Source organism: Kitasatospora sp. NPDC059722 (assembly GCF_042733235.1).
In the GTDB taxonomy this organism is placed as follows: Bacteria; Actinomycetota; Actinomycetes; order Streptomycetales; family Streptomycetaceae; genus Kitasatospora.
In genome coordinates this window covers 15,831-57,982 of sequence record NZ_JBHWGD010000056.1, presented here as the reverse complement: position 1 = coordinate 57,982, position 42,152 = coordinate 15,831, and the positions used below count along the sequence as shown (strand labels likewise).

36 protein-coding genes and 2 tRNA genes are annotated in these 42,152 nt (G+C 73.5%); 17 read left to right on the top strand and 21 right to left on the bottom strand.

What is annotated here, in order from left to right; all coding sequences use genetic code 11:
• The first annotated feature begins 277 nt into the window (after positions 1-277).
• The 3 genes from ACFV4F_RS29715 (at position 278) to ACFV4F_RS29705 (ending at position 4,327) form a co-directional block, all read left to right on the top strand.
• On the top strand, positions 278-1,516 hold the full coding sequence (locus tag ACFV4F_RS29715) for a benzoate/H(+) symporter BenE family transporter (protein ID WP_380498514.1): 1,239 nt from the start codon (positions 278-280) through the stop codon (positions 1,514-1,516).
• A gap of 152 nt (positions 1,517-1,668) precedes the next feature.
• Positions 1,669-2,901 carry a M64 family metallopeptidase gene (locus ACFV4F_RS29710; protein ID WP_380445560.1) on the top strand — a complete coding sequence of 411 codons (1,233 nt, stop codon included), beginning with the start codon at positions 1,669-1,671 and terminating at the stop codon, positions 2,899-2,901.
• A 73-nt stretch (positions 2,902-2,974) separates the two neighbouring features.
• Positions 2,975-4,327, top strand: coding sequence for a nitrate/nitrite transporter (locus ACFV4F_RS29705; RefSeq protein ID WP_380506991.1), 1,353 nt, complete (start codon positions 2,975-2,977; stop codon positions 4,325-4,327).
• A gap of 96 nt (positions 4,328-4,423) precedes the next feature.
• Here ACFV4F_RS29705 and ACFV4F_RS29700 read toward each other — a convergent pair whose 3' ends face one another.
• Together ACFV4F_RS29700 and ACFV4F_RS29695 are read right to left on the bottom strand one after the other, a co-directional pair.
• Positions 4,424-5,248, bottom strand: a complete 825-nt coding sequence (locus ACFV4F_RS29700) for a Bro-N domain-containing protein (protein WP_380506988.1) — start codon at positions 5,246-5,248, stop codon at positions 4,424-4,426.
• A 157-nt stretch (positions 5,249-5,405) separates the two neighbouring features.
• Positions 5,406-6,227, bottom strand: a complete 822-nt coding sequence (locus tag ACFV4F_RS29695; RefSeq protein WP_380498511.1) for a maleylpyruvate isomerase family mycothiol-dependent enzyme — start codon at positions 6,225-6,227, stop codon at positions 5,406-5,408.
• Positions 6,228-6,400: 173 nt separating this feature from the next.
• On the opposite strand from ACFV4F_RS29695, the gene ACFV4F_RS29690 reads away from it, so the two are divergent.
• From ACFV4F_RS29690 to ACFV4F_RS29680, 3 genes are all read left to right on the top strand, one after another.
• Positions 6,401-7,198, top strand: coding sequence for a carbon-nitrogen family hydrolase (locus tag ACFV4F_RS29690; protein WP_380445556.1), 798 nt, complete (start codon positions 6,401-6,403; stop codon positions 7,196-7,198).
• A gap of 160 nt (positions 7,199-7,358) precedes the next feature.
• Positions 7,359-8,342: a GntR family transcriptional regulator gene (locus ACFV4F_RS29685; RefSeq protein ID WP_380506985.1), complete on the top strand. Its 984-nt coding sequence runs from the start codon at positions 7,359-7,361 to the stop codon at positions 8,340-8,342.
• A gap of 117 nt (positions 8,343-8,459) precedes the next feature.
• On the top strand, positions 8,460-9,107 hold the full coding sequence (locus tag ACFV4F_RS29680) for a hypothetical protein (protein WP_380445554.1): 648 nt from the start codon (positions 8,460-8,462) through the stop codon (positions 9,105-9,107).
• Positions 9,108-9,159: 52 nt separating this feature from the next.
• Here the strand turns inward: ACFV4F_RS29680 and ACFV4F_RS29675 are convergent, their stop codons facing one another.
• Positions 9,160-9,945 (bottom strand): SLATT domain-containing protein, encoded by a 786-nt coding sequence (locus ACFV4F_RS29675; RefSeq protein WP_380506982.1) that lies wholly within the window; start codon positions 9,943-9,945, stop codon positions 9,160-9,162.
• Positions 9,946-10,314: 369 nt separating this feature from the next.
• On the opposite strand from ACFV4F_RS29675, the gene purD reads away from it, so the two are divergent.
• The 4 genes from purD (at position 10,315) to ACFV4F_RS29655 (ending at position 16,476) form a co-directional block, all read left to right on the top strand.
• The gene (gene purD / locus ACFV4F_RS29670; protein ID WP_380445552.1) at positions 10,315-11,565 is read left to right on the top strand and encodes a phosphoribosylamine--glycine ligase; all 1,251 of its coding nucleotides are present in this window, start codon (positions 10,315-10,317) and stop codon (positions 11,563-11,565) included.
• Between the two features lie 545 nt (positions 11,566-12,110).
• Positions 12,111-13,670 carry a hypothetical protein gene (locus tag ACFV4F_RS29665; protein ID WP_380506979.1) on the top strand — a complete coding sequence of 520 codons (1,560 nt, stop codon included), beginning with the start codon at positions 12,111-12,113 and terminating at the stop codon, positions 13,668-13,670.
• 216 nt (positions 13,671-13,886) lie between these two features.
• Positions 13,887-15,431 (top strand): N,N-dimethylformamidase beta subunit family domain-containing protein, encoded by a 1,545-nt coding sequence (locus ACFV4F_RS29660; RefSeq protein WP_380445550.1) that lies wholly within the window; start codon positions 13,887-13,889, stop codon positions 15,429-15,431.
• A 145-nt stretch (positions 15,432-15,576) separates the two neighbouring features.
• Positions 15,577-16,476 carry a phosphoribosylaminoimidazolesuccinocarboxamide synthase gene (locus ACFV4F_RS29655; protein WP_359970477.1) on the top strand — a complete coding sequence of 300 codons (900 nt, stop codon included), beginning with the start codon at positions 15,577-15,579 and terminating at the stop codon, positions 16,474-16,476.
• 27 nt (positions 16,477-16,503) lie between these two features.
• On the opposite strand, the gene ACFV4F_RS29650 is transcribed toward ACFV4F_RS29655, so the two are convergent.
• The 7 genes from ACFV4F_RS29650 to ACFV4F_RS29620 form a co-directional block, all read right to left on the bottom strand.
• Positions 16,504-17,124 (bottom strand): response regulator transcription factor, encoded by a 621-nt coding sequence (locus ACFV4F_RS29650; RefSeq protein WP_359970474.1) that lies wholly within the window; start codon positions 17,122-17,124, stop codon positions 16,504-16,506.
• Positions 17,125-17,164: 40 nt separating this feature from the next.
• Positions 17,165-18,394, bottom strand: a complete 1,230-nt coding sequence (locus ACFV4F_RS29645) for a sensor histidine kinase (RefSeq protein WP_380445548.1) — start codon at positions 18,392-18,394, stop codon at positions 17,165-17,167.
• 96 nt (positions 18,395-18,490) lie between these two features.
• Positions 18,491-19,345 carry an ABC transporter permease gene (locus ACFV4F_RS29640; protein ID WP_380506971.1) on the bottom strand — a complete coding sequence of 285 codons (855 nt, stop codon included), beginning with the start codon at positions 19,343-19,345 and terminating at the stop codon, positions 18,491-18,493.
• On the bottom strand, positions 19,342-20,385 hold the full coding sequence (locus ACFV4F_RS29635; RefSeq protein WP_380506968.1) for an ABC transporter ATP-binding protein: 1,044 nt from the start codon (positions 20,383-20,385) through the stop codon (positions 19,342-19,344). The genes ACFV4F_RS29640 and ACFV4F_RS29635 overlap by 4 nt, the downstream gene beginning before the upstream one ends.
• A 175-nt stretch (positions 20,386-20,560) precedes the next feature.
• Positions 20,561-20,633, bottom strand: a tRNA-Gly gene (locus tag ACFV4F_RS29630).
• Between the two features lie 39 nt (positions 20,634-20,672).
• Positions 20,673-20,745, bottom strand: a tRNA-Gly gene (locus ACFV4F_RS29625).
• A gap of 153 nt (positions 20,746-20,898) precedes the next feature.
• A complete protein-coding gene (locus tag ACFV4F_RS29620) occupies positions 20,899-21,216 on the bottom strand; it encodes an Lsr2 family protein (protein ID WP_030304494.1) in 318 nt (105 codons plus the stop codon).
• 466 nt (positions 21,217-21,682) lie between these two features.
• Here ACFV4F_RS29620 and purS point away from each other — a divergent pair, with 466 nt between their 5' ends.
• The 4 genes from purS to ACFV4F_RS29600 all read left to right on the top strand — a co-directional run bounded on the left by purS (position 21,683) and on the right by ACFV4F_RS29600 (position 25,741).
• Entirely contained in the window at positions 21,683-21,937 is a 255-nt protein-coding gene (gene purS, locus ACFV4F_RS29615) for a phosphoribosylformylglycinamidine synthase subunit PurS (protein WP_030278336.1), read from the top strand.
• Positions 21,934-22,611 (top strand): phosphoribosylformylglycinamidine synthase subunit PurQ, encoded by a 678-nt coding sequence (gene purQ, locus ACFV4F_RS29610; RefSeq protein ID WP_329931337.1) that lies wholly within the window; start codon positions 21,934-21,936, stop codon positions 22,609-22,611. Before purS ends, purQ begins: the two co-directional genes overlap by 4 nt.
• Complete coding sequence (gene purL, locus ACFV4F_RS29605) at positions 22,611-24,866, top strand: phosphoribosylformylglycinamidine synthase subunit PurL (protein WP_380498504.1); 2,256 nt, start codon at positions 22,611-22,613, stop codon at positions 24,864-24,866. The genes purQ and purL overlap by 1 nt, the downstream gene beginning before the upstream one ends.
• Before the next feature lie 62 nt (positions 24,867-24,928).
• Positions 24,929-25,741, top strand: coding sequence for a sterol carrier family protein (locus ACFV4F_RS29600; RefSeq protein ID WP_380506965.1), 813 nt, complete (start codon positions 24,929-24,931; stop codon positions 25,739-25,741).
• 15 nt (positions 25,742-25,756) lie between these two features.
• On the opposite strand, the gene ACFV4F_RS29595 is transcribed toward ACFV4F_RS29600, so the two are convergent.
• Positions 25,757-26,461, bottom strand: coding sequence for a hypothetical protein (locus ACFV4F_RS29595; protein WP_380506962.1), 705 nt, complete (start codon positions 26,459-26,461; stop codon positions 25,757-25,759).
• Positions 26,462-26,543: 82 nt separating this feature from the next.
• Positions 26,544-27,353, bottom strand: a complete 810-nt coding sequence (locus tag ACFV4F_RS29590; RefSeq protein ID WP_380445542.1) for a DUF3152 domain-containing protein — start codon at positions 27,351-27,353, stop codon at positions 26,544-26,546.
• Between the two features lie 191 nt (positions 27,354-27,544).
• Here ACFV4F_RS29590 and ACFV4F_RS29585 point away from each other — a divergent pair, with 191 nt between their 5' ends.
• Positions 27,545-27,964 (top strand): DUF3151 domain-containing protein, encoded by a 420-nt coding sequence (locus ACFV4F_RS29585; protein WP_380445541.1) that lies wholly within the window; start codon positions 27,545-27,547, stop codon positions 27,962-27,964.
• Between the two features lie 111 nt (positions 27,965-28,075).
• On the opposite strand, the gene fbaA is transcribed toward ACFV4F_RS29585, so the two are convergent.
• On the bottom strand, positions 28,076-29,098 hold the full coding sequence (gene fbaA, locus ACFV4F_RS29580) for a class II fructose-bisphosphate aldolase (RefSeq protein ID WP_380497943.1): 1,023 nt from the start codon (positions 29,096-29,098) through the stop codon (positions 28,076-28,078).
• A gap of 300 nt (positions 29,099-29,398) precedes the next feature.
• Between fbaA and ACFV4F_RS29575 the strand changes: the two genes are divergently transcribed.
• Positions 29,399-30,118 carry a DedA family protein gene (locus tag ACFV4F_RS29575; protein ID WP_380506959.1) on the top strand — a complete coding sequence of 240 codons (720 nt, stop codon included), beginning with the start codon at positions 29,399-29,401 and terminating at the stop codon, positions 30,116-30,118.
• A gap of 136 nt (positions 30,119-30,254) precedes the next feature.
• Here ACFV4F_RS29575 and pyrE read toward each other — a convergent pair whose 3' ends face one another.
• From pyrE to ACFV4F_RS29535, 8 genes are all read right to left on the bottom strand, one after another.
• Positions 30,255-30,791 carry an orotate phosphoribosyltransferase gene (gene pyrE, locus ACFV4F_RS29570; RefSeq protein WP_359970438.1) on the bottom strand — a complete coding sequence of 179 codons (537 nt, stop codon included), beginning with the start codon at positions 30,789-30,791 and terminating at the stop codon, positions 30,255-30,257.
• A 74-nt stretch (positions 30,792-30,865) separates the two neighbouring features.
• Entirely contained in the window at positions 30,866-31,831 is a 966-nt protein-coding gene (locus ACFV4F_RS29565; RefSeq protein ID WP_380445538.1) for a carbon monoxide dehydrogenase, read from the bottom strand.
• Positions 31,832-32,345: 514 nt separating this feature from the next.
• A complete protein-coding gene (locus ACFV4F_RS29560) occupies positions 32,346-33,980 on the bottom strand; it encodes a polyamine aminopropyltransferase (RefSeq protein WP_380445537.1) in 1,635 nt (544 codons plus the stop codon).
• 139 nt (positions 33,981-34,119) lie between these two features.
• A complete protein-coding gene (locus ACFV4F_RS29555; RefSeq protein ID WP_380445536.1) occupies positions 34,120-34,650 on the bottom strand; it encodes a DUF2617 family protein in 531 nt (176 codons plus the stop codon).
• Between the two features lie 501 nt (positions 34,651-35,151).
• Complete coding sequence (locus ACFV4F_RS29550; RefSeq protein ID WP_380445535.1) at positions 35,152-36,312, bottom strand: pyridoxal phosphate-dependent aminotransferase; 1,161 nt, start codon at positions 36,310-36,312, stop codon at positions 35,152-35,154.
• A 116-nt stretch (positions 36,313-36,428) separates the two neighbouring features.
• Entirely contained in the window at positions 36,429-36,989 is a 561-nt protein-coding gene (locus ACFV4F_RS29545; RefSeq protein WP_380446453.1) for a YbjN domain-containing protein, read from the bottom strand.
• Positions 36,990-37,212: 223 nt separating this feature from the next.
• Positions 37,213-39,819, bottom strand: a complete 2,607-nt coding sequence (clpB, locus tag ACFV4F_RS29540; RefSeq protein WP_380506956.1) for an ATP-dependent chaperone ClpB — start codon at positions 39,817-39,819, stop codon at positions 37,213-37,215.
• 72 nt (positions 39,820-39,891) lie between these two features.
• Positions 39,892-40,842 (bottom strand): LysR family transcriptional regulator, encoded by a 951-nt coding sequence (locus ACFV4F_RS29535; RefSeq protein ID WP_380506954.1) that lies wholly within the window; start codon positions 40,840-40,842, stop codon positions 39,892-39,894.
• Positions 40,843-40,912: 70 nt separating this feature from the next.
• Here ACFV4F_RS29535 and ACFV4F_RS29530 point away from each other — a divergent pair, with 70 nt between their 5' ends.
• A complete protein-coding gene (locus tag ACFV4F_RS29530; protein ID WP_380506952.1) occupies positions 40,913-42,025 on the top strand; it encodes a TDT family transporter in 1,113 nt (370 codons plus the stop codon).
• The last annotated feature ends 127 nt before the right edge of the window (positions 42,026-42,152 follow it).

The window sequence follows — 42,152 nt, the reverse complement described above, 5'->3', positions numbered from 1 at the left end:
GGCGAGGGTGCGGCGGGTGGAGAGCGAGCGGGTGTTCTTCGCAAAGCGGGTGATAACGGACGTGCGCATGACGTGACTCCCCAGGGCCATGGGTCTGACGGTGTGGTGGGTGAAGACGACCGGCTCCGCTCCTCCTGAGCGGAAGCGCCCCCCGGCTCTGCCGGTCTCGCTCTCCGTGCCTTCATCCGTATAGACGCGCATCCCCGCCGGTGGTTGCAGGTGGGTTCAGAAGTTTTTTCGGAAGCCTTCCGGAGCCGTGTTTCGGGATACTGCCGGAATGACGGATGAGCTGACTGTCCGTCCGGGGACGGTGCCGGGCGGGGACGCGGACGGGGACGGGGAGCGGCGGTCGCTGCGGCGGGACGCGTCGGGGACGGCGTTGCTGGCGGGGCTGGTGTGCATCGCGGTGTCGTTCTCGGGGCCGCTGGTGGTGGTCCTCGCGGCGGCCTCGGCGGGGCGGCTGGACGCGGCGCACACGGCGTCCTGGATCTGGGCGGTGGGCGTCGGCAGCGGGGTGAGCGGGTTCCTGCTGAGCTGGTGGACCCGCACGCCGGTGATCACGGCCTGGTCGACGCCGGGGGCGGCGCTGCTGGTGACGAGCCTCGGGGCGTACCCGTACCGGGAGGCGGTCGGGGCGTACGTCGTGTGTGCGGTCGTGGTGACGCTGTTCGGGGTGACGGGCTGGTTCGGGCGGCTGATCGCGGCGGTGCCGGTGGGGATCGTCAACGCGATGCTCGCGGGCATCCTGTTCTCGTTCGGCGCCGGGATCTTCGGGGCGGTGCACGGCGCACCCGTGCTGGTGGTGGGGAGCTTCGCGGCGTTCCTGCTGGCCAAGCGGTTCGCGCCGCGCTACGCCGTGCCGGTGGCGCTGCTGGTGGGCGGGGTGCTGGCGGCGGTCACGGTCGGCCTGCCGCTGCGGGTGGGGTCGGGCGGGCCGACCGTGCCGGTCCTGACGGTGCCCGCGTTCTCCTGGTCGGCCGTGGTGGGGCTGGCGCTGCCGCTCACGATCGTCGTCCTGGCCTCGCAGAACGCGCCGGGCCTCGGGGTGATGAGGGCCTTCGGGTACCGGGCGGACGACCGGCTGCTGATCGGGTCGACCGGCGCGATGTCGCTGCTGATGGCGCCGTTCGGCTCGCCCGGGGTCAACCTCGCGGCGATCACGGCGGCGATCTGCTCGGGCCCGGAGGCCCACCCGGACCCGCGGCGGCGCTATGTCGCGGGGATGTCCTCGGGGGCGCTGTACGTCGTGGTGGGGAGCTTCGGCGGGGTGCTGGTGAGCCTGTTCACCGGGCTGCCGAAGGAGCTGATCGCGGTGATCGCCGGGGTCGCGCTGCTGGCGTCGCTGCAGGGCAGCCTGGCGGCGGCGGTCGCGGAGGAGCGGGGGCGGGACGCGGCGGTGGTGACGTTCCTGGCGAGTGCGTCGGGGATGGGCCTGTTCGGGATCGGTTCGGCGTTCTGGGGGCTGCTGTTCGGGCTGGGGACGCACCTGGTGCTCGGCCTGGCGCGGAAGCCCTGACAGATTCATTGGTATGACTGGTCCGATGTGGATCGTTCGGCCAGGTCGGTGACTTTTTCGTCCGCCAGTGGGGGCGACACGCCGGGTCGGGTACGTCTCCGCTCCACCACCCGGGCGACACCGGGTGACCGGAGCCCCGAGGACGCACCCGTATGCCGCCTGGCAACCCTGGCCGTCTCGTTCGGAGTCTGGCCGCGCTCGTGCTGGTGTCCACCGCCGTACTCCCGGCCGCCCTGGAACTGGTCGGCCCCTCGCCGTTCGGCGTGATCGGGGCCGGCGCCCCCGTCGACCGGGCGGTGCCACCGCACACGGCGCAGCGCGCCGACCTGCGCGGCGCCGCGCCCGCCCCGACCGTCGACATACGCCGCACCGGCGACCCGGCCAACCGGATCACCCTGGTGCTGCTCGGCGACGGCTACACGGCGGCCGAGCAGGACCTCTTCCAGCAGCAGGCGGACCGGGCCTGGCACTCGCTGATGGACATCGAGCCGTTCCGCAGCTACCAGGCGTTCTTCAACATACGGCGGGTCGAGGTGCTCTCGCCGGTCTCCGGGATAGCCGAGACCGAGAGCCGCGGCCGCAACCCCTCGACCCCGCTCGGCATGCACTTCTGGTGCGAGGGCACCGCCCGGCTGCTCTGCGCGGACGAGGCGGCCACCGCCCGGCTGGCGGGGGACAGCGCCGGGCCGCAGTACCTGATAGCGCTGGCGAACTCGACCGAGTACGGCGGCGCCGGGGGCACCGGGGTGACCACCCTGGCGGGCGGCAGCCCGGACGCGGGGCGGATCATCCAGCACGAGATCGGCCACACCGTGGGGGACCTCGGGGACGAGTACGACTCCGCGCCGGACGACGCCGACTACCCGAACCTCTCGACCCTCAACGCCGACGACATGCGCAAGAAGCAGACCAAGTGGTGGCGCTGGCTGGGCGCCGCGTCCCCGGACGGCGCCGGGACGGTCGGGGCGTACCGCAGCGCCAACGGCCTCTACCGGCCGACGCAGGACTCGGTGATGCGCACCCTGGGCAGTGCCTACAACCTGCCCTCGCGCGAGGCGATCATCGAGGAGCTGTACCGCCGGATCCGCCCGACCGACCCCCCGGTGCCGCCGCCCGGCGAGGTCGACGGCCGCCCGCAGCTGGACGCCCGGCCGCTGCCGCTGTCCGGGCCGCGCCAGCTGCGGGTGGACTGGACGGTGGACGGCGTCCCGGCGGATCCGCGGACGGTGAACGGCGGGCGGCTGGACTCGGCGCAGCTGAACATCCCGGCCGGCCGCGCCGCCACCGTCACGGCGACCGTCCGGGACACCACGGACTGGGTGCGCGACGAGGGCTTCCGGGACAAGTACATGACCCGCTCGGTGTCCTGGACGGTCACCGGCTGAGCGCAGGTCCCGGGGAGATCGGTCGTACCCCACTCTGGGCGTCCAATCATGGGATGACTACCCTGGACGCACTATGCCCGTGGAGCCAGACCGTTCAGTCCGTCCCCTGTCCGCCCCCGCTCCCCGTTCCTCCGACGAGTCCCCGGCCGCCGTCACGTCCTCGGCCGCCTTCGCGTCCCCGCCCGGCGGGCGCGCCGCGTGGCTCGCGTGGTCCGTCGGCGTCAGCGTCTACGTCCTCGCGGTGATCCACCGCACCAGCCTCGGCGTGGCCGGGCTGGACGCCGCCGAGCGCTTCGGGATCGGCGCCTCGGCGCTCTCCACCTTCTCGATCCTCCAGGTGCTGGTCTACGCGGCCATGCAGGTGCCCGTCGGGCTGCTGGTGGACCGGTTCGGGCCGCGGCGGGTGCTGCTGCTCGGCGTCCTGCTGCTGAGCACCGGGCAGCTGGCCTTCGCGTTCAGCTCCTCGTTCGCCCCCGCGCTGGCCTCCCGCGCGGTGCTGGGCTGCGGGGACGCGATGACCTTCATCAGCGTCCTGCGGATCGCCGCCCGCTGGTTCCCGGCGGCGAAGAACCCGTTCGTCGCGCAGCTGACCGGCCTCGTCGGGATGGGCGGCAACCTGTTCACGACGGTGGTGCTCGCGCAGGTGCTGCACAGCGAGGGCTGGACGCCGACCTTCGCGGCGATCGCGCTGCTGGGCGTGGCGGTGTTCGCGCTGGTCGCGCTCTTCCTGAAGGACGCGCCCGCCGTGGCCGAGCCGGTCGACCAGCACCGGCCGCGGACCGGGATCGGGCGGCAGGTCCGGGAGTGCTGGCAGGAGCCCGGCACGAGGCTCGGACTCTGGGTGCACTTCACGACACAGTTCCCCGGCAACGCCTTCGGCCTGCTCTGGGGCCTGCCCTACCTGGTCGAGGCGCAGGGCATGACGCGCGCCGAGGCCGGCGGGCTGCTGACCCTGCTGGTGCTCTCCAACATGACCTGCGGCTTCGTGTTCGGCCGGGTGCTGTCCTTCTCGCCGCGCGCCCGGATGCCGATCGTGTTCACGGTGATCGGGGCCACCGCGCTGGGCTGGGCGCTGGTGCTGGCCTGGCCCGGCGCGCACCCGCCGGTGTGGCTGCTCGTCGGGATCATCCTGGTGATGGGCAGCAACGGCCCGGCCTCGCTCGTCGGCCTCGATTATGCCCGCGCCCGCAACCCGGTGGAACGGCTCGGGACGGCCTCCGGCATCGTCAACATGGGCGGCTTCATCGGCACGATGATCACCCTGTTCGGCATCGGCGTCCTGCTCGACGCCCTGGCCCCGGCTGGCGCGGAGACGTACTCGGCGGACGCCTTCCGGTGGGCGTTCTGCTGGCAGTACGTGCCGCTGGCGGTGGGGACGGCGATGATCCTGCGGCTGCGGCGGAGGCTAGTGGCAGTGGGTGCGTAGGGTTTCTGACCTGCGAAAACGCGATTAGCCATCCTTTGGGGAAGGTTAATGCCCCCGGTATGAGTGAGTTGAACTCACTCATACCGGGGGCATACGTCAGCGACCGTACTCCCGCATCATCGCGGCCATCTGCGGTGGCGTCCCGTAGATCCGGGCGCCATGGAGCTCTGCGTGCATGAGCCCGTGGTCAGGTGGAGCCGACTCGTGCTGCGCTTCACGCCGCAGGCGGACCAGGTCCACGAGCTTCAGCTTCGGGCAGCCCGGGACCACCCGGCTGCCCCGGATCCCGACCCGCTCCACGGATGGGCAGGCGTAGTAGGCGCCGAAGGGCGGCCCGCTGTCCTCCTCCCGCGTCGGCATGTGGAAGACCATCTCCCCGTGCCGACAGTGCACCGTCCCGTCCGAGTGGATGGTCACCCCCGGCCAGTCCTCGTGGTCGATCTCGGCGATGATCTGCACCTGCTGGCCGATCGCCTCCGTGAGGGTCTCCGTCATCCGCCGCTGCTGGGTGGGGATGTCGGTGTCCCCGCGGCGGATGGACGGGAGGAGGTCGCGGGTGACCCATTCCTGGAAGGGCTGCGCGTTCGGCTTGGTCGACCTCATGATCAGGGTGTACAGACCCGTCTCGCTGATGACCCCAAGCATGGGATTTCCACGCCTGTATGGTTTCTGACCTGCGGGAACCTGGTAACCATCAGAATTTCTGATGGTTACCAGGCGCAGGTCGACCATCCGTGCGTTCATCGGCTTCACGATCTTGTGTGCCTCGCTCGGATTGCTGCGGCCGAGCACTCGGCACACGTCCGCCGTGACGAACCACGGCTGCCCGTCGATCATCACCACCCTGATCGGCTGGCCCGTGACCGGGAAGCTCGACCGCACCAGCACCATCTGTTCCTGCTGTTCCTGTTCGTCGTCCATGGGGACGCCCCTCCTTCTTCCGAGTGATGGCAGGACTGCTCGGAACAACGAGGTCGAACGAGTGGCGTACTGGTCCCACGTTGACGCACGGATGCACGAGGCGTACCGCCCCGGCGCACGGTTGTGCGTGTACGCCGGGTGGTGCGCGACTGCCCTCTCAGATGGTGACCGAGAACGTGGCCAGCACCCGCTCGGCCAGCTCCTTGTCGCCCTCGACGCCCACCGGGCCCGGGCGGCCGCGGCCGCAGGCGAGGCGGACGTACGTCTCCCAGTCCATGGTCAGCTGGACGTCGGGGGCCAGGCTGACCGACTCGTCCACGGTGCCGCGGCCGGCCGCGTCGACCCGCACGGTGCGCAGGAACTCGACCGGGCCGGTGACGTCCAGCACGAGGGTCGTCCCGGCCGGGGCGCCCGCGGTGTGGGCGACGGCCTTGGGCAGCCTCTCCAGCAGGACGTCCCGGGCGACCAGGGCGGCCGGGGAGGCCAGGTTGCCGGGTGCGGCCAGGGCCCGGCGCAGGTCCTGCTCGTGCACCCAGACGTCGAAGGCCCGCAGCCGCAGCAGCTCGTGGTACGGCACGTCCCGGGCGAACGGGCCGGCCGGCCAGCGCACCGGCTCCTCGGGCGTCTGCCGGGCGTTGCGCAGGGCCCGCGAGCGGCGGATGATCGTGTACTCCAGCTCGCCGGTCATCTCCAGCGCGGTGTGGCAGCGGCGCTTGTCCACCGGCAGCTCGACGTAGCGGGCGAACTCGCTCGTGACGTGGCGCAGGTCGCGCGGCAGCGCGTGGATCGGGCGGGGGTCGCCGAGCAACTCGGACTCGACGGCGATGATGTGCGAGACGACGTCCCGCACGGACCAGCCGGGGCACTCGGTGGCGCGGTTCCAGGCGCCCTCCGGCAGGGGGGTCACCAGTTCGGATATGGACTCGATGCTCTGCGTCCACGCCTCGGTGTGCGCCTGCACGGTCTGGTTGTCCGTCACGGGAATCTCCGGCCCTCCGTCAGCTGCCTTGCCGCGCGCACCCTGCCCCGTCGGCCGGCCGGGTCGGTCCGGCCTTCGGGCGCACACGCTAACCGCACGTTACGCTGCCGGGTGACAGCCGGGCAGCGCTTTCGGGTGACGATCGTAGGACTCTTGCCGTGGACGGTGGTACTGTGCGCGCTTCATTGATCCAACTCGCGGTCTCCGACGCCGAGCCGCCGGCCGAGCGACGGGCCAGGGCGGCCTCCCTGGTACGGGCCCAGCACGGCTGTGACCTGGTGGTCCTGCCCGAGCTGTGGCCGCTCGGGGGCTTCGCCTACGACCTCTGGTCGGAGGGCGCGGAGACGCTCGACGGGCCCACCTCGGACGCCATGGCGGCCGCCGCCCGGGCCGCCGGGGTCTGGTTGCACGCCGGTTCGATCGTCGAACGCGACCCGGACGGGCCGATCTACAACACCTCGCTGCTGTTCGCCCCCGACGGCGAGCTCGTGCACACCTACCGCAAGATCCACCGCTTCGGCTTCGACAGCGGCGAGGCGGTGGTGATGGGCGCCGGGCAGGAGATCGTCACGGCCGCGACCGACTTCGGCACGCTCGGCCTGGCCACCTGCTACGACCTGCGCTTCCCCGAGCTGTTCCGGGCCCTGCTCGACGCGGGCGCGCAGCTGCTGGTCGTCCCGGCGGCCTGGCCGGCGCGGCGCCGCGAGCACTGGACGCTGCTGGCCCGGGCGCGCGCGGTGGAGGAGCAGGCGTACGTCCTCGCCTGCAACACCGCCGGGACGCACGGCGGGGTCGAGCAGGCCGGGCACAGCATCGTGGTGGACCCGTGGGGCCGGGTGCTGGCCGAGGCCGGGGCGGGGGAGCAGGTGCTGACCGTCGAGTTCGATCCGGCCGAGGTGGCCAAGGCACGGGCGGAGTTCCCGGTGCTGCGGGACCGCCTGCTGGGGATCCCGGCGCCGGTCCAGCGCTGACGCCGGAGGGGACGGAACGGGCGGGATCCGGCCGTTCCCGGGGTTGGTTTGTACCTGCTCCGGACGGGTTTGAGAAGATGAGCACTCGTCGTGTTCCCAGTCGTTCTTCGGCCGGTCCGCCGAGGGGCGGCCGGTCGGCCCGCCCGAGGAGGTCGCGCGCATGGCCGGCAACGGCGCAGGCGACACCCGTCCCGTCATCCGCCGCAACAGCCTCCGCGAGCAGATCGCGGGCGCGCTGCGCGAGGAGATGATGGCCGGCCGCCTTGAGGCGGGCCGCAATTTCACCGTCAAGGAGATCGCCGAGCTGTACGGCGTCTCCGCGACCCCGGCCCGCGAGGCGCTGGTCGACCTCGGCGCCCAGGGCCTGCTGCGGGCCGAGCACCACCGCGGGTTCACCGTGCCCGAGCTGGGCTGGGACGACTTCGTGGAGATCTTCGAGTCCCGGGTGCTGCTCACCGACAGCTACTACCGCCAGTACCGCTCCCGCCGCGCCCTGCCCGACCTCACCCGGCTGCCCTCGCTGCGCCGCCGGGCGGACGCGGCCGTGCGGGCGGCCAGGGCCGGGAACCTGGACGTCATGGTGGGCTGCGACCGCCGGTTCTGGCAGGAGGTCGCCGGGCTGCTCGGCAACCGCCGGATCGGCGCCTACCTGGACTGGCTGCGCGTGCAGTCCTGGATGTTCGCGGCGTCCTACCTGCGGGAGCTGTCCGCGCTGGGCGGGGTGTGCTGGGACCGGCACGTCGACCTGGTGGACGCGATCGAGGCCCGGGACCTCGCCGGGGCGCACCGGATCATCTGCGAGTACAACCTGTTCACCGTCCGGCTGCTGGCCGAGCTGGCCGGGCAGCCGCTGGAGTCGGTGGCCGTGCTGGGGCTGCTCACCGAGTCCGTGGACGAGGAGCCCGTCCCGGCCCCCGGGCCGGCCGGGCCGCCGCCGGACGAGCCGGGCCCCGCGGTGCCGGGGACGGCCCGCGCGCGGCGCGGCGAGGACGTCGGCCGCGAGCTGGGCCGGGAGCTCGGACTGGGGCTCGGCCTGGTGCCGCAGCCGCGATCGATCCCGCACGGCCGGTTCGGCCGGCGGCTGCCCGAGCCCCCCGAGCACCCGCAGGGACGGCCCGATCCGCATCGCGCGCCGGGCCGGTAGGGTGGGCGGTCGTCGTACCGGACGTCCCCGTCGGGACCCGTCCCGGTGCGGACACCGCCGCCCGTAGTCGTCCCCGTCCGCGCGGACGACTCCCCGCCCGGAGAGGAAGAGCCGGCCATGGCCTGCGACCTCTGGCTCGTCCCGCTCGTGGACGTGCTGAGCCACAGCCCCGACAACCCCTTCCGGGACGACCTCGCGCTGTACAACGCCGTGCTGACCTCGCGCGGACTGCCCGAAGTGCCGGTCTACCAGTACGTCCCGGGGATCAGCGGGGCGGTCGAGCCGATAGCCGCCTTCGACTACGACTCCCTGCACTTCCTGCGCCGCGCCTACCTGTTGGGCCTCACCGGCCTCGACATCACGCCGGTCGACTCGCTCGGCGGCGACTACGAGCAGCTCCTGGAGATGTTCGAGAACAGCGCCGAACAGTCCCACCTGGTCTGGCACTTCGACCACGCGGGCGCCTACGTGCCGATCGAGTTCGCGGTGCCGCTGGTGGACGACGCGCTGCTCGCGGTCGGCGGCCCGCTCGGCTCCAGCCACGGGCTGCTGCGCGAACTCCAGGCCGTGGCACCGTCCCTGGGCCTGGACCCGTACAACCCGCCGGCCCCGACCAAGCCGCTCGGGCCGACCGGCCTGGAGCAGCCGTTCGGCCCGCCGCTGGACGACCTGCACCCCTTCGCCCGCGAGCGGCACGCCTGGGCGGGCCTGTACGCGGCGGCGACCCGGAGCGTCTCCCAGGGCTCGATGATCGTCTTCGCCTGAGCCGGGCGGCAGCCTCGGCTGTCCGGTCCTCGGCCCCCGCACGGCCGCCCGCCTACCGCAGCGGGCCCTCCGGCGGCCGCTGGCGCGGCATGGTGGGCCGGGTGCCCGGCGGGGGCAGCACCCGCACCTGGGCGCCCACGCCGGTCTCGGTGCGCCCGCCCCACGTCCCGGGGGCCTGGGTGGGCAGCTGCGTCATCGACGCGCGGAACTCCAGCATCCACTCCGAGGTCTCGGTGCGGACCATGTCCGACACGTCCTCGCAGAACCGGCGCAGCACGCCCAGGCAGCGCTCGGCGGCCTCGCCCGCGGTGCCCTCGGTCGGGCCGAGCACCTCCCGCACGCACTCCGACGCCCAGTCGAACTGAAAGGCCTCCAGGCGGCGTTGCAGCGCCTGCGCGGTGCTCACGTCCCGCATCCAGCCGGAGGTGAGGCCGAACGCCCGGTCGGTGCCGTAGCAGGCCGCCGCGAGGGCCAGGCCGACGTAGCCCCAGCTGGTGCCGTGCGCGACGGTGCCGGTCAGGTCCACCAGCGGGGCGGACACCCCGCCGATCGCGAAGCCGACCGTGCCGAACCGCAGCAGGCGGGCCCAGCGGCGCTTCCAGACCCGGTCCTTGCGGTACCACTCGATCGCCTCGACCGCCCGCTCCTCGGACCAGCGGTAGAGCTCCTCCAGCCGCTCGGCCGGCTCACCCCAGTCCCCGAGCGGGAACTGGCGGGCGCTCAGATCGGTCCGGCGGCGGGTGGACGCCCGGCGGGCGACCGCCGCGACGGGCTGGTCCTCCTCGCCGATCTCCTTGCCCCAGGCACTCTCCTCGGGCTGCATTTCCGGCTGGCTCACCTGTGGGGCTCCCTGTGGCGGGGCGGGCGGCTGGGTCTGGCGACGCGTCCGGCTGACGGATCGTCTGCCAGAGGTTGTCCAACAGCACTTCTTACCGCCAAATGGCTGACCGCGGGGCGCTTCCCCCTTGATCGTTATCGGATTCGGCCACCGGAACACGAGGTCGGAGGGATGCGGGGGTCGGCGAGATTTCACCCGTCCGAGCGAGGCCCCGGTGACCCGCCGTCCTGACCCGGCCACCCGCCGCCGAAAGACGGGGCCCGGCCTTGGAGGATCCTCCGACATCGTGAGCGTACGGAGCTCTCCGCTTGGAGGTTCCGACGGGACCGGAGAGCGGCCGGAACAGGCCACCGACTACCCTTGCCAACCGTGAAGGTCCTCGTCATCGGCGGCGGCGCCCGCGAACACGCCCTGTGCCGCTCCTTGTCCCAAGATCCCGCCGTCACCGAGCTGCACTGCGCCCCGGGCAACGCCGGCATCGCGCAGGTGGCGACGGTCCACCCGGTCGACCAGCTGGACGGCGCCCAGGTCGCCGGCCTGGCCGGGCGGCTCGGTGCCGACCTCGTCGTCGTCGGCCCGGAGGCCCCGCTGGTCGCGGGCGTCGCCGACGCCGTGCGCGCGGCCGGGATCCCCGTCTTCGGCCCGTCCGGCGCGGCCGCCCAGCTGGAAGGCTCGAAGGCCTTCGCCAAGGACGTGATGGCCGGCGCCGGCGTCCCGACCGCCCGCTCCTACGTGTGCACCACCGCCGAGGAGGCCGCCGAGGCCCTCGACGCCTTCGGCGCGCCCTACGTCGTCAAGGACGACGGCCTGGCGGCGGGCAAGGGCGTCGTCGTCACCTCGGACCGCGCCGCCGCGCTGGCCCACGCCGCCGCCTGCGAGCGCGTGGTCATCGAGGAGTACCTGGACGGCCCGGAGGTCTCGCTGTTCGCGATCACCGACGGCACCACCGTCCTCCCGCTGCAGCCCGCCCAGGACTTCAAGCGCGCGCTGGACGGCGACGAGGGCCCCAACACCGGCGGCATGGGCGCCTACTCGCCGCTGCCGTGGGCGCCCGACGGGCTGGTCCAGGAGGTCCTGGACACCGTCCTGCAGCCGACCGTGGACGAGCTGCGCCGCCGCGGCACCGAGTTCTCCGGCCTGCTCTACGCCGGCCTCGCGCTCACCTCGCGCGGCACCCGGGTGATCGAGTTCAACGCCCGCTTCGGCGACCCCGAGACCCAGGTCGTGCTGGCCCGGCTGCGCACCCCGCTGGCCGGCGTCCTGCTGGCCTCCGCCACCGGCACGCTCGACCAGCTGGAGCCGCTGCGCTGGAGCGAGGACGCGGCCGTGACCGTCGTCGTCGCCTCCGAGGGCTACCCGGCCGCGCCGCGCACCGGGGACCCGATCGAGGGCCTCGCCGAGGCCGAGGCGGACGGCACCGCGTTCGTCCTGCACGCCGGCACCGCGGCGGACGGGGACGGCCGGGTGCTGAGCGCCGGCGGCCGGGTCCTGTCCGTCACCGCGACCGGCGCCGACCTCGCCGAGGCGCGCGGCCGGGCGTACGCCGCCGTCGACCGCATCTCGCTCAAGGGCGGCCAGCACCGCACCGACATCGCCCTCAAGGCGGCGGCCACCGCCTAGCCGTCCGGGCCGTCCGCACCCCGCAGGGCGCCGCGTCGTGGGAAACACCCCCATGGACGCAGCGCCCTGCGGCGTTCCCGGGCGGGGGCGGCCGTGGTGGGCGGCGCACCGTTCGGCGGCCGGATTCCAGCCCATCGAGTGACAGCACCCGCATCCGGCTGACGTAACCGGCCGCCCGGCCTTATGGTGCGCTGGATCGCACCGCGCCGTGGCCGCGCGCTGGGGTCGCCGCCGGGTAGCGGCGGTCCCGCGGGGGGATGCTGGACGGCGTCCGGCCGGGCGGTCGCCCGGGTGCTTCGCACCGGACCGGTCGCGGGGCGTCCGGTACGTCGTCCGGATATTCGGACGGCGTCACCGGGACGAGTGGAAACCGGGTCGTTCCGGAACACCCACGCGGACCGGGGCGTCGAACATGGCAGAAGCGCCACACAGCACGCACTACCGGGATCGGACACCACCGCTTCCCGGTCGGAACTGATCGTTTCGAGTCGGCTCAGGGGCCCGTCAGCGGGCGCCCGAGGGCTCCGAAGGGGGTGCCGCACCGTATGGCCGCTGCCGACACCGCGCGCGCACACGCCCAGGCGGTCCTGCGGATCCGCGGGCTCGCCCTGGCCACCGCCGCCGTGCCCGCCGCCGTCGCGGTGGTCCTGCTGGCCGGACGGTTCACCGGCCGCATCGGGGCGCCCGGCGCCTCCGACGCGGCCGGCTGGGACGCCGCCCGCTGGGCGGTCGGCGCGGTCGCCGTGCTCGCCCTCCTGGTGGCCGGCCTGGCCGCCCGCGCCTACCGCAGGGCCGTCCCACCGCGCACCCCGGCCGTCCCGCTGGAGCGGGCGGAGGCGCCCGAGCTGTACCGGCTGATCGCCGAACTCGCCGACCGGCTGGACGTCCCCGCGCCCTCCGCCATCGCGCTCACCCCGGACTGCGACAGCTGGCTGGAGGACGTCCAGCCCGCGCACCCGCACCACCCCCGGTCCGAGCCGCCCGCGCCCGTCCTGGTGATCGGCTCGCCGTTCCTGTGGTGGATGCGGGCCGACGAGCTGCGCGCCCTGCTCGCGCCCGTGGTGGCCGGCACCGCCGCCTCCGCGGATCCGGACATCGCCGCCGCCCGCCGCTTCCTGCGCAGCCTCGACGCCAGCCTGGACACCGGCCCGTCCCCGGCCGGGCTCGGCGGCGCCGTGCTGGCCGGCCCGCCCCGGGCGCCGCGCCGCGGCCCGGCCCTGCTGACCGACCGGATCACCCGCCGCCTCCTCGGCGCCTGCCGCGGCCACGCGGCCGAGCTGGAGCGGTCCGTCGCGAGCTGGGCCTCCGAGCAGGCCAGGACGGTCGACTACGGCCTGCGGATCGCCGCCCAGGAGCAGGTCGGCCTCGCCTACGCCGGCTGGGACCGCCTGCTCACCCGGGTCGCGCTGCCCGCCTGGCGGCTCGGCCGCCACCCGGCCCACCTCAACGCCGGCGTGGTCGCCGCCCTCACCGAGCTGTCCCGGCGCGACCGGCTGGCCGACGGCTACGGCACCCGGCTCGGCGACCGCCCCGCCTGCGACCTGCTGGAGGAGCCCGGCACCGTCGACCGGGCGGTCTCCCGGCTCGCCGCCGAGCTGTTCTTCGGCGAGCCGGCCGCCGGCGCCTGGCACGAGCTGGAGTGGACCGACTACCCGGCCGAGGCCGTCGACGCCGGCTGGCGGGCCCGCGCCGCGGCCCTGCAGAGCGCCCTGGACCGCCTCGCGCCCCAGGCCCGCCCCGGCGCCCCGACGCTCACCCGGCTGCTGGTCCGCCTCGCCGAGGGCGACGGCGAACAGCTGGCCGCCGCCCTCGCCGCCGAGCTGGCCCGCACCACCGCCCCGGCCCCGCTGCTCGAACCCGTCCGCAGCGGCCGCGACCTGCTGGTCGACCACGTCACCGCGATGGTCTGCTGCGCCGCCGTCGACACCGCGGGCGCCACCCCCGGCCTGGACTGGCTGGACGGCCCGGTCCTGCTGATCCGCGGCGTGCGCCGCACCGACCTCGCCGCCCCCGTCGCCCAAGCCGTCGAACAGGGCCAGGACGGCCCCCTGCGCGCCTGGCTCGACGCCGCCGACGTCCGCCTGGAGAAGCCCGTCCGCCTCTGATCGACAGCGGCGCTCGAACGCTGCCCACGCGCCCCCGGCCGGGCCCGCGGGCGGCCGTCCGCGCAGGCCGGAGGGCCCGCCGCCGACCGGCCCGAGATTGCCACCACCAATTGCTACCGCAGGGTGACGCTGCGCCAGCACTGTGTGGTGTATTAGACCGCACGCACATCCGGGGGGCACGTGCCAGCCGGAGGGGAGTGCACCTGGGAGGGGCGCGTGGGTACCGAACTCAACCGCCGCTGGGAGTCCGGAACGCTTGCCTACAGCGCCTCCGACCCCTTCGGCCAAGGCCCGCTGCCCTGGCTGCGCAGCCCCGACGAGTACCTGGCCGACGCCGAGGGCACCGTGCCCTGGTACGTGTCCGTGGACGCCCCCGGCCAGCGCCCGCTGGCCGCCGCTGCCCGGCCCCGGCCGCCGGTCGGCACCCCGCGCAGCGCCGACGACGTCGTCCAGCAGATCAAGGGCTTCGCCTCGGCCGGGGTGGTCCGCCCCGGCGGCTCGGTGGACTTCCGGGTCACCGTCAACCCGCCGCGCGAGTTCACCGTGGACGTCTACCGGATCGGCCACTACGGCGGTGACGGGGCGCACCACATGACGTCCAGCCCGCTCATCGCCGGCCTCGCCCAGCCCGCCCCGCTGGTGGTCGGCCGGACGGTGTCCTGCCACCACTGGTGGCACTCCTGGCGGCTGCAGATCCCCGCCCACTGGCGGCCCGGCGCGTACGTCGCCGTGCTGACCACCGCGGACATGCTGCACCGCAGCCACATCCCGTTCACCGTACGGGACTTCGAGGACCGGGCGCACGCCGCCGAACTGCTCCTGGTGCTCCCCGACGTGACCTGGCAGGCCTACAACCTGTTCCCCGAGGACGGCCGCAGCGGCGCGAGCCTCTACCACGCGTGGGACGGCCGGGGCGGGCTGGTCGGCGAGTCGGAGGCGGCCGTCACCGTCTCATTCGACCGCCCGCACGCCACCGCCGGGCTGCCGCTGCACGTCGGCCACGCCTACGACTTCATCCGCTGGGCCGAGCGCTACGGCTACGACCTCGCCTACGCGACCGCCACCGACCTGCACGCCGGCCTGGTCGATCCGGCGCGGCACCGGGCGCTGGTCTTCCCCGGCCACGACGAGTACTGGTCCGAGCCGATGCGCCGCGCCGCCGAGCGGGCCCGCGACGGCGGCACCTCGCTGGTCTTCCTGTCCGCCAACACCATGTACTGGCGGGTCGAGCTGACCGCCGCCGCCTCCGGCGAGCCGAACCGGCTGCTCAACTGCCGCAAGCGCCAGAAGGTCCGGCCGGGCAGCCCGGCGGCCGGGGCGCCGGGCGCCGCGAGCGCCCTGTGGCGGGACGCCGGCGAACCCGAGCAGCACCTGCTCGGCGTGCAGTACTCGGGCCGGGTCGCCGCGCCCGCCCCGCTGCTCGCCCGGCACACCGCGCACTGGCTGTGGGACGGCACCGGGCTCCAGGAGGGCGACGAGCTGCCCGGCCTGGTGGCCGGCGAGGCCGACCGCTACTACCCGAAGGTGGCGCTGCCCGAGCACACCGAGCGCGTCCTGCTGGCCCACTCCCCGTACCGGGACCTCGCCGGCCGCACCCGCTACCAGGAGACCTCGCTCTACCGCGCGCCCAGCGGCGCGTACGTCTTCGCGGCCGGCACCTTCGCCTGGTCGCCCGCGCTGGGCCGCCCCGGCCTCACCGACGAGCGCGTCCAGCGCGCCACCGCCAATCTGCTCGACCGGCTCTGCAAGAACGGGCCCTGAGCCCGTCGGCGCAGGGCCCGGAAGGCCCGGAAGGCCGCCGGGAGCGTTCGTGAAAGACTGCGGGGGCAGTGACCTCCCCTTTCGCACGGCCCGGCCGCTGGACTGATGGCCCACGCCCGTGAACGACCCCTGAGGACTGAACACCTTGAGCGGATTTGTCACCAAGCCCGAGCCGGTCCAGGTGCCCGGCCTGGTCCACCTGCACACCGGCAAGGTGCGCGACCTCTACCGCACCGAGTCGGGCGAGCTGGTCATGGTGGCCAGCGACCGGATGTCGGCCCACGACTGGGTGCTGCCGAACGAGATCCCCGACAAGGGCCGCGTCCTCACCCAGCTCTCCCTGTGGTGGTTCGAGCGGATCGCCGACATCGTGCCCAACCACGTGATCTCCACCGAGGTCCCGGCCGGCGCGCCCGCCGACTGGAAGGGCCGCACGCTGATCTGCAAGAGCCTGGACATGATCCCGGTCGAGGCGGTCGCCCGCGGCTACCTGGCCGGCTCCGGCCTGAGCGAGTACGAGGAGAGCCGCACGGTCTGCGGCATCGCGCTGCCCGAGGGCCTGGTCAACAGCTCCGAGCTGCCCGCCCCGATCTACACCCCGGCGCTCAAGGCCGAGGTCGGCGAGCACGACGAGAACGTCCCCTACGAGGAGACCGCCCGCCGGATCGGCGCCGAGCTGGCCAACCAGGTGCGCCGCACCACCCTGGACGTCTACGCCCGCGCCCGGGACATCGCCCGCGACCGCGGCATCATCCTGGCCGACACCAAGTTCGAGTTCGGCCTGCTGGACGGCGAGCTGGTGATCGGCGACGAGGTGCTCACCCCGGACTCCTCCCGCTACTGGCCGGCCGACGACTACGAGCCCGGCCGCTCGCAGGCGTCCTTCGACAAGCAGCTCATCCGCGACTGGCTGGTCTCCCCGGCCTCCGGCTGGGACCGCTACAGCGAGGAGCCGCCGCCGGCGCTGCCGGCCGAGGTGGTCGAGCGGACCCGGGCCAAGTACGTCGAGGTGTACGAGCGCCTGACCGGCACCGGCTGGGTCTGATCCCCCGACCGCCCGCGGGTACGGCCGTCAGATCCAGCCGTGCTCGCGGGCGATCCGCACCGCCGCATGCCGGTTCTCCGCGCCCAGCTTGGTGGCCGCCGAGGAGAGGTAGTTGCGGACGGTGCCCTGGGACAGCGCCGCCCGCGCGGCGATCTCGGCGATCGGGGTGCCGTCCGCGGCCAGCTCCAGGACGTCGGTCTCGCGCGGCGTCAGCGGCGTCTCGCCGGCGCTGATCGCGTCCGCGGCGAGCTCGGGGTCGACGTACCGGCCGCCGGCCCGGACGGTCCGGATGATCCCCGCGAGGTCGGCCGCCGACACGGTCTTGGGCAGGAAGCCGCGCACCCCGACCTCCAGCGCCCGCTTCAGGTAGCCGGGCCGGCCGTGGCCGGTGACGATCATGCAGCGGCAGTCCGGCAGCAGCCGGCGCAGTTCGGTGGCGACCTCGATGCCGTCGCGTCCGGGCATCTGCAGGTCCAGGACGGCGATGTCGGGCCGGTGCGCCTGGGCCATCGCGAGCGCCTCCGGGCCGGAGCCGGCCTGGGCGACGACCTCGATGTCGTCCTCCAGCGACAGCAGCGCGGCCAGCGCGCCCCGGATCAGGTGCTCGTCGTCGGCGAGCAGGACGCGGACGGGCGGGGTCTCGGTCATCGGTGGGCCTCCTCGGCGCCGGCGGACGGGGTGACGTCGGTCAGATCGGTACGGCCGCGAGCATCCGGAACGTGCCCGGTGCGGCCGTCGGGACGGTCAGCTCGCCGTCGTGGGCGGCCAGCCGCTCGCGGAGCCCGCGCAGTCCGGTGCCGCCGCCCTGGGAGGGCAGCGGGACCTCCGGCACGCCGTCGTTCTCCAGCTCCAGCACCGCCCGGCCGTCCTCCCGGTGCAGGCGGATCAGGCAGTGCGCGGCCTCGCTGTGCCGCAGCACGTTGGTGGTGGCCTCGCGGATCACCCAGCCGAGCACCGACTGCACCGGGGCCGGCAGCCGGTCCGCGTCCTCGCCGAGGTCGATCTCGCAGGCGACGTCGGCGGAGCGCAGCACCGCCCGGGCGCCGATCGCCTCGGCGTGCAGGTCGGCGGTGCGGTAGCCGCGGATGACGTCGCGGACCTCGCGCTGCGAGTCCTGGGCGATCCGCTGCACCTCGGCCATCTGTTCGGCGGCCTCCGCGCGCCCCCGGCGGGCGAGTTGGACGGCGAGCTCGCTCTTGAGCGCGATCGTCGTGAGGTTGCGGCCCATGACGTCGTGCAGGTCGCGGGAGAAGCGCAGCCGCTCCTCGGCGACGGCGAGCCGGGACTGCGCCTCGCGGGCGGCGTCCAGCTCCCAGACGATCGCGGTCACCCAGGCGAAGCTGCGGCAGCTGCCGATCAGGAAGGACAGGCCGATCACCGCCCCGACCAGCAGCCCGATCGTGATGCCCGGGTCGAACCCGGCCAGCACCATCGCGGGAGCGATCGCCAGGACCTGGCCGATGGCGATCAGGAAGGTCCTGGGCAGGGAGACCGCGACGGCCGTCGGGCCGATCGCCGAGCCCATCAGGGCGGTGGCGACGACCGCGGTGAACGGCGGCGCGTGGGGGCTCACCGGCCCGCCGGTGGACGGGCCGAGCAGGATGACGGTCCAGGAGCCGACCACCGTCAGGACGGCGTTGACGACCAGCCAGCGCCGGTACTCGACCGGCCGCTTCAGGTAGTGGTCGAGCGCGGTGCGGTACGCCCGGAGCGTGACCAGCGTGGAGGCGAGCGAGACGACCAGGGCGACCCGGACGGCGGTGCCGTAGTGCGGGAGGTTCGCGGGGGAGGCGCTGACCACGAGGTTGATCGGCAGCATCATCCACGCCATCAGGTACAGCGACCAGCGGAAGTACAGCTCGGCGCGCTGCGGCTTGCCGTAGCCCTTCCAGCGCCGGATCGGCCCCCTGACCTGCATCGACTTGCTCCCCGTCCCGTCACGTTGCTGTCGCTGCCTTCATATCAGAGGGAGGGAGGGGCCGGGGCTTCGGTTGTGGTGCCGTCCGCCGGGACGTCAGCGGCGGGACTCCCAGCGGAAGTACCGGACCGCGCCCCAGCCCGCCAGGCCCAGCCACACGGCGCCCGTGACGAGGTGCGGCACGGCGGTGGACCAGGTGCCGCCGAAGCCGGTGGCGGCGGCCGAGCCGTCGGTGCCGGTCCAGCCGATCCGGATCAGCTGGAAGCCCGGGGTGGTGGGCAGCAGCCGGCAGAAGTCGGCGACCCGGTCGGGCATGACCTCCAGCGGGATGAACAGGCCGGAGCCGAACTGCGAGACGAGCAGCAGCGGGAGGGTGGTGATGCCGGCGGTCTCGACGGTCTTGGTGAAGGCGCTGGTGAGCGCGGCCGTCGCCATCATCGTGCCGATGCTCAGGAGCAGCCCGGCGGCCAGCAGCAGCGGGTTCACCGGGGCGCCGAGGTGCAGGAAGGCGGCGCCGCCGCCCGCGACGACCGCGCTCATCAGCAGCGCGAGGCTCACCGAGGGCACGGCCGTGCCGGCCAGGATCTCCAGGTCCCGGGCCTCGCCGGTGCGCAGCCGCTTGAGCACCAGCTCGTTGCGGCGGCCGACGTACGCGGCGGTCAGGTTGTAGTAGACGACGAAGGCCAGGATCCCGCCGATGGTGCCGATGATCAGCAGCGAGTCGACGTCCAGGCCGGGGTGGTCCGAGGCCTGCTGCTTCAGCATGCTGCGGCGGCCGGCGATCATCAGCACCGGCAGCAGCAGGGCGGTGAACAGGGCCGAGCGGTTGCGCAGCAGCAGGGTGGCCTCGGAGCGGCCGAGGGAGGCCAGGCGGCGCAGGGCGGTCCCCTGCGGGCCGGCGGCGGTGCCGGTGGTGGTGGCGGTGGCGCTGGAGGGGGCGGCGGTGGTCATCGGGCGGATCCGATCAGGCGGCGGGAGGAGCGGGAGGAGCGGGAGGAGCGGGAGGGACGGGAGGCGCGGCCGGCGGGCGCGGGCGGCCGCGGCTCGTCCTGGTGGGCGGCCTCGGAGGCGATCGCGAGGAAGGCCTCCTCCAGCGAGGCGCTGCGGGCGTCCAGGGCGCCGAGCGCGAGGTCGTGGTGGTGGGCCCAGCCGAGCAGCTCGTGGAGGTCCCGCTGGAGGGCGGAGGTCTGCACGGTGACCTTGCGGCCGTCGACGGCGACCTCGGCCCCGGCCAGCAGCGGCAGCGAGGCCCCGCTGAACTCGGGCAGTTCGAAGGTGATCCGGGAGGGCCGTCCGGCGATCACCTCGGCGACGGTGCCGGTGGTGACGACCCGCCCGCCGTGCATGATCGCCAGCCGGTCGGCCAGCTCCTCGGCCTCCTCCAGGTAGTGCGTGGTGAGCAGCACGGTGGTGCCCTGGGCACGCAGCTCGCGGACCAGCCGCCAGACGGCGGCGCGGGCCTCCGGGTCCAGGCCGGTGCTGGGCTCGTCCAGGAAGAGCACCTCGGGGCGCCCGAGCAGGGCCATCGCGAGGTCGAGCCGGCGGCGCTCGCCGCCGGACAGCTGCTTGACCCGCACGTCGCGCCGGTGGCCGAGGCCGACCAGCTCCAGCGCCTCCGCCACCGGGCGGGCGCCGCTGGTCAGGCCGGACCACGTGCGGCCGGTCTCGGCGACGGTGAGCTCGCCGGGGAAGCCGCCCTCCTGGAGCATGATGCCGATCCGCGGGCGGAGCGCCGCGCGCTCCCGGTACGGGTCGTGGCCGAGCACCCGGACGGTGCCGCCGCTGGGCGCGGCCAGGCCCTCGACGAGCTCCATGGTGGAGGTCTTGCCGGCCCCGTTGGTGCCGAGCAGGGCGTAGAGCTCGCCGCGGCCGACGGTCAGGTCGACGCCGCGGACGGCGTGGTAGCCGGTGGTGCCGGAGCCGTAGTGGCGCTGGAGGTCGGTGACCTCGATCACGGGGCCGGAGGTGCCGGCGGGCTGGCGCGTTTCCATGGCTCCAGCCTTCCGCCGCCCGGTCCGCGCGGTCAGTGCGCGCCGTCATCGGAAGGGGGTGCGGATCCACGGGTCGGCGGTGACAAATGTCATCGGTCACCGGTACGCCCGCGGATGCGGGGAGTGCCCGGGGAAATGCCGAAGGGCCCCTCTACCGAGGAGCCCTTCGTTTCTGAGCGGACGACGAGATTCGAACTCGCGACCCTCACCTTGGCAAGGTGATGCTCTACCAACTGAGCCACGTCCGCAGGTCAAACTATTGAGTTGTGCTGTGCTCGCGCACTGCGAGCGGACGACGAGATTCGAACTCGCGACCCTCACCTTGGCAAGGTGATGCTCTACCAACTGAGCCACGTCCGCACGGTGCCTGGTGGGGCACCGGCCGCCTCTTCGGATCTCTCCGTTGCGGCGACGAGGAATACTCTACAGCATCGTTCGGGGTGGTCGCCCCACCCTTTCGGCGGGCAGGGCGACCGCGGGACCGCCGGCTCGGGCCGGACGTCCCCGCCGGGGTCAGTTCGCCTCGGCGAACGCCTCGTACACGTGCTTGGGGATGCGCCCGCGGGCCGGCAGCTCCATTCCGCGCGACTGGGCCCAGGCGCGGACCGCGGCCGGGTCGGGGGTCAGCGCGGTGCGGCGGAAGGACTTTCCGGTGCGGCTCTGCCGCCGCCCGGCCGCGACGAACGGCGCGAGGGCCTCCCGCAGCTTTTCCGCGTTGTCCACGGACAGGTCGATCTCGTACGACTTCCCGTCGACGCCGAAGTGGACGGTTTCCGCGGCGGCGCCGCCGTCCAGGTCGTCGGAGAGCGTGACAACTACACGCTGTGCCATGGGTGTCAATCCTCTCGGGCAATTCGGCCGTCGGCGCGCGGGGTGCGCCCCGGGGCCTGATGTGCACCACTCGCGCAAGCGCATACGGGCAGGCCTGGTGGCCCGCCGGATACGCAGCACTTGCCGCGACAGGTGGCCCTATTCTGCACCCGAAGCTGGTCGAAATCGAAGAGTCCGGCATTCTTTTCCGGATATTCACGTCTCTTCGTGGGACTTGCGGATACCGGAGCGCGGGACGGGCGGTTCTGTCCCGGAGTGCCGTATTCGGGTGTTCTTCGGGGGTTCTCCGCCCGGCCGGCCAATCCGCCGAAATCGGCTGCCGGGGGTGGGGGTCGGCGCGGCCGGATCCCTTGCGGCGTAAGGGTCTCGGGTCTACGCGCGTCGCTCTCCCCGGCCAGCAATCCCGCCCGAAACCACCGGTAGTCTGGAGTTCCCCCGCCTCACGAAGACACCACCGGGAGTGCCAGTGGCACGCGTCGTAGTCGACGTCATGCTCAAGCCGGAGATCCTCGACCCCCAGGGACAGGCGGTGCAGCGCGCACTGCCCCGTCTCGGATTCACCGGGATCGCCGACGTCCGCCAGGGCAAGCGTTTCGAGCTGGAGCTGGAGGGTCCGGTCGACGACGCCGCACTCGCCCGTATCCGCGAAGCCGCCGAGACCTTTCTCGCCAACACCGTGATCGAGGACTTCACCGTCCGGGTCGAGGAGGCGGCGAAGTGACCACCCGCGTAGGCGTCGTCACTTTCCCCGGTTCCCTCGACGACCGCGACGCGCAGCGCGCGGTCCGGCTGGCCGGCGCCGAGCCGGTCTCCCTCTGGCACCGTGACGAGGATCTCCACCAGGTCGACGCCGTCGTCCTGCCGGGCGGTTTCAGTTACGGCGACTATCTGCGCTGCGGGGCGATCTCCCGCTTCTCGCCGGTCATGACCACCATCATCGAGCAGGCGAAGCTCGGAATGCCGGTCCTCGGTATCTGCAACGGCTTCCAGGTGCTGTGCGAATCGCACCTGCTGCCGGGCGCGCTCACCCGCAACGACTCGCTGCACTTCGTCTGCCGCGACCAGAAGCTGCGGATCGAGAACGCCGGCACCGCGTGGACCCGGGATTACTCGGCGGGCCAGGAAATCGTGGTTCCGCTGAAGAACGGCGAGGGCCGCTTCGTCGCCGACGCGCACGTCCTGGACGAGCTGGAGGCCGAGGGCCGGGTGGTCGCCCGCTACCTGGACGTCAACCCGAACGGTTCGTACCGCGACATCGCCGGCATCACCAACGCCGCCGGCAATGTCGTCGGCCTGATGCCGCACCCGGAGCACGCGGTGGAGCCGCTCACCGGTCCGACCACCGAGGGCCTGGGCTTCTTCACTTCCGTCCTGAAGCAGCTGGTGAACGCCTGATGAGCCTCGACACCGTCAAGAACGCCGAGCAGACCCCGGACGCGGCCCAGCCGTGGGCCGAACTCGGCCTCAAGGAGGACGAGTACGCGCGGATCCGGGAGATTCTCGGCCGCCGCCCGACCGGGGCGGAACTCGCGATGTACTCGGTCATGTGGTCGGAGCACTGTTCGTACAAGAGCAGCAAGGTCCACCTGAAGCAGTTCGGCGAGAAGAAGCCCGATTCCGACGCCATGCTCGTCGGCATCGGCGAGAACGCCGGTGTCGTGGACGTCGGCCAGGGCTACGCGGTGACCTTCAAGGTCGAGTCGCACAACCACCCGTCGTACATCGAGCCCTACCAGGGCGCGGCCACCGGCATCGGCGGCATCGTGCGCGACATCCTCGCGATGGGCGCCCGCCCGGTCGCCGTCATGGACCCGCTGCGGTTCGGCGCGGCCGACCACCCGGACACCCGGCGCGTGCTGCCCGGGATCGTCGCGGGCATCGGCGGCTACGGCAACTGCCTGGGCCTGCCGAACATCGGCGGCGAGGTCGTCTTCGACTCCTGCTACCAGGGCAACCCGCTGGTCAACGCGCTGTGCGTGGGCGTCATGAAGCACGAGGACATCCACCTCGCGCAGGCCTCCGGCGCTGGCAACAAGGTCATCCTGTACGGCGCCCGCACCGGCGGCGACGGCATCGGCGGCGTCTCGGTGCTGGCCTCCGAGACCTTCGACGACACCAAGCCGGCCAAGCGCCCGGCCGTCCAGGTCGGCGACCCGTTCCAGGAGAAGCTCCTCATCGAGTGCACCCTGGAGATCTTCGGCGAGAAGCTCGTCAAGGGCATCCAGGACCTCGGCGGCGCCGGCCTGTCCTGCGCCACCAGCGAGCTGGCCTCGGCCGGCTCCGGCGGCATGCGGATCGACCTCGACACCGTGCACCTGCGCGACAACACGCTCTCGCCGGAGGAGATCCTCATGAGCGAGTCGCAGGAGCGCATGTGCGCGATCGTCGAGCCGGACAAGGTCGCCCGCTTCCTGGAGATCTGCGAGAAGTGGGACGTCATCGCCAACGTCATCGGTGAGGTGACCGACGGCGAGCGCCTGGAGATCTTCTGGCACGGCGAGCTCGTCGTCGACGTGCCGCCGCGCACCGTCGCCCACGAGGGCCCGACCTACCAGCGCCCGTACGCCCGCCCGAGCTGGCAGGACGCGCTGCAGGCCGACGCCCCCACCGGCGAGCGGCTGGCCCGCCCGACCACCGGCGAGGGCCTCAAGGCCGACCTGCTGAAGGTCGCCGGCCACCCGAACCAGGCCTCCAAGTCCTGGATCACCGACCAGTACGACCGGTACGTGCTCGGCAACACCGTGCTCTCGCACGGCGAGGACTCGGGCATGATCCGGATCGACGACGAGACCAACCTCGGCGTCTCGGTCGCCACCGACGGCAACGGCCGCTACGCCAAGCTGGACCCGTACACCGGCGCCCAGCTGGCCCTCGCCGAGGCCTACCGCAACGTCGCGGCCGGCGGCGCCAAGCCGCTCGCCGTCTCCGACTGCCTCAACTTCGGCTCCCCCGAGGACCCGGACGTCATGTGGCAGTTCGCCGAGGCCACCCGCGGACTGGCCGACGCCTGCCTGGTCCTCGGCACCCCGGTCACCGGCGGCAACGTCTCGCTGTACAACCAGACCGGCGAGGTCGCCATCCACCCGACCCCCGTGGTCGCGGTGCTCGGCGTCATCGACGACGTGACCCGCCGCACCCCGGTCGCCTTCGCCGAGGAGGGGCAGCTGCTCTACCTGCTCGGCGACACGGCGGACGAGCTCGGCGGCTCGGCCTGGTCCCAGGTCGTCCACGACCACCTCGGCGGCCTGCCGCCCAAGGTCGACCTGGAGCGCGAGCGGCTGCTCGGCGACATCCTGATCGCCGCCTCGCGCGACGGCATGATCGACGCCGCGCACGACCTCTCCGACGGCGGCCTCGGCCAGGCGCTCGTGGAGAGCTGCCTCAAGGGCGGCCAGGGCGCGCGGATCATCGTGCCCGAGGGCACGGACCCGTTCGTGTTCCTGTTCTCCGAGTCGGCCGGCCGCGCCGTCGTGGCGGTGCCGCGCAGCGAGGAGCTCCGGTTCAACGACATGTGCACCGCCCGGGGCCTGCCGGCCACCCGGATCGGCGTCGTGGACGGCGACAGCATCGACGTCCAGGGGCAGTTCAGCGTCACGCTGGCCGAGCTGAAGGACGCCCACACCGGCGTCATCGAGGCCCTGCTGGCCTGATCGGCTTTCGAGGGGCGGGCGGTTCGATCGAACCGTCCGCCCCTCGGCGTATCTTGAGCCGCATGCCTCCCAAGTCCCGCACGTACCAACCGCAGAAGGTCCGCGCCGCGCTGGCCGCCCAGACCGGGGCGCTGCGCGCCGCCGTGCGCGGCCTCACCGCGGAGCAGCTGGACCTGCCGACCAGGCTGGGGAAGTGGACCGTCCGCGAGCTGCTCGCGCACCTCGCCGTCCAGCTCGACTTCGTCCCCGCGCACCTGGACGATCCGCTCCAGGGGCGCCCGCCGCTGGACCTGACGGGCTGGGTGGCGGCGGTCGGTACGGTCGCGCTGTTGCTGGACGAGCAGGCCGGGGAGCGCGCCGCGGCGGACTTCGCCGGGGCCCCGGCCGCGGTGGCGGAGGCCTTCGGACGGGCCGCCGACGCGCTGACCGGACTGCTGGAGCGGCCCGAAGCCGCCGACCCGGCACGGCGGTTCGAGATCCGGCTCGGCTCGATGACGCTCGCCGACATGCTGGTCACCCGGCTCGTCGAGACGGTCGTGCACGCCGACGACCTGGCCGACGCCCTCGGCCCCGAGGCCTTCCCGCACGACCGCCAGGCCGTCGCCGCCGTCACCCGGCTGCTCGCCGACACCCTCGCGGCCCGGGCCCCCGGCGGCGCGGTCGAGCTGCGGATCCCGCCGTACGCCGTCGTGCAGGCCGTCGAGGGCCCCCGGCACACCCGGGGCACCCCGCCCAACGTGGTCGAGACCGACCCGCTGACCTGGATCCGGCTCGCCACCGGCCGCACCGCCTGGGCCGCGGCGGTGGACGCCGCCGCGGTCTCGGCCTCGGGCGAACGCAGCGACCTGAGCGCGTACTTGCCGGTCCTCGGCTGATCCGAAAGACACGCCCTAGCGCAGCTGCCCCGCCAGGGCCTCCGCGGCCTTGCGGAGGCCCTCACCGGTGTACGTCCGGTCCGGGGTGTCGCCCGCGGAGTCCTCGGACAGCATCAGGACGATGTCGCCCTCGCCCTTCGGGGCCAGCCGGGCGAGGGCGGCCGTGTCCGCCCCCGGCACGAGCACGGTCTGTCCGGGGCCCGGCTGGTGGTCGGCCAGTTGCCGGAGCTGGCTGACCGAGGCACGTGCCCGGCTCTGGATGCGCGGCAGCAGGAGGTTGACGGCCACTCCGGTCTTCGGGACGGCGAACAGCTCGACGGCGAGCGAGCTCCCGCCCGCCCGGTACGCGCAGGTGATGTCGGCGTTCGGGGGAGTGGCCGGGATCGACGGCATCTCCGGCGGGTGGGTCGCGCCCGTGGGCCAGGGCTGGGGCGGGCGGCCGTCACCGACCTCGCCGTCCACCGCGGACCCGTTGCCGGTGTCCGGGCCGATCGCGTCGGGGAGCCCGGCCGCCTTGAGGGCCTTGCCGAGGTCGAGGCCGAAGGGGCAGGTGTTCTGCCGGTCCTGGTGCAGCTTCTGGGCGGTGGCGCGGACGGTGTCGTACGAGAGCGCGCCGGGACCGGCCTCGCCCGCGGGCGAGGACGAGCAGGCGGCGGTGCCGAGCAGGACCCCGGCGGAGGCGAACACGGCGGTGAACGTGCGGCGTTGGGCAGCGGTCATGCTCGCAGGGTAGGGCGCGCTCATCGCGGGCGCGCGCCTACTCCGTCCCGATCCTGTTCCGGTGTGCGGGCTTTCGCGCCCGTCACGGCACCGAGGGCCCGCCCAGGTACGTCCCGTCCGCCGAGTACGGCCAGGCGTTGGGGGCGCAGCCCTTGAGGCCGTAGATCTGCTGCATCATCGCGGGCGCCGGCTTGCCGGGGCCGGGGCAGGTCTCGTGGCCGTGGCCGATCCGGTGGCCGACCTCGTGGTTGACGATCAGCGCCCGGTACTCGTCCAGCGGGCCGTCGAACTGCGGTGAACCGGTGTTCCAGCGCTTGGCGTTGACGATCACCTGGCTGCCGACGTCGCAGTTCACCTCGCCGTGGGTGTCCAGGCCGGCGGCGCCGCAGAGCCGGTCCACGGTGGCGGGCGAGGCGATCTTCACGGTGAAGTCGTACGGGCCGCTCGCGACCAGCTGGAAGCCGTTCTTGCGGTCGCTGGTCCAGCCGCGCTTGTCGCCGAGGATGCCGTGGATCTGGGTGGCGGCGGCCGTCGGGTCGATCCCGATGCCGTCCTCGACCTCGACCCGGTAGCGCCGGATGTTGCCCTTGCCGACCGGCTGGGCGGTGGCGGGGGCGACCGTGAACGTCCCGGCCCCCTTGGCGGGGCCGGGGTCGGACGCGGTGGGAGTCGGAGTCGGCGTGGGTGTCGGGGTGGCCGTCGGCGTCGGCGTCGGGGTGGGCGTCGGGGTGGCCGTCGGAGCGGGGGCGCTCAGCTCGGCCGCCGGCACGACCCGCGCCTGCGTCGTCGGCCCGGTCGCGGGCGCGGCGGAGTGGCGGCTCATCAGCACGACGACCGCCGTGGACAGGACGGCCACCGAGGCGACGAGCGCGATGAGGAGCGCGGGGCCCATGCGGCGACGCGGCGGGCGGCGTCTGCGGCCGGAGTGGGCACTCCTGCGCGAGGCGGTTCGAGCTGCGGGCACGCTCGACACCCTGACATGGAGAACGGGTGAATGTCCACATACCCGGTATGCAGCTTTCCGCCCGGTCCGGTCACCCGACGGCGGTTGACCCCTGCGGCTCGGATGGCAGACTGCACTCCATGGCGATTCACCGGAATCTACTCGACGGCCCCGAACCGACCCACCTCCCCGAGGACGAGCAGCCCTACCGCATGCTCGCGGAGGAGTCGGCCTCGCCGACCCAGGTCGCGGCCGACTTCCCGACCTTCTGCCTGGCCTGGGCCATGCTCGCCGACGACGCGTTCGCGGCCGGCCGCTACGTCGAGTCGTACGCCTACGCCCGCACCGGCTACCACCGCGGCCTGGACGCGCTGCGCCGCAACGGCTGGAAGGGCCACGGGCCGGTGCCGTGGGAGCACCGCGGCAACCGCGGCTTCCTGCGCTGCCTGGCGGCGCTGGCCCGGGCGGCCGGCGCGATCAAGGAGACGGAGGAGGAGGCCCGCTGCTGGCAGTTCCTGAAGGACAGCAGCGAAGAGGCGTACGAGGCGCTCAAGCAGTAGCCGGCCCGTCCGGTGTGAGTGCGTGAGCCTCCGAACGCGTGAGTGCCCCCGGTGGACGGACCACCGGGGGCACCGACGTTCGCGCCGCCGGGACCGGCGCCGCTACCGGGCTCACTTCAGGCGGTTGCCCGCCGAGCGCAGCTGCTGCGCGGCCTCGAGCACGCGGGAGGCCATGCCGGCCTCGGCCAGCTTGCCCCAGGTGCGCGGGTCGTAGGTGTTCTTCTTGCCGACCTCGCCGTCGACCTTCAGCACGCCGTCGTAGTTCTGGAACATGTGCGCCGCGACGGGGCGGGTGAAGGCGTACTGGGTGTCGGTGTCGAGGTTCATCTTCACGACGCCGTTCTCCAGCGCGGTGGCGATCTCCTCGGCGGAGGAGCCCGAGCCGCCGTGGAAGACGAAGTCGAACGGGTCGGTCTTGCCGTACTGCTTGCCGATCGCGTCCTGCAGCTCGCGCAGCAGCTCCGGCTTCAGCACGACGTTGCCCGGCTTGTACACGCCGTGCACGTTGCCGAAGGAGGCGGCCAGCAGGTAGCGGCCCTTCTCGCCCAGGCCCAGCGCCTCGGCGGTGCGCACGGCGTCGTTGACGGTGGTGTACAGCTCGTCGTTGATCTCGTGGGTGACGCCGTCCTCCTCGCCGCCGGTCGGGGTGATCTCGACCTCAAGGATGATCTTGGCGGCGGCGGCCTGGGCGAGCAGCTCCTGGGCGATCTCCAGGTTGTCGGCCAGGGTCTCGGCCGAGCCGTCCCACATGTGCGACTGGAACAGCGGGTTCAGGCCCTTGGCGACGCGCTCGGCGGAGACCGCCAGCAGCGGACGGACGTAGCCGTCCAGCTTGTCCTTCGGGCAGTGGTCGGTGTGCAGCGCGACGGTGATGTCGTACTTGGCGGCCACGATGTGGGCGAACTCGGCCAGCGCGACGGCGCCGGTCACCATGTCCTTGTTGTGCTGGCCGCCCAGGAACTCCGCGCCGCCGGTCGAGATCTGGATGATGCCGTCGCTCTCGGCCTCGGCGAAACCGCGCAGCGCGGCGTGCAGCGTCTGCGACGAGGTGACGTTGATGGCCGGGTAGGCGAACTTGCCCGCCTTGGCCCGGTCCAGCATCTCGTTGTAGACCTCGGGAGTTGCGATGGGCATGCGATCCGCTCCTGTCGGGTTGCGGCGTACGGACGGTGCTGTCCGACGCTGGGTACGCCTTCGTGACGACTCCGGGGTACCGGCCGCCGATGCGCGGCTCTGCGGGTCCGGCACACCGGTACCAAGGTTCGGGGCGACCACCGCGGCAGACAACGAGGGTGTTTTGCGACCGCGGACCGGACGCCTGTGTCATCTTCCCAGACTCGTGCTCGCAGGTCAGCAGGAGCCCGCCAGTCGGAACGGCGCTCGGGGGGGCGTACGCGGAGACCGCCCGCAAGGTACGACCGCTATCCTGCGCCCGTGGACTACAACCAGCTGGCCGTCAACCTGCTCGACGCCAAACAACTGATCTCGTCCCTCGGCGCCATCGGGCTTCTCGCGATCATCTTCGCGGAGACCGGCCTGCTGGTCGGGTTCTTCTTCCCGGGCGACTCGCTGCTGATCATCGCCGGCGTGGCCGCCTCGAACGCCGCCTCGTCGGTGCTCGGCGACGGCGCCAAGCTGCCGATCGCGCTCCTGCTGACCGGAGCCCCGATCGCGGCGATCGCGGGTGCCCAGCTCGGGCACCTGATCGGGGCGAAGGTCGGACCGAGGATGTTCGACAAGCCCGAGTCGAAGATCTTCCGCCGCGAGTACGTGATGAAGGCGGAGGAGTACTTCACCAAGTTCGGACCCGGCAAGGCCGTCGTGCTCGCGCGCTTCATGCCGATCGTCCGGACCTTCCTCAACCCGGTCGCGGGCACCCTGGAGATGCCCGCCCGGACGTTCTTCCTGTGGAACGTCATCGGCGGCGTGCTGTGGACCGAGTCCATGCTGCTGATCGGCTACTTCTTCGGTGACGCGCTCGCCCCGGTGATCGACAAGTACCTGATCCCGGCGGTCCTGCTGATCGTCCTGCTCTCGATCTCGCCGATCCTCATCGAGGTCCTCCGGGAGCGCAAGAAGAAGAAGGCCGACGGCGGCGTGGAGGCCGTCGGCGACACCGCGCAGAGCGCCGGCGGGCGCCACCGGCGCGGCTGAGCGCACGCCGGCGGAACGGCGGAGGGGCCCGGTCCTTGTTCCACGTGAAACACGTGGGACGGGACCGGGCCCCTCTGACGTTCTCGGGGTGCTGCCGGGGTGCTGCCGGGGTGCTGCGGGGGTGCTGCCGGGCGGACTACAGGCCCAGGTCGGCCGCGGTGTAGGCGGTCACGTACGGCAGGCCCTGCGCCTCGACGGCAGCGGCGCCACCGCGCTCGACGATCACCGCGACGCCGACGACCTCGGCGCCCGCCTCGCGCAGCGCCTCGACGGCGGTCAGCACCGAGCCGCCGGTGGTGGAGGTGTCCTCGACCGCCAGCACCCGGCGGCCCTTCACGTCCGGGCCCTCGATGCGGCGCTGCAGACCGTGCGCCTTGCCCGCCTTGCGGACCACGAAGGCGTCCAGCGTCCGGCCGCGCGCGGCGGCGGCGTGCAGCATCGAGGCGGCGACCGGGTCGGCGCCCAGGGTCAGCCCGCCGACGGCGTCGTAGTCCAGGTGCGAGGTCGCGTCCAGCATCACCCGGCCGACCAGCGGGGCGGCCTCGCCGTCCAGCGTGATCCGGCGGAGGTCGACGTAGTAGTCGGCCTCCTTGCCGGAGGAAAGGGTGACCTTGCCGTGCACGACGGCCTTGTCCTTGATCTGTGCCAGCAGGGCGTCGCGGTCGTTGCTCATGAGCGTTCAGTCTAGGGCCCGACCCGCGGCGCCCGCCCGCCGGGCAGCAGCGAGTCGGCCCGCGGCCCGAGGACCTACTTGCGGCGCAGCGCCCGCACCAGCACCACGGCGCCGCCCAGCAGGGCCACCCCGCCGCCGATCACCCACGGCACCGCGCTGCGGCCGCCCGGGCCGGGCACCACGATCCCGCCGGCGTCGCCGCCCCAGCGGGACGCCGCGCGGGCGCGGGCGCTGCGGGCCGGCAGGGCGGGCGCGTAGCGGCCGCGCGGCGGGGCGTGGTCGACCTCCTCGGCGGAGCGGCCGACGATGCTGCGGCGCACCGGGCCGGTCAGCACCGGCTCCTCCTCGTACTCGAACGGCAGCTCGGCGGGCAGCTCCTCGGCCACCGCGTCCTCGTGCTCGTCGGCGCCGCCGGTGGGGAGGCCGAAGCGCTCGGCGTCGGCGTCGGAGAAGGCGATCAGGTCGGAGAGGTCGTCGTCGAGGTCGTCGCCGGGGTGGTCCTGGTGCTCCTCGATGAACAGGACGCTGCCCCCGTCCTCCGTCCCGTCCGTCTCCTCCGTCTCCCTCGCTTCCTCCGGTGCCTCGTCCGGTGCCTCGTCCGGGGAGACGAGAGCCGCGGCGAACCGGTCCAGCAGGCGGCGGCCGGTGGCGGCGAGGGTCTCGTCGTCGCACTCGGCGAGGCGGCCGGTGGCGCTCAGGTCGCCGGTGAAGCGGACCACGGCGGTGCCCTCATCGGCCCCGGCCGCGACGCTCACCCGGACGGTGGCCGTCGCCTCGCCGGTGCCGCGCGCCTCCTGGCCCTCGGCGAGCACGGTGAGCACGCCCTCCCGGCCCTCGATCAGCGACAGCACGCCCTTGTACGTGATGGTGGAGCCGCCGATCCGCACCCGCAGCCGGCCCGCGATCTCCTCGGCCGGCCCGCCGCCGACGGCCGTCGGCTCGGTGCTCAGCCCCGGGACACTCCGGGCCAGCACGGCCGGATCCTGCAGCGCCTGCCGCACCAGCTCGGCAGCCATCGGGACGACAACCTCATGCTCCATGCCACGGAGCCTACCGACCCAACCGCACCCGGTCCCCACCTACCGCCCACCCGTTTTCCCCACCCCGCCGAACACCCCCCCCACCCGCACCCGCACGCCATTCGGCCATACGTGGTCCGGCTCACCGCCCCGGCACCGTGATCCGGTCGCACTCCCGCAGGGAGAGCGGCCTGTACGGGAAGTCGACCTCGCCGACTTCCTGTGCGGTGGTGGCTTTGGGCGCCTGCCCTGCTCGGCACCTGTGGCTTCGGGGGCGGGGTTGTGCTGGCGCCTGGTGCCGCTTGCGCTGGAGGTCGGTCCTGCCGACTTCTTGTGCGGCGGTGGCTTTGGGCGCTTGCTCTGCCGGGCGGCGCTGGAAGTCGACCTCGCCGACTTCCTGCGTGGTGGTGGCTTTGGGCGCCTGCCCTGCTCGGCACCTGTGGCTTCGGGGGCGGGGTTGTCCTGGCATCTGGTGCCGCTTGCGCTGGAAGTCGGTCCCGCCGACTTCCTGTGCGGCGGCTGCTCTCCGTCGTGGTCAGCGGGGGCCCAGCAGGCTGAGGGCGGCTGGGGGGTGGGTGGGGCGGAGGGCGGTGAGGCGGGTGGCCGAGGTGTGCAGGGTGGCGGTGGTGAGGGCGCGCGGGGGTGGGGCGTCGGTGGCGAGGGCGAGTGGCGGTTCGGCGTCGGAGGCGAGCAGGAAGTCCTGGGTGCCCTCCGCCGCTCCGGCCCGGCAGCTCGCCGTGGCACTGCCCTGGACGGCGTACGGGACGGTCCGCAGGCCGGCCGCCCGGAGCCCGGACTCGGTCTGCCAGAGCCCGTGCCCCTCGGCGCCGGCCCGGACGGCGATGCGGCCGCCGGGGGCGAGCAGCCGGGTGGCGAGGCCGTAGAACTCCTGGGAGTGGAACTTGACCGGCCCGCCGTCGTCGGGGGCCGGCAGGTCGGCGACGACGACGTCGTACGGGCGGTCGTCGGGGGAGCGCCGCAGCCATTCCAGCGGGTCGGCGGCGGTGGTGCGGACCCGGGGGTCGTCGAGGGAGTGCCCGGCGAGGGCGGCGAGGCCGGGGTCGGTGCGGGCGAGTCCGGTGAGGGTGGCGTCGGGTTCGACGACGTGCACCGTGCGGACCCCGCCGTGCCGGAGGACCTCCCGCAGGGCGAGCCCGTCGCCGCCGCCGAGGAGCAGCACGCGGGCGTCCGGTCCGGCGGCCATGGCGGGGTGGACGAGGGCTTCGTTGCGGCGGTACTCGTCGGGCCCGCAGACGGCGAGCCGGCCGTCGAGGTAGAGCCGGAGGGGGCCTTCGGCGGGCCCGGTGAGGACGATCTCCTGCTGGCGGCTGTGCGTGGCGTAGCGGACCCCGGGGCCGTAGAGGGCGTGCCGGGCGGCGTCCTCGATGGCGTCGGAGCCGGCGGCGGCGCCGGCGAGGAGGGCGAGGACGAGACCGCCGACGGCCCAGAGCAGCAGTCGTATCCGGGGGGCCGGTTCCTCCCGGAACAGCCAGAGCACGACGGCGGCCCCGGAGACGGCGTTGACGGCGCCGGTGACGAGGGCGCCGGTGCCCGGGCCGAGGCCGGGGAGGATGAGGAACGGGAAGGCGAGGCCGCCGATGAGCGCGCCCACGTAGTCGGCGGCGAAGAGGTCGGCCGCGGCCCGGCCGGCGTCCTCGCGGCGGATCCGCTGGATGAGGGTCATCAGGAGCGGGATCTCGGCGCCGATGAGGACGCCGATCAGGCAGGTGAGGCCGACCATGGCGGCCTGGTAGCGGCCGATCCAGGCCCAGCAGGAGTAGAGGGCGAGGACGGAGAGGCCGCCAGTGAGGGCGAGGGCGCACTCGACGAGGGCGAAGGCGGTGGCGGGGCGGCGGGTGAGGCGCTTGGCGAGCAGTGAGCCGAGTCCCATCGCGAAGACCATGACGGAGAGCACGACGGAGGTCTGGGTGACGGTGTCGCCGAGCAGGTAGTCGCCGAGCGCGACGAGTTCGAGTTCGTAGACGAGTCCGCAGGCCGCGCAGACGAACGCGGCCAGCAGGACGGTGAGGCGGGCCAGCCGGGGGCGGGAGCGCAGCCGGGACCGGCGGCGGGCGGGCAGCGGGGTGAGGTTCCGCCCGGGCCGGGGTGGGCTGTCGTCGTCGAGGTCGACGCCCGGGTGCGTGGGCGGACCGGCTGGATGATTGATCACGAACAAACGCTAGGGGACGTGCGGGACGGATAGCTGCACCCATCCGACGGACAGTGCGGGACACCCGGTTGACGAATCGTTCCTGCGTGCGATTCAAGGGCTATGGCGGGTTCGTCGCCGCCCACCGGGCCGGTGTGGTTCACGGCTGCGCGAGCACGAGCGAGGAGCGGGTGCAGACCAGCTGCCCCTCCTGCGGATAGGCGTGCCAGGTGCGCCAGAGCAGCCGGTCCGCGCCGCCCTGGGTGACCAGTGCGGTGAAGGCGCTCGGGTCGCCGGGGAAGATCCCGGCCAGGCCGCGGGGGTGGCCCTCGACGAGGGCGAGGAGCTCCTGGGCGCGGGCCGCGAAGTCGTGCGGTGGGAGGACCTCGATCCGGGCGGCGAACTCGTACTCCCAGCCGCCCACCTGTTTGGCCACCCGGGCGGGCAGCGGGGTGCGGCGGCCGGGCAGGCAGGCGACGGTCTCCAGGCACTCGCCCGGGCCGGCCGCGATGACCACCTGGTGGGAGGCGCCGAGCAGCCGCAGCTGGAGGGTGCCGGTCGTGCCGGGGCGGCCGTTGCCGTCGAGTCTCAGGTCGCGGACCGCGAGAGCGGGCAGCGGGTCGCCGCCCAGGCACCACGCCAGGTCACCGGCGCGGGTGTCCGTGTAGGAGGTCTGCAGTGTGGTGAGCATGCTCGGCTCCGCGTTTCAGCTCCGTGCGCGCCCGCCGAAGCAGCAGCGACTAGGCCTAGGCGATTGGCGAGGCTGTTCGTGGCTGTGCGGCGCTGGGCGCGGCCGACCGTGGAAGGAAGGATTCCGGCTGGAGATTCAGCAGCAGAGAAGCATGAATACGCCGGGTCCGTCGGTGATTTACCCAACTTTGTCAAGCATTCACCGTTTCGAGCACACCTGCTTCCCGGCTCTGATCGACCCGGTGTGCGAGTTTGCACAGCGTGCGCCCCATGCTCCGGGTTGTGCGCCGTGCGCGCGGGTTGTGCGCGGTCCGCGCGCCCGAATGCGCCACCGCCCGCCGGGTGGTGGATCCGGCGGGCGGCGGGGTGTGCCCGGGAGGCGGGGGAGGTTGCCCCACGGGCATCAGCTGATATCAACGAGGCTTATATGGAAGGCGAGTTGACGAATCATCAGCTCTCTCCCGCGCGGTCTCCTGCCTCCCGAGTGCCTGTCGACGGGAGGTCAGAGCCGCTGGAGCCGCGCGACGGCCTCGGTGAGCACGTCGTCCCGCTTGCAGAAGGTGAAGCGGACCAGGCTGCGGCCGGCGTCCGTGTTGTCGTAGAACACGGCGTTGGGGATCGCGACGACGCCGCAGCGTTCGGGCAGGGCCCGGCAGAACTCGATGCCGTCCTTCTCGCCGAGCGGCGTGATGTCGGTGGTGATGAAGTACGTGCCTTCGGGGCTGAAGACGCGGAAGCCGGCCGCCGAGAGCCCCTCGGCGAGCAGGTCGCGCTTGCGCAGCAGGTCGGCCCGGAAGGTGTCGAAGTACTCGTCGGGGAGGCCGAGCGCCTCGGCGACGGCGTACTGGAAGGGGCCGGCGCTGACGTAGGTCAGGTACTGCTTGGCGGTGCGGACGGCGGACACGAGGGCCGGGGCCGCCGTGACCCAGCCGACCTTCCAGCCGGTGAAGGAGAAGGTCTTGCCGGCCGAGGAGATGCCGACGGTGCGCTCGCGCATGCCGGGCAGGGCGGCGATGGGGTGGTGGGTGGCGCCGAAGACGAGGTGCTCGTAGACCTCGTCGGTGATCACCAGGAGGTCGTGCTCGACGGCGAGGGCGGCGATCGTCGCGAGCTCGTCGGCGGTGAGGACGGTGCCGGTGGGGTTGTGCGGGGTGTTGAGGAGCAGGAGGCGGGTGCGCGGGGTGATCAGGGCGCGCAGTTCGTCCAGGTCGGGGCGGAACGCGGGCGCCCGCAGGGTGAGCGGCACGCGCGTGGCGCCGGCCATGGCGATGCAGGCGGCGTACGAGTCGTAGAACGGCTCGAACGCGATCACCTCGTCGCCGGGCTCCAGCAGCGCGAGCAGGGCGGCGGCGATGGCCTCGGTGGCGCCGGCGGTGACGAGCACCTCGGTGTCCGGGTCGTAGGCGAGGCCGTAGAAGCGCTGCTGGTGCTCGGCGATCGCGGTTCGCAGCTCCGGGATGCCGGGGCCGGGCGGGTACTGGTTGCCCTTGCCGGTCAGCACGGCGTCCGCGGCGGCCCGGGCGATCTCACGGGGCCCGTCGGTGTCCGGGAACCCCTGCCCGAGGTTGATCGAGCCGGTGGCGGTGGCGAGGGCGGACATCTCGGCGAAGATCGTCGTCCCCATGCCCGCCAGCCTGCGGTTCAGCAGCGGCCTCGTACCCATCACGGTCCTCCCACGTCGTCGTCGGCCCCATCCTGGGGCAGCCGGGGGCCCGGGACAAGGACGGCCCGCCACCGGTGGTGCGGTGGCGGGCCGTCCTTGGTGCGCGGGGGAGGGGATCAGGCCTCGTCGGTGCCCTCGGGGGCCTCGCCCTGGCCCTCGTCGCCCTCGATCTCGTCCTGCAGGCCGAGGCGCTCGACGATCCACTGCTCGAAGCCGACCGAGGCCTGGGTCCAGTTGGCGGTGGTGGTGACGAAGTAGTCCAGGTTGACGCCGGTGCCGACGATCATCTGGGCCTCGCCGATCAGGCGGACCACGCCGTCCTCGTGGGTGTGGGTGTAGACCTTCGGCCAGAGGGTCTCGCGGTTCCACTCGTCGATCAGGTCGAGGATCTCGCCCTTCTTCTCCAGCGGGTACGCGCGGTCGTAGAACGCGCGAACCGCGAAGAGCTCCTTCTGCTCGCCGCGGAACATGTAGTAGACGCGGAAGCCCTCCCAGGGAGCGGTGAGGTCGCCCTCCTCGTCCACGACGTGCTTGAGCTGCATCTGGTCCAGCAGCTGGGTGACCAGGGCCTGGTCCGGGACGACGATCGGCGGCGGGCCGGCCGGTCGTCCCTGGCCGCCGGGCTGTCCGCCCTGGGGGACGCCGAACGACGGGATGGACGACGGGTCGATGCTCATGGGGTCCTCTTCCTCGGTGCACGTGGTGGCCGGCAAGAGAGGCCGCCCTTTCCACCTTCCATCCTGCCTCATCCCGGGCGCGCCTCACAGGGGTACCCGGCCGTCCGTCGATCTTCGTACCGGGTGGTGTTCCGGGCTCCGAGCACGGCGTTCTCCGACGTGCGGACGGGCCGCCGCCCCGGGGGAGCGGCGGCCCGTGCGGCGGTCCGGGCGAGGCCTCCGACTACTTCTCCAGCGGCCCGCGAGCGCGGACGGTGAGCCGGTCGTGGTCCTCGTCGCGCTCGACGAGGACGGTGTCGCCGTCGTGCACCTGGCCGGAGAGGATCGCCCGCGCCAGCTGGTCGCCGATCGCGGACTGCACCAGCCTGCGCAGCGGGCGGGCGCCGTACGCCGGGTCGTACCCGGTGAGCGCCAGCCAGTCGCGTGCAGCGGCGGACACGTCCAGGGTGAGCCGCCGCTCGCGCAGCCGCTCGCCGAGGCGGGCCACCTGGAGGTCGACGATCCGGCTGAGCTCGGTGGTGCCCAGCGGCTCGAAGACCACGATGTCGTCCAGCCGGTTGAGGAACTCCGGCTTGAACGCGGCCCGGACGGAGTCCAGCACCAGCTGCTTCTTGCGGTCCTCCGGGGTGGCCGGGTCCACCAGGAACTGGCTGCCCAGGTTGGAGGTGAGGATCAGGATCGCGTTGCGGAAGTCCACCGTGCGGCCCTGGCCGTCGGTGAGCCGGCCGTCGTCCAGCACCTGGAGCAGCACGTCGAAGACCTCGGGGTGGGCCTTCTCCACCTCGTCCAGCAGCACGACGCTGTACGGGCGGCGGCGGACCGCCTCGGTGAGCTGGCCGCCCTCCTCGTAGCCGACGTACCCGGGCGGGGCGCCGACCAGGCGGGAGACGGAGTGCTTCTCGCCGTACTCGCTCATGTCGATGCGGACCATCGCCCGCTCGTCGTCGAAGAGGAAGTCGGCCAGGGCCTTGGCGAGTTCGGTCTTGCCGACGCCGGTGGGGCCGAGGAACAGGAAGGAGCCGGTCGGGCGGTCCGGGTCGGCGATGCCGGAGCGGGTGCGGCGCACCGCGTCCGACACGGCCTGCACGGCCTCCGCCTGGCCGATCAGGCGCTTGCCCAACTCCTCCTCCATGCGCAGGAGTTTGGCGCTCTCACCCTCCAGCAGGCGGCCGGCCGGGATGCCCGTCCAGGAGGCGACGACGTCGGCGACGTCGTCCGGGCCGACCTCCTCCTTGACCATCGAGGTCGACGTGTCCTGGTCCGCGGCGCGCTCCTGGGCGTCGGTGAGCTCCTTCTCGGCGGCCGGGATCTCGGCGTACATCAGCTTCGACGCGCGCTCGAAGTCGCCGTCGCGCTGGGCCCGTTCGAGGGCGCCCTGCAGGTCGTCCAGGCGCTCCTTGAGCTCGCCGACCCGGTTGAGGCTCTTCTTCTCCTGCTCCCAGCGCGCCGTCAGTACGCTCAACTGCTCGTTCCGGTCGGCGAGATCGCGGCGCAGCCGGGCGAGGCGGTCGACCGAGGCCGGGTCGGACTCCTTCTCCAGCGCGAGCTCCTCCATGCGCAACCGGTCGACGGAGCGCTGGAGTTCGTCGATCTCGACGGGGGAGGAGTCGATCTCCATCCGCAGCCGCGAGGCCGCCTCGTCGACCAGGTCGATCGCCTTGTCGGGCAGGAAGCGGGAGGTGATGTAGCGGTTGGACAGGGTGGCCGCGGCGACCAGGGCCGCGTCCGCGATCTGCACCTTGTGGTGCGCCTCGTACCGGCCCTTGAGGCCGCGCAGGATGGCGATCGAGTCCTCCACGCTGGGCTCGCCGACCAGCACCTGCTGGAAGCGGCGCTCCAGCGCCGGGTCCTTCTCGATCCGCTCGCGGTACTCGTCCAGCGTGGTGGCGCCGACCATCCGCAGCTCGCCGCGGGCCAGCATCGGCTTGAGCATGTTGCCGGCGTCCATCGCGGAGTCGCCGCCGGCGCCCGCGCCGACCATGGTGTGCAGCTCGTCGATGAACGTGACGACCCGGCCGTCGCTCTGCTTGATGTCGTTGAGGACGGCCTTGAGCCGCTCCTCGAACTCGCCGCGGTACTTGGCGCCCGCGACCATCGCGCTGAGGTCCAGCGCGACCAGCCGCTTGCCGCGCAGCGACTCCGGCACGTCGCCGGCGACGATGCGCTGGGCCAGGCCCTCGACCACGGCCGTCTTGCCGACGCCGGGCTCGCCGATCAGCACCGGGTTGTTCTTGGTGCGGCGGGAGAGCACCTGGACGACCCGGCGGATCTCCTGGTCGCGGCCGATCACCGGGTCGAGCTTGCCGTCCCGGGCGGCCTGGGTGAGGTCGGTGCCGTACTTCTCCAGCGCCTTGTAGGTGCCCTCGGGGTCCGGCGAGGTGACCCGGCCGCTGCCGCGCACGTCCTTGAACGCGGCCAGCAGCGACTTGGGCGTCGCGCCCTGGCGCACCAGCAGCTCGGCGACCGGCCCGCCCTCGGCGGCCAGGCCGACCATCAGGTGCTCGGTGGAGACGTACTGGTCGTCGAGGTCGTCGGCGCGCTTGCCGGCCTCGGTGAGCACCGCGATGGTGTCCCGGGCGAGCTGCGGGGCGGCGACCGTCGAACCGCTCGCGCTGGGGAGGGCGGCGAGCTGGCGGCGGGCCTCGGCGTCGACCCGCGCGGCGTCGGCGCCGACCGCCTCCAGCAGCGGCCCGGCGATGCCCTCGGACTGCTCCAGCAGGGCGATCAGGATGTGCACCGGCCTGACGTCCGGGTTCCCGACCGCACCGGCCTGCCGGATCGCGGCGGACAGGGCGTCCTGCGTCTTGGTGGTGAACTTGCTGGCGTCCACTGCTGGGGGATCCTCCCTCGTCGTCCTTCATTGCTGCTATCAACAGCATGCACTAAGTTGAGTCTATTCCGCTCAGGTTTGGGCTCTTCCCCGGGGCGGGGAAGCCGGCTGGTGCCCGGATCCCTGCCGGGTCAGCACCAGCAGCTCCCGGGCCGGGCCGCCCGGCCGCTGCCCGGCCGGCCACACCGCCCGCAGCGGGCGCCGCAGGTCGAGCCCCGCCGCCAGCGGCACCTCGACCAGCCGCCGGGTCGCCAGTTCCTCCGTCACCACCAGCTCGCTCAGGCACACCGGCCCGGCGCCGGTCATCGCCGCCGCCTTCAGCGCCGTCGACGAGGCCAGCTCCAGCCGGGGCCGCGCCGCGCCCCCGTACGGCGCCAGCGCCGCCTCCAGCACCTCCCGGGTGCCCGACCCCGGCTCGCGCAGCACCAGCGGTGTCCCGGCCAGCTCGGGCCCGGTCAGCGGCGTCCGGCGGCGCGACCACGGGTGGCCGGGCGCGACCACGACCACCAGCCGGTCCACGGCCACCACGGCGCCGTCCAGCCCGGACGGGGTGGACGGGCCCTCGACGAAGCCGAGGTCCGCCTCGCCGCCCAGCACCCGCCCGGCGACCTCCGCCGAGTTCGCCGTCCGCAGCGTCACGGCCGTGCCCGGACTGGCCTCGGCGAGCGCCAGCAGCCAGCCCGGCATCAGGTACTCGGCGACGGTCAGGCTGGCGACCACCGTCAGCTTGGCGTCCCGCCGCCCGCGCAGCGCGTCGATCCCGGCGTCCAGCGCCTGCGCCGCCTCCACCACGTGCCGGGCCCACTCGACCACCAGCCGGCCCGCCTCGGTCGGCCGGCTGCCCCGGGGGGAGCGCTCCAGCAGCGGGACACCGACCTGCCGCTCCATGCCCTTGATCCGGGCGCTCGCGGTCGGCTGGCTGACGCCCAGCTCGGCCGCCGCCCGGCCGACGCTGCCCAGCCGGGCCACCGCGAGCAGCAGCTCCAGGGCGCCGAGTTCGGGGACGTGCGGAGAGAGGGCCATAGGTTCAGGCTATGTCCTCATAGAGCGGCGGGCGCTACCGGCCGGGGCCGCGCGGAGGGACGGTGGTCCCATGTCCACCTTGGCCGATGTCCGCCCGCTCACCCGTCCCTCCGTCGCCCGCCCCCGGTTCGACCTCGCCCAGCTCGGCCCCAACTGGTACGCCGCCGTCATGGGCACCGCGATCCTCGGCAACGGCGCGGCCGTCCTGCCGGTCCGGCCGCCCGGGCTGGTCGCCTTCGGCGAGGTGATGTGGGCGCTCGGCCTGGCCGCCCTGCTGGTGCTCGGCGGCGCGCGGCTGGTGCACCTCACCCGGCACCGGGAGGCCGCCCGCACCCAGCTGCTGGACAACCCGGCCACCGCCGTCTTCTACGGCTGCCCGCCGATGGCCCTGCTGGCGGTGGGCCTCGGCACGCTGCTGCTCGGCTCGAAGGTGATCGGCACCGGGCCCGCCGTGGCGATCGACGCCGTGCTGTGGAGCGCCGGCACCGTCTACGCGCTCGCCGTCGCCGGCGGCATCCCCTACCTGATGATCACCCGGCACCGGCTCTCCGCCCTGGAGGCCAACCCGACCTGGCTGCTGCCCGTCGTCGCCCCCCTGGTCGCCTCGGCCACCGGCCCCGCACTCGTCCCGCACCTGCCGTCCGGCTCCCCGCAGCAGGCCATGCTGTACGGCTGCTGGGCCCTGTTCGGCATCGGACTGCTGGCCACCCTGGTGCTGCTGCCTGTGGTGTTCACCGGGCTCTACCACAGCAAGGTGCCGACCCTCGTGCTCACTCCCGCGCTGTTCCTGGTGCTCGGGCCGCTCGGCCAGTCCGTCACCGCCGTCCACCAACTCGCCGACGCCGCCCGCCCGGTGCTCCCCGAGCTGGCGCCCGCCATGGCCGCCCTCGCCGAGCTGTACGGCGTGGCCGTGATCGGCGTCGCGATGCTCTGGCTGGCCGTCGCACTCACCGCCAACCTGCGCGCCCGGCGGGCCGGCATGCCGTTCGCGATGACCTGGTGGGCGTTCACCTTCCCCGTCGGCACCTGCGTCACCGGCGTCTCGGCGCTCGCCCGCCACACCGGGTTCGGCGGGTTCACCGGGCTGGCGGTCGGGCTGTACGCGCTGCTGGCCGTCGCCTGGGCGGCCGCCGCGAGCGGCACGGTGGCCGGCCTGGCGCGCGGACGGCTGCTGGCGCGCTGAGCGACGGCCGTCCGGGAGACGGACGAGCCGTGGGGGGGGGGGGGGGGGGGGGGTGGGGGGGGGGGGGGCGGGGGGGGGGCCGGCGGGGGGCGGGGGCGGGGGTCGCGCGCCGGGGCGCGCGGGCAGC

Excerpts from the sequence above, each read along its gene's own strand:
- ACFV4F_RS29650 (WP_359970474.1), bottom strand. The coding sequence starts at position 17,124 with ATGACCGAGACCCCGCCCGTCCGCGTCCTGCTCGCCGACGACGAGCAC.
- purL (WP_380498504.1), top strand. The coding sequence starts at position 22,611 with ATGAGCCTCGACACCGTCAAGAACGCCGAGCAGACCCCGGACGCGGCC.
- ACFV4F_RS29715 (WP_380498514.1), top strand. The coding sequence starts at position 278 with ATGACGGATGAGCTGACTGTCCGTCCGGGGACGGTGCCGGGCGGGGAC.
- ACFV4F_RS29600 (WP_380506965.1), top strand. The coding sequence starts at position 24,929 with ATGCCTCCCAAGTCCCGCACGTACCAACCGCAGAAGGTCCGCGCCGCG.
- ACFV4F_RS29535 (WP_380506954.1), bottom strand. The coding sequence starts at position 40,842 with ATGGCCCTCTCTCCGCACGTCCCCGAACTCGGCGCCCTGGAGCTGCTG.
- ACFV4F_RS29595 (WP_380506962.1), bottom strand. The coding sequence starts at position 26,461 with ATGACCGCTGCCCAACGCCGCACGTTCACCGCCGTGTTCGCCTCCGCC.
- ACFV4F_RS29685 (WP_380506985.1), top strand. The coding sequence starts at position 7,359 with ATGGCCGGCAACGGCGCAGGCGACACCCGTCCCGTCATCCGCCGCAAC.
- ACFV4F_RS29635 (WP_380506968.1), bottom strand. The coding sequence starts at position 20,385 with ATGGAAACGCGCCAGCCCGCCGGCACCTCCGGCCCCGTGATCGAGGTC.
- ACFV4F_RS29590 (WP_380445542.1), bottom strand. The coding sequence starts at position 27,353 with ATGGGCCCCGCGCTCCTCATCGCGCTCGTCGCCTCGGTGGCCGTCCTG.
- ACFV4F_RS29565 (WP_380445538.1), bottom strand. The coding sequence starts at position 31,831 with ATGGAGCATGAGGTTGTCGTCCCGATGGCTGCCGAGCTGGTGCGGCAG.
- ACFV4F_RS29665 (WP_380506979.1), top strand. The coding sequence starts at position 12,111 with ATGGCCGCTGCCGACACCGCGCGCGCACACGCCCAGGCGGTCCTGCGG.
- ACFV4F_RS29620 (WP_030304494.1), bottom strand. The coding sequence starts at position 21,216 with ATGGCACAGCGTGTAGTTGTCACGCTCTCCGACGACCTGGACGGCGGC.
- ACFV4F_RS29640 (WP_380506971.1), bottom strand. The coding sequence starts at position 19,345 with ATGACCACCGCCGCCCCCTCCAGCGCCACCGCCACCACCACCGGCACC.
- ACFV4F_RS29645 (WP_380445548.1), bottom strand. The coding sequence starts at position 18,394 with ATGCAGGTCAGGGGGCCGATCCGGCGCTGGAAGGGCTACGGCAAGCCG.
- ACFV4F_RS29705 (WP_380506991.1), top strand. The coding sequence starts at position 2,975 with ATGCCCGTGGAGCCAGACCGTTCAGTCCGTCCCCTGTCCGCCCCCGCT.
- ACFV4F_RS29555 (WP_380445536.1), bottom strand. The coding sequence starts at position 34,650 with ATGCTCACCACACTGCAGACCTCCTACACGGACACCCGCGCCGGTGAC.
- ACFV4F_RS29710 (WP_380445560.1), top strand. The coding sequence starts at position 1,669 with ATGCCGCCTGGCAACCCTGGCCGTCTCGTTCGGAGTCTGGCCGCGCTC.
- pyrE (WP_359970438.1), bottom strand. The coding sequence starts at position 30,791 with ATGAGCAACGACCGCGACGCCCTGCTGGCACAGATCAAGGACAAGGCC.
- fbaA (WP_380497943.1), bottom strand. The coding sequence starts at position 29,098 with ATGCCCATCGCAACTCCCGAGGTCTACAACGAGATGCTGGACCGGGCC.
- ACFV4F_RS29530 (WP_380506952.1), top strand. The coding sequence starts at position 40,913 with ATGTCCACCTTGGCCGATGTCCGCCCGCTCACCCGTCCCTCCGTCGCC.
- ACFV4F_RS29585 (WP_380445541.1), top strand. The coding sequence starts at position 27,545 with ATGGCGATTCACCGGAATCTACTCGACGGCCCCGAACCGACCCACCTC.
- ACFV4F_RS29545 (WP_380446453.1), bottom strand. The coding sequence starts at position 36,989 with ATGAGCATCGACCCGTCGTCCATCCCGTCGTTCGGCGTCCCCCAGGGC.
- ACFV4F_RS29700 (WP_380506988.1), bottom strand. The coding sequence starts at position 5,248 with ATGGACGACGAACAGGAACAGCAGGAACAGATGGTGCTGGTGCGGTCG.
- ACFV4F_RS29680 (WP_380445554.1), top strand. The coding sequence starts at position 8,460 with ATGGCCTGCGACCTCTGGCTCGTCCCGCTCGTGGACGTGCTGAGCCAC.
- ACFV4F_RS29550 (WP_380445535.1), bottom strand. The coding sequence starts at position 36,312 with ATGGGTACGAGGCCGCTGCTGAACCGCAGGCTGGCGGGCATGGGGACG.